The organism is Streptosporangium sp. NPDC001559 (genome assembly GCF_042893955.1).
Taxonomy (GTDB): domain Bacteria; phylum Actinomycetota; class Actinomycetes; order Streptosporangiales; family Streptosporangiaceae; genus Streptosporangium.
On record NZ_JBIAVG010000008.1, the window covers coordinates 337,790 to 384,995 of the forward strand.

At 68.2% G+C, this 47,206-nt stretch carries 23 protein-coding genes (1 of these 23 only partly in view); 10 read left to right on the top strand and 13 right to left on the bottom strand.

Going from position 1 to position 47,206, the window contains the following annotated elements; all coding sequences use genetic code 11:
* The 7 genes from ACFYY8_RS20455 to ACFYY8_RS20485 form a co-directional block, all read right to left on the bottom strand.
* A protein-coding gene (locus tag ACFYY8_RS20455; protein ID WP_390043041.1) for an AAA family ATPase crosses the window boundary here: on the bottom strand, positions 1 to 471 show its start. Its footprint begins 1,581 nt before the window's first position; 471 of the gene's 2,052 nt are visible here — the first part of the coding sequence; the start codon lies at positions 469 to 471; its stop codon lies beyond the left edge, outside the window.
* A gap of 165 nt (positions 472 to 636) precedes the next feature.
* A complete protein-coding gene (locus ACFYY8_RS20460) occupies positions 637 to 1,086 on the bottom strand; it encodes a hypothetical protein (protein WP_390043043.1) in 450 nt (149 codons plus the stop codon).
* Positions 1,067 to 1,726, bottom strand: a complete 660-nt coding sequence (locus ACFYY8_RS20465; RefSeq protein ID WP_390043045.1) for a DUF433 domain-containing protein — start codon at positions 1,724 to 1,726, stop codon at positions 1,067 to 1,069. Before ACFYY8_RS20465 ends, ACFYY8_RS20460 begins: the two co-directional genes overlap by 20 nt.
* Positions 1,727 to 1,892: 166 nt before the next feature.
* Entirely contained in the window at positions 1,893 to 5,936 is a 4,044-nt protein-coding gene (locus ACFYY8_RS20470) for an Eco57I restriction-modification methylase domain-containing protein (RefSeq protein WP_390043047.1), read from the bottom strand.
* Positions 5,937 to 5,989: 53 nt separating this feature from the next.
* On the bottom strand, positions 5,990 to 8,815 hold the full coding sequence (locus ACFYY8_RS20475; RefSeq protein ID WP_390043049.1) for a helicase-related protein: 2,826 nt from the start codon (positions 8,813 to 8,815) through the stop codon (positions 5,990 to 5,992).
* Positions 8,812 to 13,995 carry a DEAD/DEAH box helicase gene (locus tag ACFYY8_RS20480; protein WP_390043051.1) on the bottom strand — a complete coding sequence of 1,728 codons (5,184 nt, stop codon included), beginning with the start codon at positions 13,993 to 13,995 and terminating at the stop codon, positions 8,812 to 8,814. Before ACFYY8_RS20480 ends, ACFYY8_RS20475 begins: the two co-directional genes overlap by 4 nt.
* A 942-nt stretch (positions 13,996 to 14,937) precedes the next feature.
* A complete protein-coding gene (locus ACFYY8_RS20485; RefSeq protein ID WP_390043054.1) occupies positions 14,938 to 17,454 on the bottom strand; it encodes a DUF262 domain-containing protein in 2,517 nt (838 codons plus the stop codon).
* Positions 17,455 to 17,967: 513 nt separating this feature from the next.
* Between ACFYY8_RS20485 and ACFYY8_RS20490 the strand changes: the two genes are divergently transcribed.
* The 6 genes from ACFYY8_RS20490 to ACFYY8_RS20515 all read left to right on the top strand — a co-directional run bounded on the left by ACFYY8_RS20490 (position 17,968) and on the right by ACFYY8_RS20515 (position 26,085).
* On the top strand, positions 17,968 to 18,657 hold the full coding sequence (locus tag ACFYY8_RS20490) for a hypothetical protein (RefSeq protein WP_390043056.1): 690 nt from the start codon (positions 17,968 to 17,970) through the stop codon (positions 18,655 to 18,657).
* A 470-nt stretch (positions 18,658 to 19,127) separates the two neighbouring features.
* Positions 19,128 to 19,895, top strand: coding sequence for a DeoR/GlpR family DNA-binding transcription regulator (locus ACFYY8_RS20495; RefSeq protein ID WP_390043058.1), 768 nt, complete (start codon positions 19,128 to 19,130; stop codon positions 19,893 to 19,895).
* A 562-nt stretch (positions 19,896 to 20,457) separates the two neighbouring features.
* Positions 20,458 to 22,008, top strand: a complete 1,551-nt coding sequence (locus ACFYY8_RS20500; RefSeq protein WP_390043060.1) for an amino acid permease — start codon at positions 20,458 to 20,460, stop codon at positions 22,006 to 22,008.
* On the top strand, positions 22,005 to 23,447 hold the full coding sequence (locus ACFYY8_RS20505) for an FGGY family carbohydrate kinase (protein ID WP_390043062.1): 1,443 nt from the start codon (positions 22,005 to 22,007) through the stop codon (positions 23,445 to 23,447). The genes ACFYY8_RS20500 and ACFYY8_RS20505 overlap by 4 nt, the downstream gene beginning before the upstream one ends.
* Complete coding sequence (locus ACFYY8_RS20510) at positions 23,444 to 24,829, top strand: NAD(P)/FAD-dependent oxidoreductase (protein ID WP_390043064.1); 1,386 nt, start codon at positions 23,444 to 23,446, stop codon at positions 24,827 to 24,829. Before ACFYY8_RS20505 ends, ACFYY8_RS20510 begins: the two co-directional genes overlap by 4 nt.
* The gene (locus tag ACFYY8_RS20515; RefSeq protein WP_390043066.1) at positions 24,826 to 26,085 is read left to right on the top strand and encodes an NAD(P)/FAD-dependent oxidoreductase; all 1,260 of its coding nucleotides are present in this window, start codon (positions 24,826 to 24,828) and stop codon (positions 26,083 to 26,085) included. The genes ACFYY8_RS20510 and ACFYY8_RS20515 overlap by 4 nt, the downstream gene beginning before the upstream one ends.
* On the opposite strand, the gene ACFYY8_RS20520 is transcribed toward ACFYY8_RS20515, so the two are convergent.
* Positions 26,069 to 27,256, bottom strand: coding sequence for an amidohydrolase family protein (locus tag ACFYY8_RS20520; protein ID WP_390043068.1), 1,188 nt, complete (start codon positions 27,254 to 27,256; stop codon positions 26,069 to 26,071). The two genes, ACFYY8_RS20515 and ACFYY8_RS20520, sit on opposite strands and share 17 nt — an antisense overlap.
* Before the next feature lie 705 nt (positions 27,257 to 27,961).
* Here ACFYY8_RS20520 and ACFYY8_RS20525 point away from each other — a divergent pair.
* Together ACFYY8_RS20525 and lpdA are read left to right on the top strand one after the other, a co-directional pair.
* Complete coding sequence (locus ACFYY8_RS20525; protein ID WP_390043070.1) at positions 27,962 to 28,615, top strand: hypothetical protein; 654 nt, start codon at positions 27,962 to 27,964, stop codon at positions 28,613 to 28,615.
* A 34-nt stretch (positions 28,616 to 28,649) separates the two neighbouring features.
* Positions 28,650 to 30,050, top strand: coding sequence for a dihydrolipoyl dehydrogenase (lpdA, locus tag ACFYY8_RS20530; RefSeq protein ID WP_390043072.1), 1,401 nt, complete (start codon positions 28,650 to 28,652; stop codon positions 30,048 to 30,050).
* 20 nt (positions 30,051 to 30,070) lie between these two features.
* Here the strand turns inward: lpdA and ACFYY8_RS20535 are convergent, their stop codons facing one another.
* Complete coding sequence (locus ACFYY8_RS20535; protein ID WP_390043074.1) at positions 30,071 to 31,177, bottom strand: hypothetical protein; 1,107 nt, start codon at positions 31,175 to 31,177, stop codon at positions 30,071 to 30,073.
* 264 nt (positions 31,178 to 31,441) lie between these two features.
* The gene (locus tag ACFYY8_RS20540) at positions 31,442 to 31,819 is read right to left on the bottom strand and encodes an STAS domain-containing protein (protein WP_390043076.1); all 378 of its coding nucleotides are present in this window, start codon (positions 31,817 to 31,819) and stop codon (positions 31,442 to 31,444) included.
* A 257-nt stretch (positions 31,820 to 32,076) separates the two neighbouring features.
* Between ACFYY8_RS20540 and ACFYY8_RS20545 the strand changes: the two genes are divergently transcribed.
* The gene (locus ACFYY8_RS20545; protein WP_390043078.1) at positions 32,077 to 32,448 is read left to right on the top strand and encodes a hypothetical protein; all 372 of its coding nucleotides are present in this window, start codon (positions 32,077 to 32,079) and stop codon (positions 32,446 to 32,448) included.
* A 149-nt stretch (positions 32,449 to 32,597) separates the two neighbouring features.
* Complete coding sequence (locus ACFYY8_RS20550) at positions 32,598 to 34,508, top strand: potassium transporter TrkA (protein ID WP_390043080.1); 1,911 nt, start codon at positions 32,598 to 32,600, stop codon at positions 34,506 to 34,508.
* Between the two features lie 12 nt (positions 34,509 to 34,520).
* Here ACFYY8_RS20550 and ACFYY8_RS20555 read toward each other — a convergent pair whose 3' ends face one another.
* From ACFYY8_RS20555 to ACFYY8_RS20565, 3 genes are all read right to left on the bottom strand, one after another.
* A complete protein-coding gene (locus ACFYY8_RS20555; RefSeq protein WP_352010387.1) occupies positions 34,521 to 34,739 on the bottom strand; it encodes a DUF2277 domain-containing protein in 219 nt (72 codons plus the stop codon).
* Positions 34,740 to 34,888: 149 nt separating this feature from the next.
* Entirely contained in the window at positions 34,889 to 36,214 is a 1,326-nt protein-coding gene (locus tag ACFYY8_RS20560; RefSeq protein WP_390043081.1) for a WD40 repeat domain-containing protein, read from the bottom strand.
* Positions 36,215 to 36,416: 202 nt separating this feature from the next.
* Entirely contained in the window at positions 36,417 to 47,198 is a 10,782-nt protein-coding gene (locus ACFYY8_RS20565) for an RHS repeat-associated core domain-containing protein (RefSeq protein WP_390043083.1), read from the bottom strand.
* Positions 47,199 to 47,206 lie beyond the last annotated feature (8 nt).

The window sequence follows — 47,206 nt, forward strand, 5'->3', positions numbered from 1 at the left end:
CCCGCCGTCGGTGTCCAGCACCCGATGCCATCCCTCGGGCCGCTCCCCCTGAAGCCACCGCACCATCTCCGCGACCCTGGGACCAGCCTGCGAGGCGAGGTCGGCGGCCGCGACCCAACTTCCTTCAGGGACGGCGCCGGCCAGCCGCCTGACGGCCTCGAATCCGGCCTTGTTTCGTTCCCAGTACTGGTACCCGGCGTGGGATGCCGCGATGAAGGACGGCACATCGGGGTGATAGCGGAGAGCCATCCGGCCAAGTGGCGTGAGATGCCAGCGGCGATGCGCCTTGGTGACCCAGCCTGACTTGACCATCCCGCCGCTCTTCCACTGAAGAGCCAGCTCCGGCGTGTTGCCCCTCGCTCCACTCGCGTCCCACTGCTCGTCGATACCGGGCATGTGCTTCTTGATCAGGGGCCACAGCGTGGAAACGGGCAGGCCGTCAGGGTGACCGTCCAGGATCCGGGCGGCCATGAACAGAATCTGCCGGGTGAGTTCCATCCGTGATGCCACAGCCAAACGACCGTCCTGTCTTGTCTAGTTATTACGCCTTTTATCGGGCGCACAAGAGGCATGGTGGTCCGCTGTCAACCGTCGTTTCACGGTCAGCGGAGTTGACGTCCAAGCCACGTGGAAGGGCTACGCGGAGTCCGGCCAGTGTTTGGGCGGGAAAACGATCGGGTCGACGACGCGCAGGCGGTTGGCCGGGGTGGGGTCGATGCCGCGCAGCGTCACCAGACGTTGCCCGTCAGCCTGGGCGAGAAGCTCCAGGGCAGCGGGGAGCCCGGCGGCGACCGTGGCGATCGCGAGCCCGACCCCGGTCAGCCCCGGATGCCTGTGGGGATACTCGATCCGGTGCAGGCCGGAAGCGGCGATCGCCGCCACCTCTCTGGGACGCTGCATCTGCCGGGCGTCATTGGTCAGGATGACGTCGAACCCCTCTCCCATCGCCCGAGGGTAGAGGTTCTCGTCCCTGGTGCCGGACCAACGATCGAGATCGAGCAGATGAACGATCTCGTGATTCAGAACAAAGGCCTTGATGGCCTGGTGGAGGGGTCTGGAGACGTTCTCATCCAGCAGCAGCCTCACGCGGCTCCCTGGGGGGATCGGGATCGTAACTGTCGACGTAGTCAGCGAAGTCAACGGCGTCCAGGGCCGCGGTGGCCGTGACGCTCGGGTAGTAATCAGAGATCCGCTCCGGCGAGACACCGTCTCTGAGCAGGGCGGCGACCTCGTCGTAGGGGACACGGGTGCCCTCGATCACCGGCACTCCCCCGCGAACGGCCGGATCCACGATCACGTGGGGACGAGGTTGCAACAACGACGGGATGTACCTACCGTCACGGTAGAACGGCTGCAGGACGTCGACCATCTCATGAATGACGACATTGGCCTTTTTCCGGACTAGATCGATGGCCTGATCGGGTGCCGCCAGATAGATGGTGCCCGCGTCGGCGACCAGCCGGTAGGACGACAGATGGTCTCGCTCCTTCAGATCACCGCGGAGCGTGTCGAGCGCTCGCCTGATCTTCTGCAGCGAGGCGTGGTTGCGCAGCTTGACGCAGGTTCTCAGCGCCACCACGTCTCGGAAGGAGTAGAGGACCGGCCGCGTGCTGGAGACCTCCGGGATCAACACCGCTCCCCGGCTGACCCGGGCATTTCGCCAGTGCGCGAGTTGGCGAAGCGTGGCGCCCGACAGCGCCGCTGCCAGCTTCGGATCGTAAACCACCGCTTCTCCCTCCCGCACTCCACACCGATCTTCCGCGCCCTCATCCTTACAAATCTCTCCATCCCTGTCAGGCATTACACGATCTTCACCTCATTCTCTGGGCACTTTCAGTGGAACCCGGTGGGTGACAAGTCTTCGCAGCCGACCATTGGCTCAGCTGGAGGATTTACACCTTTCGTTCGGGATGGCGAGGCCCCTGACCAGGTGGAGGATCAAGCGGAGTCCAGTACGGCTCGCGACCGTCAATGGCCTCCTGCATGGCGTCATAGATTCCCAGGATCGCCTTCTTGGTGCGTTCGAACAACTCGGGGGATTTGTTCCGAAACGCCCGGAAAGTATCCATGATGTAGTCGACGTCACCACGAGCCACGCCATAGAGATGGAAGTAGGCAGCGTCCAACTCGGCCCGCAACCAGAACCGTCGTTCCTCATCCCATCGATAGGGAGCGCCTTCGTCACCGTGATCGCGAGCGAACGCCTCCATGTCATAGGAGGTATATGAAAGCTCCAGCACCCGCACGCTCACCCAGGAACGAAGTTGCTCGCCTGAGCCCCATGGACAATCTTCGCTGTATGCCACAGGAGGTAGGACAGGAAGTTGCTTGAAGAGAAAATACTTCAGGGAGGTACCGACTATTTTCTGTCGCGCCGAGTAGTCAAGGACGAAGGAGGTCAGGTTCGCCTGCAGCAGAGCCGCATCACGAGGGACGAGAGCAAGTAGGTACTTATCACCGACCGCCGCTCTAGGAATGGTCGCACTGATGACGGTACGCGTATCAGAGCTTCGACAGATGTCACGCCACCCGAGCAGCCACCCTTTATCCCACTTGCGGAACCGCCGATCTCCTTCGACCAAGTCCTTCGGACAGAGCCTCTCTTCAACCTCACCCTTAGGCACCCAGTAGCGCGGCTGTACCACGTAACCTGGATCGTCTTTCTGCGCTGCGGTCGGCCGGGGCAATGTCCCCATGTTGGCCTGTGCCTGGGTCTGCCCCTCGTAAGTGCCGAACCGGTCATCGAAGTGGTGGACCATCTTCGCCTCGAACAGGGGAAGCAGGCGCATGTCCCCCTTGACGAGATGGTTCCCGTCGAACTCCCACCCCGACGCCAGCATCTCCTCCAGCGTTTCCTTGTGCTCCTCACTGGGGCGGAACAGGTCGGAGTCGTTCGCCATGTGCAGCATGGCCATGAACGACAGTCCCCAAGGATTGCTCTCAGGACTGCTTCTCCAAAGAACAGGAACCCGTCGATAGATCCCCAGGGTGATCTCGGCGTTGCGTTTGAAGTCGAATACTGGACAAGTGCCGGTGTTCGGGTTGAGCAGTGTGATGTCCTCGGGGGTAAGCGTAAAACGACGCTCGTCAAGCTGCGCGACCTGCCGAGCCCGGAATGCCAGATCGATGCGGCGCTGAGGGGCTCGACGCCCTGACTCGGTCCACAGACAGAACCGGAACGAGTGGTGGACCTCCTGGAAAAGCTTCTCTTCGTTCTCGAAGTCGAAGAGCGAGACAAGGGTCTTTGTCGTCACCATGTCCTTGAAGAAGAACTGGGTGGTCGCGTCAGTGGCGATCCCGGTGGGCAGCACCATGCCGACCCGACCCTCCGGTGCGATGAGCGTCCGCCCGGTCTCGGCGAAGACGGCGTAGGTGTTGATGTCGCCCCGCCCGGTCAGCGGATACCGGCCCGACTCGCGTAACAGGGCGGCCCAGCCGTCGGCGCTGCGCAACTCCTGCACGAAGTCTGCGAACAGGCCCTGGTCTATCTTATCAACGCTGTTTGCCAGATCGGCGATGGCCTTCTTCCGTGCCGCCGCGTTCTTAGCATTCGCGATGCCCTCGTGCCGAGCGGCAAAGAATTCCTTCTCCTGAAGCTTGACCCGCTCCCACGGCGGGTTGCCCAGCACGCACGTGAAACCCCCTTTCCAGCCAGTGGCAGGGTTGAGGTCCGAGTCGGAGTCGTCGGGGAAGACCTCGGGGAACTCCACATGCCAGTGGAAGAAGCGGTACCGCTCGACCAGTCCGCGCAGTTCCTCGGCTCGGTCCTCCGCCAGTGGCGTACCGGCCTCCAGACCACGGATGGTGGCGCTGGTGATCGCCTCAGGAGCTTCCGCGTGCTTGCGCCAGATGAACGCGGCGCACCATGCGTCGGCGACCAGGCGGGCCCGTGCAAGGCTTTCGGAGTTCTCCAGTTCCTGGAACCGCCGCTGCTGTTCGCGGACATCGGCGACGGTGGAGACCGCGACGGCCGCCAGGGTGCGGGCCCGTTCCGCGAGCTCCTGGTTGCCGGGCAACTCATCCTCATCGAACAGTGATTCCTGCGCCGCCCGGGACCCGCCGCCTCGCTCCCGCAAGCCGTACTGAACCTCTCGCGCGTTCCGCTTTCTCAGCTCGCTGGCGACCTTCTTGTCGTCGCCTTCGATGGGCTTGAACGCGCCGTCGGGGATGCCAGCGGCGACTAGCCTGGGGGTGGTGCCGAGCAGGGCGTTGCCCACCTTGATGTGGGAGTCGAGGAAGGCCAATGGCTTGCCGGGTTCCAAAGACTCGATCCACAGCCACACCTTGGCCAGCTCGGCGGCGAGCGGGTTGATGTCCACGCCGTAGACGCACCTGCCGACGACCTTGCGCATGGCCTCGCTGACGGCCGACGGAACCGGCTCGTCCTCGCCGGTGACCATGATCGCGTACCGCCTGGCGATGCGGCGGGCGGCGGCGGCGAGGAAGTGGCCGGAACCACAGGCTGGATCACAGACAGTGATCTTCAGCAGGTCGTCGGCCACGCCGGACTTGGCGTGCTCCTCGATGACCGGGTCGAGCGCGGTGTCGAGCAGCGACTCGATCAGCGACGAGGGCGTGTAGTACGACCCGGTGGTCTTGCGGTCGTTGCCCGCCGCGATCTCCAGTCTGAAGGCCGGAACGGCGAGGTCGATGCGCGGGACCAGCTCCAGCAGTGACTCGTAGACGCTGCCCAGCTCGTCTGCTCCCAGGTGCTGGAAGTCCACGTCGCGGGGCCGTCCGTCCTTGCCGCGCACGGTGGACATGTGGCGGACTGCGGTGAGCAGCGCCTCGTTGGGCAGGTCGCAGACAAGGAACTGGTCCGGCACGGGGGTGTCCGTCAGCCCGGTCAGGGTGTCGGCCGTACCGAAGAACAGGCCGCCGAGGCCGGGCAGGCCGAGCGCGGGAAGGCCGCCGTCGTCGCCGAGCGCCCTGATGACCCTGGCGGTGGTACGCCACAGATCGGTGTGCCGGTCGCCGGCGCGTCGGGCGGCCAGGCGGCGCAGACGACGGGTGGAGAAGTAGGCGGCGTAGCGGTCTTTGGCGTCCTGGGGCGCCTCGGGGGCGAGCAGGGCTCCGCGGTCCTCGGCGACGAGCAGGAAGATGAGCTGGTAGGCCAGGCGCAGCAGTTCGTGCCGTAACTCCTCCCGGTTCAGAGCACCGGAGATGAGTTGGCCGCGCAATGCGGGGTTGGCGACCAGGAAACCGGTGCCGAGTGCCTCAAGGGCCCGCTGCACGCCGTCGCGGAGCTGGTCACGGGCTCGCATGCCGGTCTCGGCGGCGAAGGCGCGCCACTTCTCCAGCCAGCAGTCGGCGCACGTCGGCGTGGAGTCGTCGCCGGAGATCAGCTCGAAGCGGGAGGCGTGCAGCAGCGTGTAGAGCAGCACGAAGTCGGAGTACAGCTCACCGTCGAAGATGGCCTCCAGGTCGAACTCGACATACGCCGAGCCGACGAGGATGGTGGAGTCTCGCAGAATGCGCAGCCGCCGCCCGTTGGACAGCACGCCCCACAGGTGGTCGTCGGAGAGGTTGAGAAACTCCTGGAGCACCGACTGCGGCGCCCGTTTGGTCTCCGCACGGCCGGGGGTGGCCCTGTCCAGCTCGGTGTTCCAGCCGAGTAGGTGCATCGGCACGTTGTGCCACAGGTGGGAGACGGGAAACTCCTTCTCCCCCGCCTTCAGGCCGCCCCGGACGTACGGCACGTGTCCAAAGCCCAGCTCGGACAGCAGAATCTGGAGCCAGCGTTCCCGAGTGGGCGTGGTGGCCGGGTCGCTGTCCGGCAGTTGGTTCACACGCTCCCGGAAGGCGCGGTAGGCGCCGAGCAGATAGTCCCATCTGCGGCTGGCCGCGTCACCGAGCCGTTCGGAGGCGGCCAGGTGGTAGTCCTCGGGGCGGATGCCGGGGAGTTCGCGGTCCGCGGCGCCGATCCGGGACAGCACGTCCTGCGGGATCAGACCGCCCTTGACGTCGACGGCCAGGTAGGCGAAGTTCCTCATCGGGCACCGCCGGCCGGGAGGTAGACGTAGACGCCGAGCACGTCGGCCTTGGGGGCGGCGGTCACCTTCAGTCCTCTCACCGTGGCGCCGACGGCGCTGCGGACACGCAGGTGGGATTCGGCGAGCCTGGCGGCCAGGGCCCCGCCGCGGGCGCGCAGGTCGTCGTCGAGGGAGGGAATCTCCTCGGCCGCGCGCTGCGCGGTGCGCTCGACGAGTGCGCGCAGGGTGTTCTCCGGGCGGGAGCCGAGCACGTCCGACACCTCGGCGTCTCCGAGCCACTCGCGCCCGTCCTCGGTGGCGCGGTAGCCGAGCACCTGGGCGTCCTCGGCGATGATCGTGCGCGTCCCGGTGCGGCCCGGCAGGGTGACGTGGAAGCGGTAGCGGACCAGCAGCACCGTCGTGCGCGTGGCCACCGCGCCGGTGCGGACGACGCCGAAGCGCCTGGCCGGTCCCTCCGCGTCGAGGGCGGAGTCCAAGACGGTCCGGGCGAGGTCGCGGATCAGGGGGTCGGTCCGCACCAGGGCGTGGCTGCCGGGCGGGGCCGGGATGTCGGGGTGGAAGACCAGCTCCGGCGCCTTGCCGTTGAAGCTCAGGCCGAGGGCGTGCCGTACGGGGATGGGCAGCTGCCTGGTGTCGGCGGTGAAGCCCTCGACCCGGTTGTCGATGATCGCCCCGAAGTCGGACAGGGCGTGGCGGGCGAACCCGGCCACGTCGGCGGGGCTGCCCAGGACGGCGCGGATCTCGGCGACCTCGCGCTCGACCTCGTCGAGTTTGACGCCGGAGTGGGCGTACTTCGTCAGCGCCTTGGACTCGCGGTCGGCGGCGCTCTCCCAGGAGCGGTGGATCTGGTCACGGGTCTTGGTGACGCCGAAGTCCAGGTCGAGCTGGTCCTGGTCGTTGTCTCCGCGCAACAGCAGGCCCTCGACGAGTGCCTTGATGACGTCGTCTCCACCGCTGGGGACGGGAACGGCGACGCCGGTCCGTTTGGCGATGGCGCGGTGCTTGCGGATGAGCACGTCGAGCACGACGCCGTCGATGCCGTTGTCGAGGCCGTACATGGTGACGGCGCGGACGGTCTGCTTTCGCTGCCCGAACCGGTCGACGCGGCCCTCCCGCTGCTCGTGGCGCGTCGGGTTCCAGGCCAGATCGTAGTGGATCACGGCCTGGAAGTGCTCCTGCAGGTTGACGCCCTCCGACAGGCAGTCGGTCGCGACCAGGACGTGACGGCCCGGTTCGGCGCCGAGTTCCTCGATGGCGGCGATGCGGGCCTCCGGCGGGAGCTGCCCGGTGACGTGGCGGACCTGGGCCTTCTTGCCGAGGGCCTTGGCCAGGTGCTCGGCGACGTACTCGGCGGTGGGGATGAACCTGCAGAACACGATCGGGTCGTAGCCGTCGGCGAGCAGCGCCTTGACCTCGTCGACGAGCGCGGCGAGCTTGGCGTCCTCCGCGACACCCTCGATCCTGGTGAAGGCGCGGGCGAGCCGCCTGAGCCGCTCGCCTTCCGGCGAGGTGCCGTCGTCCTCGTCGACGAGCCCTCCCGCCGCCGCGTCGAGACCTTCCAGGGCCTCCTCGTCGGTGAGGTCGAGCACGCTGGAGCGTCCGAGTTCGTCGGCTTCCGGGGCGGTCTCGGCGGCGACGGTGGCCGAACGGGTCCGGAGCGTCGCGGCGGCCGCCCTCGGGGAGGAGGCGACGGCGCGCAGCAGCGCGAGGGCCGACCACCAGGACACCCGCTGCCGCAGCTCGGTGCCCGGCTTGCGGACCGTCTCGCGGGCGTAGGCGAGCACCTGCCGGGCGAGCTTGCCGTACTCGCCGGTCAGGGAGTAGGAGACGTCGCGGACGTGACGGTCCTGCGGGAAGGGCGTCTCCTGGTGGTAGGGGGAGTCCTCCCGAAGAAACTTGCGGATGTCGCGGCGGCGGCGCTGCACGAAGTGCCTGGCGAGTTGCTCGCGTCCCTTGGCGCTGTCGAGGTCGACGGTGGCCAGGGCGGGGTCGAGCAGGGCGACGAGGTCGCGAAAGGCGTCCTCCTTGCCGCTGTGCGGGGTGGCGGTGACCAGGATGAGGTGCCGCAGCGGATCGTCGGCGATCTCCTTGAGCAGCCGGTAGCGGAGCTGGCTCTGCCTGCTGGAGGAGCCCGCCGAGACGCAGGTGTGCGCCTCGTCGACGATCACCAGGTCCGGGCAGGTGCGGACGAACTGCTGGTAGCGACGGTCGGCCTTGATGAAGTCGGTCGAGACGACCGTGTACCGGTGCCTGTCGAAGATCGTCTCATCGTGGCGGAGGTCTCGTTCGAGGCGGTTGGCGGTCGAGGCGAGCACCAGGGTGGCCTCGATGGCGAACTTGTCGCACAACTCGTCGCGCCACTGCTCGGCCAGGGCCGGGGAGCAGAGCACGGTCAGCCCGGAGGCCTCGCCGCGCTCCAGGAGCTCCTTGGCGATCAGGGCGGACTCGACGGTCTTGCCGATGCCCACGTCGTCGCCGATGAGCAGCCGTACGGTCTCCATGCGCAGCGCGAGCAGCAGCGGGACGAGCTGGTACTGGCGTGGATCGACGGCGATCGACGCCAGTGACCTGAAAGGACCGGCCCCCGAGGTGAACCCGATGCGCAGCGCCGTACGGAGCAATCCGGCGGCGACGCTGTCGCCGACCTCCTGCGGGCTGGGCGGCGGGAAGGTGGCGTCGATCACCTCGTCGGCGAACAGGCAGGCCTCGAAGTCGGTGTCGCCGTTGAGCGGGCGGGCGAGCAGGAAGTCGCCGCCGCTGCCGGGCTGGACGACCCATTCGCGGCCCCGGGCGGCCACCAGGGAGCCGACGGTGTAGCTCATCGGCCGTTCCGTCCGGTGCCGAAGACGCTCGGGTACCTGCGCACGATCTCGTCCCACTCCTCGTCGTGTCGGAATCTGATGACCAGCCAGCCCAGGTCCATGAGCCGGTCCTCGGCCCGCATGTCGCGCTCGGCGACATACGCGTCGTCGTGGTGGGGGCCGTCGACGAAGACCGCGACGTCGCCCCCCTGGGTGCGGTAGACGAAGTCCGGCTTGGCCCTGGCGTCGGCGAGGATCTCCTGGGCGGCGTCCGGCAGGCGGTGGTCACCCGCCCTGAGGAAGTCAACGAACCGGCGTTCCAGGTCGCTGCCGGAGGAGTCGCGGAGGCTGTCGACGTGTTCCTCGGCGGAGGCGTGGCCACCGGTGGGCTTCGTGTCGGCCAAGGCCAGCTCGCGCAGGATTCCCACGACCGAGTGCCGGTCGATCTCGGCGTGCCAGAGCTGGTTGGTGTAGGAGAGCAGGCAGTCGTAGCAGCCCAGCTCGCACCGCTCTCGCGCGCCGGGGGCGTGCCCCAGGTCCTCTCCGGTGTCCGGGTCCACGTGGATGATCTCCAGCGCCCTGCGGGCCACCCGCCGCAGCGCGTCGGGCTCGTCGTGAAGCCTGCGCAGCACGCCCGCCCCGCCCTCGGCGCTCTCGATGAACAGCATCCGTGCCCGATTGAGCGGGTCGGGCAACTCCTCGCTGGTCAGCTCGGCGTCCTCCAGCTGGAACTCGGCCTCGATGCCGCGCTCCAGCGCGTAGCGGAGGGTGGTGGCCACATCCTCGGTGACCTGCTGGGCAAGCCGGATCACGCAGATGTTCTTGCTGTCCTCGACGTACGGGACGACCTTCAGCACGCGCTGGGCGTCCTCGGCGGAGGTCAGCCCCTCGTTCTCCGGGGTCCGCTCCGATGCCTTGGACTCACTCAGCCACCGGCCGCGGACCGGGTCGAGCCAGAAGCCGATGTCGCTGCGGTTGCGGCGTCCTTTGGCTCCCCGGTTGATGACGCGGACCGTCGCGGTGTCGCCGTAGACGAGTTCGGCCAATGGACGGCCGGCGGCGCTCTCCACGTCGGCCTGCAGCCGTCCCGAGCGGGTGCCGTGGGTGCTGAACCGGTAGGTGGTGACCAGTTCGAATCCGGCGCGGCGCCGTTCCTCCTCGTCGGAGGAGATTCGCTCGCGGCGGGCGGTGTGCACGGTCTGCAGGTGCATGAGGCCGCCGAGGGAGCCGCCCAGCTCGGCGTCGCACTCCTCGCACCGGTCGACGCCCGCCTCGCGGGCGTGCCAGTAGCGGCACTCGGCGCAGATCCGCGCCTCGGCGGTGGCCACCTCGCCAGACTCCCCCGCCGGGACCTGGATGCTGGTCACCTGGTAGCGCTGGCCCTCGTGGTAGATCAGCGCGCCCGGGCCGAACTCACCGATCGCGATGAACCGGGGACGCTGCACGTAGCTGCCGCGCTGTCTGCGGCCGGGGATGTAGGCGGCGAGCGGGAGACGGGGGAAGGAGTAGCCGGGCAGGAAACCCTCGGAGGCGAAGTAGCGGTAGGTGTAGAAGTCACTGAACTGCTGCTCGGTGTCCTCGTTCTTGAGCAGCCTGATCTGGTTCTCCGCCTGGAGACGACGCCCCTGGGCCCGCCGACGGGCATCGGAGGTGGAGGCGTGGTCCAGGACGCGGCGGTTCTGCTCGGCCTGCTCGGCGATCGCCGCGCGGTACAGGTCGCGCCACCGGTCGCAGGCGGCGTCGAACCTCTCCGCAGCGCCGCGTACCTTCCGCTCCACCCACCCCTCGTCCCACCAGGTGGTCCTGTCCAGGGGCTCCGTCTCGGCGACGGTGGCGAGCATGCGCTCGGCGCGCGGTACGGCCCGGCGGCGCGCGTTGTCGTCGGCGAGCTGGATCCGGATGTGCTCACGGACCGGCAGTGTGTCGACACGTGAGATGTCGAGCACGTCCTCCATCTTGCTGTGCAGGTGCGCGCCCGTCTCCGCCAGCCAGATGGCGTGCACGTGGGAGAGGATCAGGTCCTCGTTGGTCAGGTCGAGGCGGGGCGGCTGGACGCTTCCGGCGACCATCAGGCGGCTGCGCCGGAAGTAGTACTGGTCGTGGGAGCTGCCGGTGGAGCAGTAGGTGGTGATGAGGGCCGGCTGTCCGCTCCGGCCCGCCCGCCCGGAGCGCTGGGCGTAGTTGGCGGGCGTCGGAGGCACGTTGCGCATCGCCACCGCGTTCAGGGTGGCGATGTCGACGCCTAGCTCCATGGTGGGCGAGCAGTAGAGCAGGGGCAGTTTCCCCGCGCGAAACAGTCGCTCGCGTTCCTGGCGGTCCTCGGCGCGGACCTGGGCGGTGTGCTCGGCCGCGTGGATGCCCGTCAGCCCGGTGGCGACCTCCGCGTAGAGGTCACGGAAGAAGGTGTTGACGCGGGTGCCGACCTCCGGGTCGACCGTCTTCCTGAGCGGGTCGGGAGCACCGGTCTCGCCGTTCCCGGCCCGCCAGATGAGCTCGGACGACTTCAGGCGGTAGCCCTTGACTCCGTCGCGCTTCTCCTGAACCTCGGTGAGCAGGCCGTACTTCTCCAGAACCCACAGCAGATCGACGATGATCGCTTGGGCGTCGTCGACGGTCAGCTTGTGGCCGTGATTGGGAAACATCCCGGCGCGGCGGAGGTAGCTGCCGAGCGCGGAGCGGCCGGTGAAGTTGACCCGGTCCCGGCTCTCTCCGGGGCGTCCGGGGCGGGCGAACACGGTGCGGGCGGTATCGCGGTTGCCGCCCTCGGCGAGTGCCCAGGCGCCGGTGAGGTTCTGGTCGCTCTGCTTCTGGATCCGCTCGAACCCCTCGGGGGTGAGCTCGTCCACGTCGACGGCGAGCGCCCGCCGCATCTCGTCCAGCACGATGCGGGCCAGTTCGGCACGGTGCGCCGGGTCGTCGGTGCGCAGCGCGGGGTGGGTGCGTTCCCAGTACTCGGTGTCGGCGGCGATCTCGTCGAGTGCCACGTAGTCGAAGCGGAGCAGCCCGGTCTGCTCCAGGTTGGGCATGGTGATGCGCCAGCCGCGTTCGAGGTCGAGGTAGACGAGGTAGGAGAGGACACCGCGGAGCGCCTTGAGCACGGCGTCCCGCTGGCCGAACTTCACCTCGGGGTTCTGCGCGAAGACGGTGAGGGGCAGGTCCATCACCCTCGCCACCCGCTGGGCCACCTCGTCGTGACGCAACCCCTCCTCGCCGGCGGCCAGCGCCGCGCGGTACAGGGCGCCGCGGAGCTGGGTGACCTGCACGAAGTCGTTCAGGTGGCCCGCCTGGAGGCTGGCGTCCTGGCGGTTGTCGACAAAGGTGAGCAGTTTGCGGGCCTCCTCGTCGAGTTGCTCCCTCTCGTGCTGCTCGCGGAGGCTGCGCACAACGCTCGCGCTGATGATGGACACCGCCGAGCTGCGGCCCTCGGTCGCGAAGGTGGCCAGCTTGGCGAAGTCACGTCCCCGGCTCTGCTCGTAGGACACCCGGCAGCGCAGGCAGAAACGGAACGGCGAGGGCACATACCAGGCCTGGAGTCCTTGTCCGGCGGGCACCTCCGAGCCGCCGGGACCGAGCCACACCTCGCGGGGGAGACGGTCGCTCAGCGACGGGCGCACCTGCGTGTATCCGTCGGTCGACGGCTCCAGCCAGGAGTCCGGCAGCCTGCCCGCCTCCACCGGGTCGACCGGCCAGGGATGCTCGGTGCTGACGTACAGATATCCGTTGACCGCGTCGCCACCGGAAACGTTGGCCTCCTGGCGGGCGCTGTAGCCTCCGCCGCCACTCTTGGCGTTCCTGGTGACGACCAGGTACTCCTGGCCGCACTCCCGGCAGAAGGCGAGGGGCAGCAGGATCTTCTCCCGATGTTCGGGGACGCTGACCTGGTACTGGCTGGTGATGTGGCGGCGATCCTCGGGTTCCAGGCTGACGTAGGTGGTGTCTCCCTTGGAGAGGAACTGGTGGAGGCGGAAGGCGAACAGCGGCCGCGCGGTCTCCGGATGCGGGTCCCGCGCTCCCTCCTGGAGGAGACGCTCGATCGCGCTCGCGCACTCCTCCTCCGGGCGGCCCGTGACGTCGGCCAGCCTCTCGGCGGCCGTGGCGACCTTCTCGGGGTGACGCCGGACCAACCGGCCGCTCCCGGGTTCGGTCGCGAGCCCGAACTCCGACTCGATCCAGGTGGCGAGCGCGTCGTCGGTCAGCTCCGCGTAGGAACGGCCGCTCCCGGCCTTGGCCATGCCGCCGACGAGGTCGGCGGGCGTCGGCGTGCTGTCGCTCGTGGCACGGACGAGCGTCTCGCCGATCACCCGGTCGGGGCTGATGTCGGTGCCGAACAGACGGGTGGCGACGCCGGCCACGACCTTCTGCGCCTCGGCGAAGGTCCTGGTGGTCGCCATCGTGGCCGAGGTGCCCACGCACTGCAGGTTCGGCGTGTCACACGCGTCGCGCAGCCGCCGTACGAGCAGCGCCACATCGGCGCCCTGCCGCCCCCGGTAGGTGTGCAGCTCGTCCAGGACGAGAAAGCGCAGCCCCTGTGCGGCCCCGATCAAATCTCTGCGTTCGTCCGGCCTGGTGAGCAGGTATTCGAGCATCACGTAGTTTGTGAGAAGAATGTCCGGCTTTTGACGGAGAATGCGATTTCGCTTTTCCTCGTCCTCCTGGCCGGTGTAGCGGGCGAAACTGACCGGCCGTGCGTCCTGGGGAACCCCCCACTCCAGGTAGCGCTCCAGCTCGTGGAGCTGACTGTTCGCCAGCGCGTTCATCGGATATACGACGATCGCCTTAACGCGGCCGGGATCGGGGTCACGCAGGACGGAGTCGACGATCGGGACCATATAGGAGAGGCTCTTGCCTGATCCCGTTCCGGTGGTGAGGACGTAGCTGTCGCCGTCTCCGGCCGCCTCGACCGCCTCGCGCTGGTGGCGGTGGAGCGAGAGCGGCCACTCCCCTGGATCGTTCCCATGAGTTTTGATCCTGAAGAGGCGTTCGCAGGTCGGATGCAGCAGCCCTGCTTCAACCAGCTCAGAGATCGTGCTTCCGCCGGCGAAGCTGGGGTTCAGCGAGACCCACGGGTGCGGCCATCGGGCACGGACCTCTCGCTCGTCCTCAAGATGCCGAGCGATACGGCTGTCGCGGACGTGAACCAGCGACGTGGTGAACCTGTCGTAGTCGGCGATGAGCCGATCGTGCACCTGGAAGACATCCATTTACGGACAGCAGCCCCTTATTGCCGACAGGACCGAAACTCTTTTCACGCATGCCGAAATAGGCCACCTTGAGGGTATGGCCGAAAAAACCCGATCCAGTACGGAAAGTTGAACGGTAATTTATTACCAGATCAGAGATGTTATGCAACACCGTTATGATCACGAGTTAACGACAACGAGAGCCCGGAGAGGCAGCACATGGCACGAACCGGCGCCTACCGGGACCTCCTTAAGCTCGATAAAACGGTTCAGGACCAGATCATCGAGGCTTTCCGAAGTCCGACGAGGTCATGTAAGCCGGACTACACCTCGAATCGGTGAATAACGCCCGCGACAGGTGAATGCGCATAATTCGCATCACCCGGTTCTGACGGGGCGCCGTACTCGCCCGGGCTAGAGCGGTCTGTACGTGCTGCCCACGGCAACGCCTACGAGTAGGCCAGGCGCCGCCGTATGACCGTGGACATAGCCACCGGCGTCATCGAACTGGGTGACCTCGTGATGCTGGAGGATCATGCGACGTCCACCGTGACCGAAACGGTGAGTCCGCACAGGTCCACCCCGTTGAAAATCAGTTACTGGACGACGGAGAGACCATGCGTTGAAGCCCCGACCTGCCCCACAGCGAGATGAACGGTGAATTCGACTCACTGTCGGCTACAAGTCGGATGTCCACGCGCCGCACCCTCCTGGCCAGCTCCTCGACCCAGCGGGGAGAATTGGAGGAGCTGGTCTGGGAACACGCAGACGCCCAGGTGGGCGTGGGACCGTGCAAACGCGGGAGCGCTGCTGGCTATTCGTCACCTGCACCCGTGCTCGCAAGGACCTCGTCCTTTCCTGACGTGGTTCCCCAAGCGTCTTCCTGCCACCGCGACAGGGGCGCGTGCCAGGCGTCGATCACCTGGCACGCGAGGTCTCACCGTCTCGCCCCGAGCCGTTCCGTCACTCTGTCCTGACCTGGGCGGAGAACCAGTCCAGGCAGGAGACAAGCACGTCCCAGACCGCCTCCTGTACGAGCAGCGTGACTTTGAAGGAGGGGAACAGCTCCAGCTTGGCCGCTGGGATGTCCACGCCAGGCGCCGTGTTGATCAACAACCTGAGCTCGTCACGGAGAGTCGGATCGTTGAAGGGAGTGCGCTTCTTGAGAACGCCGAACGGCACCTCGACCGTCTTGGCGTAGAAACGGAAAGGGCACAACTGCTCATCACCTCGTCTGATGACCGGCGCGCAAGAGGCGCCGGCCGAGCGGCCGAACTGCACCTCTCCCCCACGGGCCCTCCAGTGGTCGAGCACGCGTGACACCGCGCCCGCCGCCTGCGGGCCGCTGGCCTCTCCGAGCTGCTGGAAGAACCGCTGCTCCCACGCGCCGATCTCCTCCACGTCACCGACGTTCAGGTCAGCCTCGCCGAGATCCTCCGCGCCGGGAAGCCCCAGCAGTTCGGCGAGTTCCCTGGCGGAGATCCGCTGGGTGGGGTCGGCTCTGAGGACGTCGTCCAATCTGACGCCCTCGGCCCGGAGAACGTCGTGCACGTTCCTGCCGTCGCTCTCGTCCGGCCAGTGAAATCCCGGCGAGACCGCGCCCTGAGCGTTGAGAACACGGTGAGCGTTGAACACATTCGACGCCGCCAGATGCGAGGCCACCGGCCTCGCGTGGGAACCGGTCAGCTCGGCCAGATCACCGTACGTGGTCCAGGTCCCCGGCGGGAGCGTCGCGAGAGCGGCGTGCACAAGCGTCCAGTCCCTGGACGGACCGGCCGGAGCGGCGTCGACCGGTCCTGGCCAGATCTCGATCGCCCGCTCGGCCAGCGAGTCGGCCCTGACGAGGATCTCCTCCCTGCCCCACCGTTCCTGCCTCGCGATCTCCTGGTTCATCGCCAGGCCGCTACGAGCCAGGAAGTCACGTTTTCTGGCGAAGGACATGTTGCCGAGTTCGGAGTTGTAGCCGCTCAGCGTGAGGTTGCCGAGAGTGTGCACCAATTCCTTGTGCGCCAGTTCCGCGTCTCCCATCTCCTCACCGAGCAGCCCCTCGAGCCAATCGGCGGTCGGGCTCTGTGGGAGGACATGTTCGATGGTGATCTTCTTGTCGGCGATGTCCACTGGCTCCTTGGACCCGTAGGTCTCCTCCAAGCGGCGGAGCACCAGTTTCTGCTGCGCCGTACGACCCTGCCAGTAGAAAGACCGCTGCCGAATGTCTCGCCGGAACTCCTCGTCGGACGACCAGTAAAGGCGTGCGGCCGACAACGTGGTCCGCACGATGTCCGCCACCGGCTCCTCCTCAGTCAGAGCGCGGGTGAGCCGCATGAAGATCCTGTTGAGGTTGCCCGTGGTCACTCCCGCGATGAGGCGACGCACCAGGAAGCTCTCGACGTATCGCAGGCTCTCGGCGACTTCGTCGTCGGTGGCGAAGCCGCTGTCGGCCAACTCCAGCAAGCGCATCACCAGGGGGTAAGCCGTTGTTCCCTTCCAGTCGATGAGAAAGCGCAGTCGCTCCTCGATCTCTCCGTCGCCTGTCGGCTCCAGAATCCGGTGAAGGTACCGGGCCCGCCGGGCAAGATCCTTCACATACCGGGTGACCTGCTCCTCCTTAGTCATGGGATCGGCGGTCGCCGCACGAAGGAGCTCCTGGTGGCCGCGGTAGGTGTCGTTGTACTGGGCGTCCTCGCCGAGCTCCAGCACCAGGGCGAGATACATCAGCTGGTCCATCGTCTTGGCTCCGAGCAGGTCGTGCATCGGACGCCAGTATGTGTCGTAGACGTGTTGATCCTGAGTGGGCAGGTGCATGAACACGTAGTTGCGGATCAGGTCCACCTGTCCCAGCCGCATCCCGGTGTTGTTGATGGACTCGAAAATACGGAAGGCGTTGTCGTCCTTCTCCACCACGATCTGGACCAGAGTGAGCCTGTCGAGCACCACCTCCTCGACACGAGTGATGTCGTGCGGGTCCGCGGGGTCGTCGATCTGGCCCAGCTTGGTGCGGAAGAACTGGTAGGCGCTTCCGACCCTGCTGTCCGCGCCACCGTACGGCAAGCCCTCGACGCACGCCTTGAAGGCCTCCCGGTCGACCTGGGTGGGAAGCAGCCGGTACCGCATGTCACCGGGCTTGTATTTGTTGAGGAGATGAAGGTCGTTGATCCGATCACGGTGCAGTGGATCCTCTGCCGCCTGGTAGTCCCGCAGGGCGCACAGCGCGAGGAGAAGCGTGGTCAGGCGCTGCTGACCGTCGACCACCAGCCAGCGAGACTGCCCGGGAGCGTTGCCCGGCGCGGGGGCCAGCACCACGGAGCCGAGGAAGTGACCGGCGTCCGCGCCTCTCTGCAGCCCGTCCGCCTGCCGTTCGATGTCGCTCCACAGCCGCGCGAGCTGCTCGCGTTCCCAAGCGTACGGCCTCTGATAGAGAGGGACGAGCAACTGGTGCTCCCCACCGATGAGATTCCGTAATGTCGTCTCGTTGGCCTTCACATCAACCCTTCCGGAACGTCACACCGAGCAGAGAACGTTCCCCTTACAGGTCGTGGTCTCGCTGTGACCAGATCTTGGCAAGGGGATTCGAAGGTACAACCCCCCACGGACACTTTTGGCAGATCTTCAGAAGAGTCGGAAGTCGTGCCGAATAGCCCCTACGGATCTGATCTGGGCACTCCCGGGTACTGCTCATCACTTCGCGCTGCGCGGACCTGGCGGAGCACACCATCTGGGTGTCCTGTGACAGGCGTCGAGGCGACGCCTACCGGAAGGGCTGATCGTCTCCGGTGCGCCAAATAGCCAGAAAGGCGAAAAGTATGCATAAATTGCGATAAATCCGGCTACTGCGGACAGGTTTGGTTACAGCCTGGAATCCTTAATGACGTCTGCCTTTTGCCGCATTAGAGTCGCCTCGATCCCTGTTCCTTGATCCGGTCAGTCCTGCGGCACCGGTGGAGGTCCGCCGGCCGTGGATGACAGACGGCTCAGGTTTGGAAAGGACATCCGACCGTGGCGGACGGCGACGAATCCAAGAACCAGGCGACTTCGGACGGTGGGAACACGGGCCGCAGGACGGCCATCACGACGGCTTTGATCGGCGCGGGCGGGGCGGTCGTCGCCGCGGTCATCGGGGTCTCGGCGGTCCTGCTCGGGCCACAGTCCGGCGGGAGCGGAGGGGCCGCCGCCCCCTCAGGAGAGGCCACCTCCCCAGGAGGGGCCGTCCTCTCAAGAGGGGCTACCCCTTCGGAGGCGACGAGCCCCTCGACACAGGCCTCCTTCACCGAGGGTCCCACCATGACCGGGAAACCGGTGACGCCGTCCGCCATCCCGAAAGACCGGACAGCGCAGTACCAGGGCACCCGAATGCTGACCGGAAGTGGGCTTGACGTGGACCACACTCCTCCGGACCCCAGCTGGGAGGACCTGCTGTACGAGAAGCGGCCCGGCCGTGGGGTCATGGTCGGCCAGGCTCTTGTCTCCGTTGTGTGGTCCGCGCCGAAGGCACCCACCCGGGCTCAGTGTGTGGAGGCACTGGGGGTGGGCCTGCCCGCCGGGCACGTCTTCGGGCACGCGGCTCCGGGGACGGCCTTCTGCATGTGGACGAACGTCGACAACGTGGCCTTCGTGCGGGTCGCCGGGCCAGAGGGGGAGGAAGGGGTCCCGGTCGACATCGTCGTGTGGCCGAAGCAGCCCGCCTGACCACGACCATGGAGCTAAACCGCCAAAAACCTCAACAAATCCCCGCATAAGCCTCACAGAGGGCCACACGGCGAGAGGTCACAGGAGGCCCACAGCCCAGACCCGCGAAGACCCCAGGGCCGCACGTGGCCCAGGATCCCCAGATCCGCGAAAACCCACAGCGAAGACTCAAGTCCGGCAGGAACGTGGGGTCCCGGGAAGCCCGATGAAGGCCCACGGGAAGGCCCGAGCCCTGAACCTCGGCGGGCCGGGGGTGTCTACGGCCCCGAGGAAGGCCCCACGCCCCGTCGAGGTGCCGCGAGCCACCGGCACCACCGGCCACACCCGCCCCCACAGCCCACGAACCGCCCCACGTTGGTGAAGATTTGGACAAAAAGTTCTTTTGTCTCAATCTTCTGCATTGACCTTCAAACCACAGCGAACCATACTTCCCGTCATGGAGGCACAGAAATCCACAGAAGCGGGCAGCCATGCTGCCCGCTGAGCGGCACTCGCGGATCGGAGAGGCGTTGCGGGCCTCCCGGGTCGTCAGCACCGAGGAGCTGGCGCGCGAGCTGAAGGTCTCCGTGGAGACGATCCGCCGCGATTTCGTCCTGCTGGAACGTCAGGGCAGGCTGGCGCGGGTGCACGGCGGCGCGACGGTCGCCTCGGGGCGCTCCTCCGGGGAGGAGGCTTCCTTCACCGAGCGGGCCGGAACCGCCGCCGAGGCCAAGCGGCACATCGGCCGGGCCGCGGCGGCGCTCGTACGGCCGGGCCAGACGATCGTGATCGACGTGGGGACCACCGCCGTGGACGTGGCCCGCGCCCTGCCGCTCGACTTCACCGGGACCGTGGCCACCTGTTCCCTCCTGGTCGCCGCCGAGCTCTCCGAGCGCCCCGGCGTCGAGGTCCTCGTCTCCGGGGGCAGGCTCAGGAGCGGTGACCTCGCACTGTCGAACTCCCTGGCGCAGGCCTTCTTCGCCGACCTGAACCCGGACGTCGCCTTCCTCGGCTCGGGAGGCGTGGACGCCGTCGCCGGGCTGACCGACTACTACCTGGACGAGATCGCCGTGCGCCGGACGATCCACGGCAACGCCGCCCGCTCCTTCGTGCTGGCCGATTCGAGCAAGTTCGGCAGGATCGCCCGGCACCGTGTCGCGGGTATCGAGGAGTTCGCCGGACTCGTCACGGAGACCGAGCCACCACCGAGCATTCGAGACGCCGTCACTCGCGGAGGCGGGGTGGTCGTCCTGCCGTGAGACCCATGAGACCCGCGAGGCCCATGAGACCGACGAGATCGACGAGACCCGCGAGGCCCGCGAGGCCCGCGAGACCACGAACCAAGAGAAGCCCTGAGGCCGTACGGCGAGGCACCAAAACGGCACAGTCCACAAACGACACGGCCCAGACGCCGGGTCCCACGACCTGAGACCCGGAAAGCCTGAGACCCAGGAAAGTCCGAGTCCCGGAGAGCCCTAGGCCCGCCTCGTGGATCTTCGCCGTAGCGCGGATCGTCCGGGTGGACGCGCCGCGAGGCGGAGGAGGAGTCCATAACGAGGTTATGGACGACGACAACGCCGCAGACCGCAGTAGGCACAAAAAGCAGCAGGCACAAACAGGCCCCAGGCCCGAAAGAGCTCAAGACCGAAAAGGCCGGGCACAGAAGGCCGGGCCCAAGAACGAAGGCCAGGCCCCAAAGGGCCCGAAGCCTCAAAAACCGAGGAGCCGGAGAGTTCGAGGAGCCGGGAGGCGCGGCAACGCCACCCGGCTCAGATCCCCAGCCGATGCACCATCTGACAGGAAACACAGGAGTTGGGACCCATGCCCCAGTATTCACCACACGAGTCCCCGGATCAGGCCACGGCGAGTGTCGAGGAGTTCGGCTACAAGCAGGCGATGAAGCGAGGAACCGGGCGTTTCGCGTCGTTCGCGGTCGCCTTCGCCTTCGTCTCGATCGCCACGGGAATCTTCACCACCTACGGCTCCGTGCTGAACAGTTCGGGGCCCGCGGGCATCTGGACCTGGCCGATCGTGATCGTCGGTCAGCTCGCGGTCGCGTTCATCTTCGGTTCCCTGGCCGCGCGCATCCCGGTGACCGGCTACTCCTACCAGTGGACCTCCCGGCTGGCCAATCCCGTCCTGGGCTGGATCATCGGCTGGATCTCGTTCACGTTCCTGGCGATCGTGGTGGTCGCGGTCGACTACACCATCGCCTCGACGGTGCTTCCGGCGCTGCTGAACTACCAGGGGACGGCGCTGAACGCGTGGGTGATCACCGGGGTGGTCATCCTCGCCCAGGCGTTCCTGGTCGGGCTGTCCACGAAGTGGACGGAACGGGTCAACAACTTCGCCGTCTCCGCCGAGTTGGCCGGCATGATCGCCCTGGTCCTGCTGCTGCTCGGGGTGGGGTTCGTCGCCAAGGAGGCCAACTTCGCGAACCTCTTCAGCACCGGCGCCGTTCCCGCTGAGGGCTACCTGTCCTTCGGCACGCTCACCTCCGCGGGCCCGTGGATGCTGGGCTTCCTGCTCGGCGCGTTCACGATCGTCGGCTTCGAGTCGGCGGCCAACCTGGCCGAGGAGACCAAGGACCCGGCCCGTGTCGTGCCCCGCGCCATGTGGCAGGCGGTCCTCGCCTCCGGTGTGCTGGGCTTCCTGTTCCTCATCGCCGTCACCCTGCTCGCCGGGGACCCGGTCGAGCTGGCGAAGTCGGACACGCCGATCGCGGACGTGATCACCCGGACCCTCGGTCCCGTCGTGGGTACGGCCCTGCTGGTGCTGGTCGTCATCGCGATCTTCGCCTGTGGCATGGTGATCCTCATGAGCGGGGTGCGCCTGGTCTGGGCGATGTCCCGTGACGAGCGCTTCCCCGGCTGGCAGGCCTGGCAGAAGGTCTCGCCGAGGTTCGGCACGCCGTTGAACGCGACCGTGCTCATGTGCGTCATCGGCCAGCTGATCCTGGCGATCTTCTCGACCAGGACCGACGCGCTGTTCGGGCTGTTCGCCGCGGCGACGCTGCTGCCCGCGATCATCTACGCCTCGACCGTCGCCCTGTACGTGGTCAAGCGCCGTTCGCTGCCGCCCAGCAGGGGCTTCGACCTGGGCCGCTGGGAGATCCCGGTGGTCACGGTCGCGGTGGTCTGGCTGGTGTTCGAGCTGCTGCTGTTCCGCGACGCCTCGTTCGCCGACCCGTGGACCTACGTGCTGATCATGCTGGTGATCGGTGCCGCCTACCTGGTCTACCTGCTCGCCACCAGGGGTGGGGCGCGTGGCCTGGCCATGCCGGAGATGCGCTCCATCGACGCCGAACTGGACGCCGACGCCGCCGCCGGGCACGACGTCTCCCAGGATCGGGGGGACGTGAACCGGCGATGACGACCGTACTGGCGATAGACCAGGGCACCTCGGGCACCAAGGCGGTCGTGACCGACGGCGAGGGGAGGGTGCTCGGCCTGGCCGAGCACCCGGTGCGCCCCGTCTACCTGCCGGGCGGCGGGGTCGAGCAGGACCCGAGGGAGCTGCTCGACTCGGTCCTTGAGGCAGGGCGGCGGGCCGTCGCGCAGGCCGGTGTCCCCGTCGACGCCGTGGCGCTGGCCAACCAGGGTGAGACCGTACTGGCCTGGGACCCCACGACGGGCGAGCCGCTGTCCACCGCGATCGTGTGGCAGGACCGCCGCTCCGAGGAGATCTGCGTACGGCTGCGCGAACACGCCGACCGGATCGCGCAGGCCACCGGGCTGGTCCTGGACCCGTACTTCTCCGCGCCCAAGATGGCCTGGCTACGGGAGAACGTGACCGGGGAGGGCGTGGTCACCACCTCGGACTCGTGGCTGGTGCACCGGTTGACCGGGGAGTTCGTCACCGACGTCTCGACGGCGAGCCGGTCGCTGGTCACCCGGCTCGACGACGCGGACTGGGACGACGGGCTGCTCGAACTGTTCGGTCTCGGCGGGGAGCGGCTGCCCCGGGTCGCCGCCAACGACGAGGTGGTCGGCTCGACCTCCGCGTTCGGCGGGGACCTGCCGGTGTGCGGGCTGGTCGTCGACCAGCAGGCGGCGTTGCTCGCCGAGAACTGCCTCACCGCGGGCGAGGCGAAGTGCACCTTCGGCACCGGGGCGTTCCTGCTGGCCAACACCGGCACCTCGGCCACGCGCTCGACGTCGGGCCTGGCCGCCTCCGTCGCCTGGCGGGTCAGGGGGGAGACGTCCTACTGCTTCGACGGGCAGGTCTACACGGCGGCCTCGGCCGTACGGTGGCTGCAGGACCTGGGCATGATCGGCTCGGCCGCCGACCTCGACGTCGTGGCGGCCGACGACAGCGAGGGCGTGCTGTGCGTCCCCGCGCTGGCCGGGCTCGCCGCCCCGTGGTGGCGGCCGGACGCCAGGGCCTCGTTCACCGGGATGACGCTCTCCACCGGCCGGGGGCACCTGGTGCTGGCCGTACTGCAGGGCGTCGCGGCGCAGGTCGCCGAGCTGGGCGACCTCGTCGCCGCCGATCTCGGACGGCCGCTGAGCGCGCTCAGGGTGGACGGCGGGCTCACCCGCAGCCGGGTGCTCATGCAGGCGGTCGCCGACCTGGCGCAGGTCACGATCGAGGTCTACCCGTCGGAGCACGCGACCCCGCTGGGCGCCGCCGCGCTGGCCCGCGCGGCGCTCGACCCCGCCCTGCCGCTGCGGGAGGCGGTCGGCGGGTGGAAACCGGCCACGACGTACGAGCCGCGCTGGCCGGCGGAGCGGGCGGCCGAGTTCCGCGCCCGCTGGCACGAGGCCGTACGGACGACCACAACGAGACAGGAGCAGGAGGGGGAACGGTGAGCACCACGGGGGTGGGCACGTTCGACGTGGCGGTGATCGGAGCGGGCATCGTCGGCTCCGCCATCGCCAGGGAGCTGGCGGGGCACGAGCTGAGTGTGGCGCTGCTCGAAGCGCGTGACGACGTCGGCGACGGCACCAGTAAGGCGAACACCGCGATCCTGCACACCGGTTTCGACGCCAAACCCGGCACCCTCGAATCCCGCCTGGTGCGTGAGGGCTATCACCTCCTGTACGGCTACGCGGCCCGCACCGGCATCCCGGTCGAGCACACCGGGGCCCTGCTGGTCGCCTGGACCACCGAGGAGCTCGACGCGCTGCCGGGCCTGAAGGAGAAAGCCGAGCTCAACGGCTACGACAAGACGGAGATCGTCGACGCGGACGAGGTCTACCGGCTGGCGCCGCACCTGGGTGAGGGGGCGCTGGGCGGGCTGACCGTGCCCGACGAGTCCATCGTCTGCACCTGGACGACCAATCTGGCGCTGGCCACCGAGGCGGTCCTGCGCGGGGTGACGCTGCTGCTGAACCATCGGGTTCTGACCGTCGAGGAGCACTGGGAGTCGACGACGCTGCGCACCTCGGGCGGGGACGTCACCGCCCGCTGGGTCGTCAACGCGGCCGGGCTCGGCGCCGACGTCGTGGACCGGCTGTTCGGCTACGACCGTTTCACCGTCACGCCGCGCCGCGGTGAGCTGCTGGTCTACGACAAGCTCGCCCGCCCGCTGGCCGACCGGATCATCCTGCCGGTGCCGTCCTCACGCGGCAAGGGCGTGCTGGTCAGCCCGACCGTCTACGGGAACGTCCTGCTCGGGCCGACCGCCGAGGACCTCGTCGACCGGACCGACACCGGGACCTCGGAGCGGGGCCTTGAGTTCCTGCTGGAGAAGGGGCGCAAGATCATGCCCGAGCTGCTGCGGGAGGAGGTCACCGCGACCTACGCGGGCCTGCGCGCGGCGAGCGACCGCCAGGACTATCTGATCGAGGCCGACGCGGAGCATCGTTACATCCTCGTCGGCGGTATCCGCTCGACCGGGCTCACCGCGGGCATGGCCATCGCCCGGTACGTCACCGAGCTGGCGGGCGGGGCGGGGCTGCCGCTCGTGCCGAGGGCCGACCTGCCCGAACCTCCCCGGATGCCCAACCTCGGGGAGGCCTTCCTCCGTCCTTACCAGGACGCCGAGCGGATCGCCGCCGACCCCGCCTACGGCAAGGTGGTCTGCTTCTGCGAGCGGGTGACCGAGGGGGAGATCCGTGACGCCCTCGACTCACCGATCCCGCCCGCCGGGCTTGAGGGGCTGCGGCGCCGTACGAGGGCGATGAACGGGCGCTGCCAGGGGTTCTTCTGCGGCGCCGAGATCGGAAACCTGCTGGAGGCCGACCGATGAGCGACACCGTCACCACCCTCACCCCGGACGTGGTCGTCGTCGGCGCGGGGCCGTCCGGGCTGAGCGCCGCGCGGGTGCTCGCCCCCCGGGTCGGCGGTGAGGTCCTGGTCCTCGACCGCGAGAGTACGGCCGGCGGCATCCCCCGCCACAGCGACCACCCCGGCTACGGCGTCAGGGACATGGGGCGTTTCATGGGCGGCCCCGCCTACGCCCGCAAGCTCGTCCGGCAGGCGGAGGAGGCCGGGGCGACGGTCCGGACGAACGCCACCGTGACCGGGTGGGCCGGGGAGCGCGCGATCGAGGTGACCACCCCCGAGGGTCGTCTCCTCGTCGAGGCCGGGGCGGTGGTCCTGGCCACCGGTGCCCGGGAGCGTCCCCGTCCGGCCCGGCTCATCCCCGGGGACCGGCCCCGTGGCGTCTACACGACCGGGCACCTGCAGAATCTCGTCCATCTCAGGCACGGCAGGGTCGGTGAGCGGGCCGTCGTCGTGGGCGCGGAGCTGGTCAGCTGGTCGGCGGCGCTGACGCTGCGGGAGGCGGGCTGCCGTACGGTGCTGATGACCACCGAGTATCCGAGGCCGGACTCCTACGCCGTGTTCAGCGGTCCGGGAAAGGTGCTGTTCGGGACGGAGGTCGCCACCCGCACCCGGGTGAGCCGGATCATCGGCAGGCCGGACCTGCGCGCGGTCGAGATCGAGGACCTCGACACGGGGCGCAGGCGGGTCGTCGAGTGCGACACGCTCATCCTCACCGGCGACTGGATTCCCGACCACGAGCTGGCGCGCGCCGCCGGGATCGCCATCGACCCCGGCACCCGGGGGCCGTTGGTCGACAGCGCGCTGCGCACGGACCGGCCGGGTGTGTTCGCCGTGGGCAACCTGCTCCACCCGGTGGACACCGCCGACGTCGCGGCGATCGACGGCGCCCATGTGGCGCGTCCCGTCACGACCTGGCTGGACGGCGGGGCGTGGCCGGTCGGCGAGGGAGTACGGCTGCTGGCCGGGGAGCCCTTCCGGTGGGTGACGCCGGAGATCCTGCGACCCGGTGACCCGGTGCCCGCCCGGCGGCGGCTGTTGCTGTGGGGCGATCGCTACATCCGCCTCCCGCATGTGGTGCTGTGGCAGGGCGACCGGGTCGTGGCGCGCAGGCGGGTGTGGTGGCCGGTGGCCCCGGGCCGGGTGTTCCGCGTCCCTACGGACATGCTGTCCTCTGTCGATCCCCGGGGCGGCCCGGTGCTGGTCACCGCGGAACCGTGACCCCCGGTTCCCCGTCCAGCCGGTAGACGCGGCGGGCGTTCTCCGCGCCGATCATCGTGGCCACCCGTACGGCCTGCGCCCTGCTCCACTCCCCGTCGGCGACGAAGCCGGACAGGACGCGGGTCATCGCGCGCCGCCACAGCAGGGCGCCCAGGTGGTGCAGTTCCGCGGGTCCCCAGGCGTCGGAGGAGAAGAGGATCTTGGCGAAGGGGGCGAGTTCCAGGCTCTCCGCGACGACGGCCGCCCTGCGCGCCCCGGTGTGGTTCACGGCGAGCCCCACGTCGACGTAGACGTTCGGGTAGACCTGGGCGAGGAAGCCCGCGTTGCGGTGGAACGGGTAGCAGTGCAGCAGCGTCAACGGGACGCCGCTCGGCTCCGCCCGTTCGATGAGGCCGCGCAGCAGCAGCGGGTCGCAGCGGCGCAGGTCCAGGTCGGGATCGCCGTAGCCGGTGTGGAACTGCAGCGGCAGGCCGCGTTCGACGCCTTTCCAGATCAGGTGGCGCAGCAGCACCGGGTCGTCGACACGGGCTCTTCCCGTCCGTTCGGCCTCCCGCAGCCACCTGCCCGCCGCGGCCGTCACCTCGCCGGGGGTCGGCGGCTCCGGGTCCACGTCGAGACCGTGCCGGTAGGCGACGACCGTCTTCACCCCGCGTGCCGTACGGCTGCGCTCCCACAGGGCCGCCTCGAAGCGGGCGGAGAACCCGGCCGCGTCGGTCCCCTCGGCCATGACGTGTTCGGCGACCGTCTCCAGGCGGACGATCTCGTCGGCCGGGCGTCCCGTGGCCTCGGTCATCCCGGCAGGGCCGAGGAGTTCCTCGCCCCGGTAGCCGGTCTCCACCAGGAAGTGGCCCACCCCGCTCGCGGTCAGCAGCCGCCGGTTGACCTCCTCGACGCCCAGTTCGGCACGGCGGGCGAGGTAGGTCTCCGGGTCGGTGTGCGGTTCGAGGCCGAGGACGGGCGCGCAGTGCCGCAGGACGGCGAAGCCGAGCTGGGAGTCGAACTGGGTCATCCAGGACGGCACCGGCCGGTCGGACTCGGTGATCAGCTCCTCGAACCCTCTCCTGGACAGGTCCGTGGACAGGGCTCCGTGCACGTGGTGGTCCACCAGCGCGACCGCCTCGACTTCCCGTCCCAGGGACTCGGCGGAGAAGGCGGTGGATGCTCCGGTCATGACGTGCTCCCGTGGGCGGTTCGCGGCTGTCGGTCGTGTCCGTGGTCTCCCCACCGACCCCGTCGTCATACCAGAACCCCGTCCCGGCGGCCTGCGGGCACAGGGGTGAGCCGCGCCGGGAAAGGCGTCGGCCCGCGAGTGGCGAACCCCACGTGTTTCCCTTTGTGGAGGACCCACCGTGAAGAAGCCCGGCCGGTTATCCGGAAAGCGCCCTTGCCTTAAGTGGCCGAGGACATCACCGCCTCAGCCGTTACGGAAAACGGCGCCGAAGCGGTTGTCCCGGTCGTTGTCACGGGCCCGCCTGAGGAACCACCCGCATTCCGGGACGCTCATCCCGGTGAAAGACCCGCTGATTCGCGGGGGGAATGTCCCCGGCGTGGCCGGGACGAAAGCGTGGCCGGGCGAAAGGCGGGCCGGGGTGTGGGCGTACGTGGCCGGATGAACCGGCCCGCGCCCGGCGGTCCCCGTCCAGGCCCATCCGTGGCCGCGCGATATGTCACGACATCCGAACAAGGGTGTCCTTGTGTGATGAAGGGAGGCGGGGACTACAATCCGGAAAAGCATAATGGCGGGGGAAAGCACGGGACGTGCTTGAGTAATCGCCTGACCATAGTGCGAGCACGTGAATCTGACGCTTAAGTGACTGTCCGGAAAGCCAGTCATCGAAGCGTTCGCGATCCTCGCGAACGCCGGAGGGAAGCTCCGATGCTCCAGACCATTCTGCTCGTGCTCGGTCTGTTCGTCGCTCTCGTGAGCATGGTGATCCTCGTCGAGGGCACGTCGCTGCCCGAACTTGTCTCGGACCTGCGCACCAGGAACGCCCGTACCCGCCGCCTGCGCCGCTGCCGCCGCGACAACGCCGTCTACCCCTATTTCTACGACGTCGGCCTGAAGAACAGGGCCGAGGCGCAGCCGCCCGCCCCCGTCGGGGGCCGGGTCGGCGTGAGCCGCTGCGGTCTTGAGGGCTCTCCCATGCCGCCCGGCATGTCCTCCCTCTACACGCTGCACCACCACGGCACCGGCCACCTGGTGCCGTGCACCGGTGAGGAGGTCCGGCGGTGGCGGCAGGCCGCGGTCGAGTACGTGACGACCCTGCGCGAGGCGGGCGCCGCGCTGCGCGCCGAGCACGAACGGGCCAGGCTGCGCCCCGTACGGCTGCTGCCCGGTGGGCGCCGCAGGATCGCCGCCGAGTTACGGGAGGCGCGAGGGCGTTTCCAGTCCGCCGCCCTGACCGCCGCCGCGACCTACCGGCCGGTACACGACGAGATCGCGAACCGCCTGAAAAGCGAACCAGCGCGCGGAACCCGGCGGGGGTGGCGACCGGCTCCCCTCACCTCACGGGAACGCCACCCCCTGTGAGCGGAGCGGCCCGCCGTTCAATAGTGTCCGATCCATGAGCACTCACTATGACGTCGTGGTCCTCGGCGCGGGCCCCGGAGGGTACGTGGCGGCGATCCGCGCCGCCCAGCTGGGCCTGAGCACGGCGATCGTCGAAGAACGTTACTGGGGCGGGGTGTGCCTCAACGTCGGGTGCATCCCGTCGAAGGCGCTGCTGCGCAACGCGGAACTCGCCCACCTGTTCAACCACGAGGCCAAGACCTTCGGCATCCGGGTCGAGGGCACGGTCACCTTCGACTACGGCGAGGCGTTCAGGCGCAGCCGCAGGGTCGCCGACCGGCACGTCAAGGGCGTGCACTACCTGATGAAGAAGAACGGCATCACCGAGTACGAGGGCCGGGGCGAGTTCACCGACGCGAACACGCTGCGGGTGACCGGGGCCGACGGCGGCGAGCAGACGGTGACGTTCGACCACTGCATCATCGCGGCGGGCGCCACCACGAGGCTGCTGCCGGGGACGTCGGTCACCGACAGGGTCGTCACCTACGAGGAGCAGATCCTCAGCGAGGAACTGCCCGGCAGCGTGGTCATCGCCGGGGCGGGTGCCATCGGCGTCGAGTTCGCCTACGTCCTGCACAACTACGGCGTCAAGGTGACGATCGTCGAGTTCCTCGACCGGCTCGTCCCGCTTGAGGACGAGGAGGTCTCCGCCGAGCTGGCACGGCACTACCGGCGGCTCGGTATCGAGGTGCTGACCTCGACGCGGGTGGAGTCCATCGACGAGTCCGGCGACAAGGTGCGGGTGACGGTCTCGCGAGACGGGCGGCAGCAGGTCCTCGAGGCCGACAAGGTGCTGCAGGCCATCGGCTTCAAGGCCCGCGTCGAGGGCTACGGCCTCGAACGCACCGGGGTCGCCCTGACCGACAGGGGCGCCATCGCCGTGGACGGGCACTGCCGTACGAACGTGCCGCACATCTTCGCCATCGGCGACGTGACCGCCAAGCTGATGCTCGCGCACGCGGCCGAGTCCATGGGGGTCATCGCGGCCGAGACCATCGCGGACGCCGAGACCATGGAGCTCGACTACGTCATGATCCCCAGGGCGACGTACTGTCAGCCGCAGATCGCCAGCTTCGGCTACACCGAGGCCCAGGCCCGTGACCTCGGCTACGACGTCCAGGTGGCCAAGTTCCCCTTCAGCGCCAACGGCAAGGCCCACGGCCTCGGGGACGCGGTCGGCTTCGTGAAGATCATCAGCGACGGTGAGCACGGCGAGCTGATCGGCGCCCACCTGATCGGTCCCGAGGTCACCGAGCTGCTTCCCGAGCTGACGCTGGCCCAGAAGTGGGACCTGACCGTCACCGAGGTCGCCCGCAACGTGCACGCGCACCCCACGCTCGGCGAGGCCGTCAAGGAGGCGATCCACGGCCTGGCCGGACACATGATCAACATGTGAGGGGCGCCGGGGGCCGGTCCCTACCCGGCGGAGGCGTAGGTGACCATGAAGGCCTGGGCCGCCCTGACGAGGCCGTTGTAGCAGGCCACGCCCCGGACGGTCACCGCGAGCGCGCCGGTGTTCCACGGTGCCGGCAGGTTGCAGTATTCGGGGCCGGGGCCGTACGCGGTGACCTGCATGTGGTCGAGGCGCCCGCCGACCTGCGGGAACGTCACCAGACGCAGCCCCGCTCCCGCGGAGCGCACGGTGTTGACGGCCCCGTGGGAGTTGTGGCTGACCCCGCCGGGCCGTGGGAGGTACGGTCCGGCGTCGTCCGGGAGGTTGTCGAAGGTGTAGGCGAAGTTCTCCGACGGGAGCGCCGCCCCGGTGATGGCCCGCTCGCGCTGGTAGGTGAGCGTCCAGCCGGTGCCGACGGGGGTGTCGGCCGCGTCGTGGCAGCGCACCCGGACGCTCTGCCCGGCCGCCGTGGACGTCCAGGCGGCGACCTTGCAGCGCACGGGCCGCTCGGGATCGACCGCGGTCACCTGCAGGCCGCCCGCCCTCCGCGCCGAGCCGAGGCCGGACATGAGGACGTCCCAGGTGCCCGGCGGCCCGGCGGTGACGGTGTTCTCACCCGCCGCGGAGTTGAAGCGTGAGACGACCGCCGCGCCGTCGTGGTGGACGTAGCCGAAAGCCCTCCCGTCCGTGTCCTCCACCGGACCCTCCACCGGTGGGACGCTCTCCTCGAACAGGACGGCGAACGGGACGGCCACCGGGGCACCGCCGTACCGGTGGCACCGTACGGCCACGAGCAGGTCGGCGTCCGAGGGGCCCCACCACAGGGCCTGGCACCACTCGGGGCGGGGAGAGACGGCCGTGACGTGCGCGACGCCGCCCGTGGTCGCCAGTCGGGGGAATCTGACGTACGTCGGCCCTCCGGCCGGGGTGAGGGTCGAGACGACCGGGCCGGGCGGCCAGCTTCCCGCCTGACGGGCGAGGGTGGGGACGCCGTTCGGCGTGTTGACGAAGGCGAACCCCCAGCGGCCGGGGACCGCCGTTCCCGCTCCCGCCGCCGGGACGGTGAGGTCACCCGTGAGCACGCCGAGGACACAGAGGATCGACGCGATGACCTTTCGTAACCGACGCATGCCGCTCTCCATCGGCCGAGGGGGACGTACGGCCAGGTGTGACCGTGACCGTGGCATGGGGTGGCATGACGCGGCATGGCAGAGCCGGGGGGACACCTGGTTGAGCGTTCTTCGGGCTCTCGACGACCCGCGAGCGGAGCGGCCTCTCATCCCGGAGACCGGCGAAACACCATGGACGACCGAAGGCGCCCACATCCGGAAACGGTGCGTCAGTCGACGATTACCCTACGTCATAGTACGGCTCGCACCGGCCCCGTCAACCCCTCACTCCGGGTTCGGGACGCCTCCCTCGGAGGCCTGTCGCAGCGCGCCGACCACGTCGGGGTCGACGGCGAAGAAGCCGTAGAGGTCGGTCATCCGCAGCAGCCTTTCGAAGGGGCCGCGCACACCCGCCAGGCGCATCCACCCGCCCGCCTCGCAGGTCATGGTCATCCCGCCGAGAAGGGTGCGCAGGCCGTTCGAGTCGCAGAAGGTGATGCCGCCCGCGTCGAGGACGATCCTGGGGCGGCTCTCCTGGACCAGCCCCCTGATGGCCTCTCGCAGCAACGGGCTCGACGTCCGGTCGATGTCGCCCTCGACGGTGAGCACGGCGCAGCGCGCCTCCTCGTGGTGGGTGACCCGGACGACCAGCTGCCTGCTCACACCCACCCCTGCCCCTCCCGCACCGGCGACGCGGACCGGTCCGATCACACGGTATACCCCCACCCTCGCACAGCCGGGCGGCCCGTGGGAGACATGTACGTAACGCCCAGAGACGACGTGGTATGACGTGGCACGACATGGAGCCCAGGAAGGCGACACATGTGTCCCCCAAGCCACAAAACCCAGGCTGGACACCATACGTAGCGGATTGTTTACTTCTCGTGACCGCAGTAGCACCATCCGTCACAGGAGAAAGCATGCGACTCAACACGCTCACGACCGTCGCCCTCGCCGCCTTCGTCGGCTGCGCGGGCCTGACGGCGGCGACCGCCCTCCCGGCCGCGGCGGGCACCACGCCCACCACGACCTCCTCCACGGCCGCCGACTTCACCGGCTACCAGATCATCAAGCTGCCCAACGCCAACGTGCCCAACTTCACCCGGCGCGCGGTCAGGTGCCCGGCGGGCAAGCACGCCATCGGCGGCGGCGCGGAGGCCCAGGGTAACCGCGCGATCCTCGTCGGCTCCTTCCCGACCGAGGACGGCACCGGCTGGTACGGCATCGGCCGCCAGGACGGCTACAACGACGTCGGCATCAGCGTCTACGTGATCTGCGCCAACGTCAGCTGATCACCCTCCCGCCGGCCCGCCCGCCCGAAGCATCGGCGGTCCGGCGGGAGCCCCAGGCTCTTCACCGCCTTCCCCCTCCACCGACGACAGGCCATAATCACTTTCGGTGTCTGCCAAGTAACTTAACGTCAGACAACGGAGGGTTCGTCTTGAGGCGTCTGCGCTACCGCTTCGACAACCTCGTCATCCGGGGAGGCTGGGCCGTGCTCGGCCTGCTTGTCCTCGTGGCGCTCGCCGTCTCGGTCGCCGGGGCGACGGCCCTCGTCGTCCTGGTCCCGGACGCCACCGACCTGCCCCTCGCGCTCTGGTCGGGGTTGACGCGCACGCTGTCCCCGGTGACGGCGACACCCGATGCGGGGCCGCCACCACTCCCCCGAGGCACCCCGGTGGTCGCTTTGACCGGAATCGTGATCTTCAGTGCGCTCGTCGGCCTCGTCAAGACGGGGCTCGACCGCAGGCTGGCCGGACTCCGCAAGGGCCGCTCGCCGGTGGTCGAACGCGGCCACACCGTGGTGCTCGGCTGGTCGGAGCAGGTCTTCCTGATCCTGTCCGAACTGGCCGCCGCGGGTGAGGGCAGAGGCGGGACGACCTGCGTGGCGATCCTCGCGGACATGGACCGGACCGCCATGGAGGAGGCCATCGGGGGCAGGGCCGCGCTGCGCAACCTGCGTGTCGTGTGCCGTACGGGCAACCCGACGGATCCGGCGGACGTGGCCATCGTCAGCCCGGAGCGGGCACGGGCGGTCATCGTGCTCGGTTCCGAGGACACCGACTCCGACGCCAGGACCATCAAGAGCCTGCTCGCGCTCGACGCCGCCGGGGTCCGGCCGAGGGTTCAGCTGGTCGCGGGCGTCCGTGACCCGGACAACCTGGTCGCCGCCCGGCTGGCGGGCGGGAGCGGTGCCCTGATCGTCGACGTCGACGAGATCTCCGCCCGCGTCGTGGTCCAGAGCTGCCTGAACCCCGGCCTGTCGGTGGTCTACGGCGACCTGCTCGGATCCGGGGGAAACGAGATCTGCTTCCGGCAGCCCTGCGACCTCGTCGGAGAGAACTTCGGTGACGCCCTGCCCGCCCTGGAGAACGGCTCCCTCATCGGCCTGGAGCGCCGGGGCAGGATCATGCTCAACCCCTCCGGGGAGACCCGGATCGACGCGAACGACCGGCTTGTCCTCATCATGGGCGACGGCGGCGCCAAGCAGTTCCGCACCTCGGCCGAGCCCGACAGCCACGAGATCATCGCCTCCGGGGAGCACACCCCCACGGCGCACCGCGTCCTGATCCTCGGCTGGAACGGCCGCGGCGCCGCGATCGTGACCGAGTTCGACCGCCGCATGCCGCCGGGGTCACAGATGAGGATCGTCGCGCACGACTCCCGGATGGCCTCACGGATGGACGCCCTCGCGGGGTCCCTGGCCAACGTGACCCTCGCCCACGAGAGCGGCGACATCACCCGTTACGGCACCCTTGAGGCACTGGGCGTCGGGACCTACGACCACGTCCTGATCCTGGCCGACGACCGGCTCGGCGCGCACGTCGCCGACTCACGCACGCTCCTGACCCTCCTGCACGTCAGAGAGATGACCAGGAGCAACGGCTGGCGGCACAGCCTGGTGACGGAGATGGCCAGGGAGTGCGACCGGCGTCTGGCCGAGGTCACCGAGGTCGACGACCTGATCGTCCCCACCCGGGTGACCGGCCTGCTGATGATCCAGATCGCCGAGCATCCCCGGCGCCACGACGTGTTCACCGACCTGTTCGCCGCGGGGGGCCAGGAGGTCTCCCTCAGACCCGCGGGTGACTACGTGCGGCTGTCGGTCCCGGTCGACTACGCCACCGTGGTCGCCGCCGCCCGTGCGTACGGCGAGATCGCGATCGGCTACCGAGGAGACCGTACGGCTCGCGGCGACGGTGGCGTCGTCCTGAACCCGCCGAAGAGCAGGAAGGTCGTCTTCGAAGCCGACGACGCGGTGATCGTGCTCTCCGGGCGCGCCTCCGTGAGGAAGGACGACCTCCGCACGGAGGTGGAACACCTGGAGACGCTGAACCACGAGATCACCTGACGCACGGCGGAGTCAGGTCCGAGGGAGACGTCCCAGTTGCAGGTCTTCGAGAAGGGCCTGAGTCGCGGCGGCGACGGCCTCGACCGCCCTGTCGAAGGCCTCGGCGTTGCGGGCGGACGGGGATCGGAACCCGGAGACCTTGCGGACGTACTGGAGCGCGGCTGCCCGCACGTCCTCGTCGGTCACGTCACTGGCGTAGGGCTCCCGAAGGGTTTTGATGCTCCGGCACATGCCTGGACCATATTCCACCGCACCGACAGAACCGGGGAGCCCGGGCGGCCCCACCGCTCCCCGTCCCGAACCCGGTCCGGACCCCTGGCGAGGGACCGGCGGGGTGGATCGCGGGCGGTTCGGTCCGCCGCGGTCTCCGGTTCTCTCCGTCAGGAAAGCCCTGAGCATATGTCGAACGGTTCTTCGTTCAGCACATCGGGCGGCCGAACCTCGCTGATCTTCTCCCAGAACCCGGGAGGAGGCCGAAGAGGCTGGGAGGCGACACAAGCGTCTCTTATGAAGCCGGAACGCGGCTTGGGCAGCAGCCACGAATAAGCTCCGCCGGCTCTCGTCCCCGCGAGGATCGTGGTCCCGTCCCCGCTCATGGCCAGCTGCCAGCTTTGGGAATCAGGAACCCGCAACGTGGCCAGCGGAATCGGGTGCGACGGATCCTTCAACCCCCATACGACCACCGGGTCAAGGCTCGACACCCCACCCGGTTCGTTCTCGACCGTGGCCACGGCACTTCCGTCTCCGGCGACGGCCAGCGGCACTCCCCCTTCCGCCTGACTTGGCAGGCTTCCCACCTGGGTCGGCCGCACGGGATCGGTCACGTCCCAAACGGTCCGGCCGACGATCGCCCTCCGGCCGTCGGTGCTCATCACGCCGCCGCTCCATCCACTCACCGTGGGCTTCCGCCCCGCGCTCCTGAGTCGCGAACTCGGGGCAGGGTGAAGCGGGTCGGCGAGCGACCAGACGACAGCCGAGTCCTCGCTGATCGTGAGCAGCTTTTTCCCGTCCCCTGACGCCGAAACCACGTTCACGCCGGAGGCGTGCTCACGCACGCGAGCCAGCATCCGGGGCTTGCCGCCCTCCAGGCTCCAGATCTCAACCGAGCCGTTCCCGAAACCGGCGAACAGCGTCATGCCGTCGGCGCTCAGGGAGACGTCGAGAAGACGCTCCGTGTGGTCCCCGGCGCGGACGACGGTCCTACGGGGATCGTCGTCCTCACTCAGGTCCCACATCTTGACGTCGCCGCTCGCGTCATTCCCGATCACCGCGATCCGCCCGTCGGAGGACAGGGCCACCGGCCCATATCCACGATCGAGCATCGTGGACCTGTTCCCTGTGAGATTCTCCCTGCCTGCTTCGGGATTCCTTTCGAGGCGCCAGAGACCTGAACCTTCCCGCGCGTCGGAGACAAGTGCCGACCTTCCGTCGGAACTCATCGCGACATCGATGACGGTCCCCGTTCCGGGGAGAAAACCCCGGCGCTCCTCGGCGAGTGTTTCGGCCAGCGCGGACCTGGTGTAGCCATCCGGGTGGTTCAGTACGGCGACATAACCCAGCAGGTTCGCGGCATACCAGTCCGACCCGCGCTGCCTGACGCCCTCAAGAGCGATCGCCCGAGCCTCGGACACGGTTTGCGTCCGCAGGCCGAGATACGCCCCTGTCCCGATCAGCAAGGAGAGCAGTACCGCTCCGGCGGCGAGCATCGGGCCCAGGCGCCTCCAACGACGCCCGGAGCCTGTCTTTGCCGTGGCAGGAGGTTCCTCACCGGTACCGATATCCCGCATGGCACCTCCCATGTGTTTCCGCGCTCCATCCCATCACGTTGACAGAACGGCTCCGGCTGCCGGCCTTCCAGCCGGCAGCTCCTGCCCACTCCGTTCCACATGCTCACAACCGGATCCCCGGCTAGCGCGTCGGCAGCGACTGCCCGAGAAGACGGATGTAGAACGGAGTCTCATATATCGTGGTGTACGTCTTCCCCTTCACGGTCTGGATGAAGGCGTTGTGCGAGATCACCACCCAGCGCCCGGGGTTCGCCTTCACGAACTTACTCAGCTGGTCGTTGAAGTTGCTCGCCTTCATTTCGTTCGCCCAGTTCTCAACGCTGGCCAGCATGTCACACACCTCACCGGCCGTATCTGCGTAAGTCGACATGAACTCGATCTTCCCGGTGAACTTAATCGGCCCGCACAGCCCCCCGATAATACCCTTCTGGGTGTTCACCCGTGCGATTCCCATCCATGCCTGGAACGGCGTGTACGTCTTGTCGCACACTCCGGCGTTCTTTTCTCCCTTACGCTTCTGGCATTCGACGGTGACCGGTTTGTCGTCGCATCCGGTCTGCTTCGGGTCGTCCGCGCCAAGGATGCAGCGGATCACGTCGTTCGCGAGGGTCATGCACCCGCTCTTGTTGCTCGTCTGCTTGAGGCAGTCCATCTGGATGACACCGGCGCTCAGACAGTCACCCGGGGAGCCTCCGCTCACATGGCACGAGGACACCCTCTGGGCCACCCCCTTGCAGGCGTCCTTGTCCTCTATGCCGTAGCCGTCGATCCCGGTTGCGAGATTACCCTTGTAGTTACAGAGGGCATACGCGTCGATCGACGCCTGGCATCCGAGTGCGCTGCCCGAACTGCCCTTCCCCCGGCATTGCACATAGACACCCACTCCTTCGTTGCACATGTCCACGACCGGCGACGTGGGCGAAGCCTGCGTGCCACTGTAGTGGTTTCGGCATTCCGCGTTCTTCTGATAGCCCTCCATGCAGACGGACCGGCTCGTGTTCTTGTCCTTCAGACAGCCCTCAAACCCGGAGTCCCATCCACAGCGATTGCCGTACTTCATCCCCTCACACGCGGCGTGAGCGCCCTGGGACTGACATGTGCGGTCCTTACCACCGTGGATCCGGCACGTCTCGTACGCCGTCGCGCCGTTCTTACACGCGGCGCTGTCGTCTCCGTCGAAGCCAAGCCGGCAGTCGTGCTGGAACGACTTGCTCTGGTCATGCAGCTTCTTCTCCTCGTAGCACTTGTTGCCCGAGAATTTGTGGTCCGCGCAGGCCGCATAGCTCTTCGTGGTCAGCTTGCCGTCGCCCTTCTTCTTGACGGGCTTTTTCTGCGTCTTCGCCTTCGTCTTGGACGTGGACTTGTGACCGTCGGGGTCGGTGTTGGTGAGAGGGTTGTCATTGGCGTAGGTGTAGCGATTGAGCTGGACCGACGGGTCGGGGCTCTGCGTGAGCGTGTCGCGGCTGACGAAACTGCCCGTGGTCGGCTGGTACCAGCGGGAGGCCATGTTGATCTTCCCGGTGCTCGGGTCGGTGTAGCCGCCCTGGTACCCGAGGGTGTGAGCTGATCCGGTGCGAGTGACGACCTCACCGAAGGGGTTGTAGGCGACCGAGTCGATCAGCGAGGTGCCGGCGGCGGTGAAGGCCCCGATGAGGTCGCCGCGCAGGTCGCAGAACGCCAGCTGGGCACCGCCGCCGTCCGACAGGCCGAGGGTGCGGCCAAGGGCGTCCCGGCCGAACATCGCGGTCTTGGTACCGCTGTCGACGTCGGTGACGGTGACCAGGTTGTTGCTCGTGCCGTCGTAGGTCATGCGCTGGGTCTTACCGCTCTGCGTGCGGGTTTCGACCCGGTCCAGGGCGTCGTAGTCGTACTGCACGCCATCATCGCTGACCATCCGGTCAAAAGCATCCGACGTGGAGACACGGACCACGCCGCCGCCCTCTTCCGCGAGGGTCCCGCGAGCGGTGTAGGCGTACGTCCGGCCGTCGCCCGTGGTCAGTCGGTCGCGTTCGTCGTAGGTGTAGGTCTTGTCACCGGCCTTGACTCGGTTACCCGCGGCGTCCCAGCCGTAGTCGGTCTTGGCCCCGTCGGGAGCCGTCCAGGAGGTGATCCGGTTCGCCCAGTCGTAGGTGTAGGCGTTCCTTCCCGCCCCGGCGGTCCCCGCGGTGGTCTTGGACGTCATGTTGTCGTCCAGGTCGTAGCCGTACTCGATGGATGAGATCGGTGCCGCGGCCGAGGTGGTCAGCCTGTCCTTGGTGAGTCTGCTCAGGCCGTCGTAGCTGTACGCGCGGCGGGCACCGCCCGTGCCGTACGTCATGCCGGTCAGGCGGTTGGCGTTGTCGTAGCCGTAACCGATGGTGACGCCGGAGACCGGGTCCACCGACTGCGTGAGACGGTCGGCGTTGTCCCACGCGAAGGTGGAGGTACCGGTGCCGTCGACACGCTGCACGAGCCGTTCGTCGGCGTCGTAGGCGTAGACGTTGAGATCGCCGGCCGTGGCGCTGTTGGACTTGAGCAGCTGGCCGCGGTCGTTGAGCGTGAAGGTCAGGTCGTTGGCGGTGATCAGCTGTCCGGCCCGGTCGTAGCCGAACGTCTTGTCCTCGGTCGTGGCCTCGGCGCCCGTCCCGGTCTCCTTGACGAGCCGGTTGAGCTCGTCGAAGGTGCGCTCCACCCGCACGCCGCCGGGAGCCAGGCTGACGACCGGGTTGCCGCCCGCGTCGTAGGCGACGGTCCAGGTGCGGTCCGCAAGGCCGGGGTGCTGCGCGGTCGCCGGTTCGATCACCGTCTCCGCCAGGCCCAGGCCGTTGTAGGTGGTGTAGGTGGAGTTTCCGCGACCGTTGGTGGAACGGGTCTGCTCACCTGCGGCGTCGTAACCGAAGGTGCTGGTGATCTGCTCGGTCGCCGAGACCGGCTCGACCACCGAGGTCATCCGGTTGGCGGCGTCGAAGGTTCGGGTGACCGTGTGCCCCTCGCCCGACGTGCTGCTGGTCGGGTTGCCGGCCAGGTCGTAGCCGGTCTTCTGCGTGCGCAGCGTCTCCCCGTTCGCGTCCAGCTCCCGGGTCTCGATCTTGCGGCCGACCGAATCGTAGACGGCCGCCGAGGTGAGCCCGAGCGCGTTGGTGGTCGTGGTGGGCCGTCCGGCCAGGTCGTAGCCGAAGGTGGTGGCGTTGCCCAGCGCGTCGGTGTGTTTGATCAGCTCGTCGGCCGCGTCGTAGACGCGGGTCGAGGAGTCGCCGGTGGGACGGGTGGTCTTGGTCAGCCGGCCCGCGTCGTCGTATTCCAGCTTGGTGACGTAGATGCCGGGGGTGGGCCTGCGCTCGATGGTGGAGAGCGTGATCTGCCGTCCGAGATCGTCGTAGGTGGCCTCGGACCTTGCTCCGTTCGGGTCCACCGTCCACAACGCCTCATCGAGCATGTCGTAGCCGAACGTCCACGTCCCGGCCGCCGCCCCACCGGAGGGCGGTTCGGTGATGCTCACCTTGCGGCCCAACAGGTCGTAGAGGGCGGTGGTGACCTGTCCGCGCGCGCTGACCGCCTTGATCACCTGACCGGCCGCGTCGTATTCCGCGGTCACGGTCGGGGTGATCGGCTGTCCGCCGGGCGGAGTGTAGGTCGGAAGGGTCTGCGTGGTGACATGCCCGGCCCGGTCATAGACCTGGGTGACGGTACGGCCTTCGGGGTCGACCTGGTCGGTGCTCTCACCGAAGGTGTTGTAGCCCAGTTTGGAAGAGGGTCTCTGGCTGACGGCGACGGCGCCGTCGCGCTCGATCTGGACGGAGGGCAGTTGCAGCAGCACCGGCTGCTTGGCCTCGTTGTAGGCCATGTTGGTGGTGAAGTCGGCCGCGTTGGCACCCGCGGCATTGCCCCGCGGGTCGGTCATCGCGGTCACCAGTCCCCGATCATCCACGGTCAACGTGGTGGTCAGGTCGGCGCCGTCGTTGTGAACGGTCTGCCGGGTCGGCTGGTTGAGGGCGTTGTATTCGTACTCCGTGACCTCACTCCTGCCGGTGCCCGCGCCGGTCAGCGTCGCCCTGGTCACGTTGTTGTTCGCGTCGTAGACGAAGCTGGTCCTGCGCGCCAGCGTCTCCGGGGCCACCACCTGCGAGCTGAGGCGTCCGGCCGCGTCATAGACGGAGTCGATGCGCAGTGTGCCGCCGCCGGTGGTCTGCCGGGTCAACTGCCCGGCCGCGTCGTACACCTTCGTGTCCAGCACGACGTCCCTGCCGGTGGCGGAGCCGTTCAGCTTGGCACCCTTGGCGATCTGTTCGAACGCCAGGTCGTCGGCGTAGTAGCTGTAGCCGGTGGTGCGGCCCATCACGTCGGTCTTGGACGCGATCCGTCCCGCCGGGTCGTAGGCGACGGACTCCAGCACCACATCGGTGGCCGGCTGTGGGGAGAGCGGACTGCCGGTCCATCCCTTCAGCACCGTGGTGGCCAGCTCTCCACGCGGCGTGTAGGTGTAGGCCAGCGTGGCACCGCGCGCGTCGGTGGAACTGATCTTCTGACCCTTGGGGTCGTAGCCCGAGCGGGTGACCGCGCCCTCGGGCCCGGTGATCGTCTCCTGCCGTCCGTGGGCGTCGTAGGTGTAGGTCGCGGTCCGCGCCGCGTCCATGCCCGTCAGGTCCGCACTGGTCTCGGTCAGCAGGAGTCCGTCGGCGTCGTAGGTGGCCGACCACTTCAACGTGTGGGTCTTGCCGGTGACGTCGTTCTTGATCCCGGGTCCGACCTTGGACAGCACGTTGCCCTTGCCGTCGTAGCCGATCGTGGTGGTCACGCCCTCGGGGTACGCCTCGGAGATCTCGGTGGTCGAGATCAACCGGCCGAGCCCGTCATAGGTGTGCTTCTTCACCAGGCCGGACGGCAGCGTCTCTGTGACCAGGTCTCCGGTGGCGCTGTAGGCGTAGGTGGTCTCGTTGCCCTTGAAGTCCTTGGCCGACTTCACCAGGCCCGCAGGCGTGGTGCCGCCGCCGACCGCGGGCTCGGTACCGTCGGTGAAGGTCTTCCTCGTGCTGCGCCCGGTCGGGAAGTCTTCCGTGGCCGGAGTGGTGACCTTGGTCTCTTCGCCGAACTCGTTGTGCGACCACGAGGTCATGTAGCTCTCGTCGGAGGCCGAGGCCGACCGGCCGTCTCGCTGGGCGGTCTTCACGTCGTTGCGCGGGTCGAACGGCTTTTCCGTGTCGATGAAGTAGTCGTAGTACTCCGTCGAACAGTTCGCCCCCGTCGTCCGGCAGGTCTTCTTCGACAGCAGGTTCCCACGCGCGTTGAACGCCAACTCGACCACGTTGCCGTTCTGGTCGACCACCTTCGCCGGATTACCGCCCACGTCGTAGGCCCACTTCGTGGTCGCGCCGACCTGGTCGGTCATCGACACCTCGCGGTAGCCACGCTGCGCGTCCGAGACGTAGGTGACCACTCCGTTCTGCGGGTCGGTCACCGTCACGGTGGCGAAGGTCGAGATGGTCGTCTGCTTGGCGTACACCGGATCCGACAGCTTCCACGTACCGCCGTTGGAGTCGGTGTGCGACGCCAACCGGCCGCCGTCCGGGTTGTAGACGTTGACCGTCCACACCCGGCCCGACGGCTGGGTCACCTTGGTCAGCTGCGGCTGCGGCTTCCCTGCCGCGAAGTGCCGCTGCACGGCCGCCGCGCCCAGCGGTTTGCCGTAGATCGCGACCTCGTCGATGTCGCCGTTGAACGGGAACGGCGCGGTGCTGGTCGTGCTGAACGGCCATGCCGTGGAGCCGTACCCGGAGCCGATCCTGGTCTCCACCATGTCACCGTGCTGGATCTCACCGGTCAGCGTGCCCACCGCGGCACCGTCCAGGTACAGCGTCTGGGTGTGTTCGGCGGGCGTCGAGCTTGAGGCGGGCCTGGTCTCCACCGACGACAGCACCACATGGTGCCACCCACCGTCGTTCACCGCTCCGGCGGAGGTGATCGGAGCGTGCGCGACAGTGGACAGACCGGTGAAGAACTGGCCGCGCAGCTTTCCGTCGGTGCCGACATACACCACCGGCGCGGATGCCGACGGCGCGCTGCCGCCGGCGCTCTGCATCCCGATGACCGTGCCGGACGTGGTGGTCTTGAACCACGCCTCTACCGCCAGTTCCCCGCCCTGGCCGCTGATCGCGTTGCGCGGCAGCTGCACGAAGGTCGAGGTCTCCGCTCCCTTGAAACGCATCGCGGTGTCCGGTGACCCGGCCAGCGCGCCCGCCGCCTGGACACCGAGGTCCGCCGGGGTGGTCCCGTTCAGCTTGGCCTGCTCATCGGTGATGTTCCAGCCCGCTGTACTCGCGACGACGGTGCCGGTACGGGTCTCGGTCTCGTTCAGCCGGTAGTAGTACTCCGGCCGGGAATCGATGATCACGCTCTTGTACCGCGAGGCCGTGCCGTACTCGTAAGTCGTGCAGGCCGTCGCCGAGATCGGCGAGCACACCTTGACCAGTTGGTCACCTTCGTAGGTGTAGGTCCAGATCAGCGGGGTGCCGTCGACCGGGTCGGTGGACACGCTGGCCACGTGGTTCCCCGACCATGTGAACGTCAGTGACCTGCCGGCCGTCGCGGTCACCTTGAGCAGCTTGCCGTCGGTGCCACGGGTCAGTTCCTGCGCCCGGCCCCGGTGATCGGTGATCTTCGTGAGGCGGCCGGACGCGTCGAACCAGTAGGAGGTGGCCGCCTTGTCCATCAACCGCCAGCCGCCTCCCTGCTCAGCGGCCATTGTCGCGAACGTCCCCGACGGAGGCGCGTACGTGCCGTTGCCCATCGGAGCGAACCGCAGCTGTTCCCCGCCCGGGTAGCTCACCAGCAGGTTCCCCGTCGGCTCCACCTCGATCCGCATGTCCCAGCGAGTCGTCCACCCGGCACCGAAGATTCCGTCAGTGCGCGGGTCCAAGCTGTTGTAGGTACGGCTCACCGACAGCGGCGGCCCGGCCACCGCCACCGAGGCATCCGTTGTGGTGGGCGCATAGTTGCCCGAAATGTGGTTGAACTCCCGGTCCTGCGTGCCGCTCGACAGCAGGCCGTTGATGTTCCCCTGCTCCGGCACCAGGGTGAAGGTCCGCCACGAGGAGCTCACCGTGGTGTAGGTGGTGGCGGCCTTGGCCATCCACGAGTACGTCTCGCCCCACTTCAACCGCTCGTCGACGACCTGCCAGGCACCCGCCGTGGTCCAGTCCTTGGTCTCCGCCGCGGAGTCCTTGCACCAGCGCCAGTTCGGTGCGCTGCCCGCGCAGATCTGGAACCAGTACTTGACCTCGCCCTTGTTGAAGGGCCGTGCGTTCGCCGACAGCACCGGCGTCAGCGTGCCCACCTGGCTGTTGTTCTCCGGGGAGAACGACTCGAACGGCAGTGCCGCCACGGTCGCGGACACCCACTCCGACCACGGCCCGGACACTCCGGAGACGGTGGTGGCCCGTGCCCGCCAGCGGATGTGCCAGCCATCGGTCAGCTTGTCGGCCGGTACGACCGCCCAGGCGTTGGTCCCGGACGCGTATTCCTTGTCCGAGGAACCCGACCAGATCAGGCCCGTGCCCTCGTCACTCTTCTCCGGGTCGTGTTCCACCACGACGTCGAGCTTGCTGGACCGGTTCTGCGGGTCGGTCACCTTGGCGTACATCCACGGTGTCAACGACTCGACGGTCCATGACGTCGTGCCCCGGATGGCAGGGTTCATCCCCAGGCCGTCAACGATTGGCTTGCCGAGGTCCACGATGGCGTTCTGCCAGGCCGACCATTCACCTTCCACCCCCGCGACCGTGACACCACGCACCCGCCAGCGAAGCTTCATACCGTCGGTCAGCTTCGCGGCCGGAACCTGCACCCAGGCATTCGCACCAGAGTTGTAGGAAGTAGTGCCCTTGCCGGCCCAGATCTGCCCGGTCCCCTGCTCAGGAGCGGCCGGGTCATACTCAACCTCCGCACCCAACGTCAGCTTGCCACCACCGGCATCGGACACCTTCGCGTACAACCACGGAGTGGTCGAGGCAATGGTCCAGGAGTCGGTACCGCGAGTGGCCGGGACCGCACCCAGACCGTTACCCGCCGTCCCACTCACCGCGACCGTCGCCGACTGCCACTCCGACCACGGGCCTGTCGCTCCAGAAGATGTCGATGCCCGAACCCGCCAACGAACCAGCCAACCGTCCTTCAACTTGCCCGACGTGACCGTAGGCGTCTGAATCCAACACTTGCTGGTGGTGTAACAGGTGCTGGTCGACAGATCGCCCGCACCCGACCAGATCAGCCCCGTACCCTGATCGGCCTTGCCCGGGTCATGTTCGACCTGCGCCTCAAGCCGCAACTGCCGCGAATCCGCATCCCCGCCATAAGCCGAGAACGACGGCTGCGTAGAGGTCAAGGTCCACAACCCCGCCACCGACTGCCCCGGAGAGGCCGACAGATCCGACACCACCGGCTTGGAGGTGTCCACCTTCGCGGCCTGCCACTCCGACCACGGGCCCGCCACCCCAGAAGACGTCGATGCCCGAACCCGCCAGCGAACCAGCCAACCGTCCTTCAACTTGCCCGACGTGACCGTAGGCGTCTGAATCCAACACTTGCTGGTGGTGTAACAGGTGCTGGTCGACAGATCACCCGCACCCGACCAGATCAACCCCGCACCCTGACCAGCGGCCGAAGGATCGTGCTCCACCTGCGCCTCAAGCCGCAACTGCCGCGAATCCGCATCCCCGCCATAAGCGGAGAACGACGGCTGGGCCGACGCCAGCGTCCAGAGCCCGGACACCGACTGCCCCGGAGAGGCCGACAGATCCGACACCACCGGCTTGGAGATGTCCACCTTCGCGGCCTGCCACTCCGACCACGGCCCCGCCACAGACGAGGAAGTAGTAGCCCGAACCCGCCAACGAACCAGCCAACCGTCCTTCAACTTGCCCGACGTGACCGTAGGCGTCTGAATCCAACACTTACTCGTCGTGTAACAGGTGCTGGTGGACTGGTCTCCGGCGCCGGACCAGATCAACCCCGCACCCTGACCAGCGGCCGAAGGATCGTGCTCCACCTGCGCCTCAAGCCGCAACTGCCGCGAATCCGCATCCCCACCGTAAGCGGAGAACGACGGCTGGGTCGAAGGTAGCGCCCACATCCCGGACACCGGCTGCCCCGGGGAAACCGACAGATCCGACACCACCGGCTTGGAGGTGTCCACCCGCCCGGCCTGCCACTCCGACCACGGCCCCACCACTCCGGAGGAGGCAGTAGCGCGGACACGCCAACGGATCAGCCAGCCGTCCTTCAACTTGCCCGACGTGACCGTAGGCGTCTGAATCCAGCACTTACTCGTCGTGTAACAGGTGCTGGTGGACTGGTCTCCGGTGCCGGACCAGATCAGCCCGGAACCTTGGTCGGTCTTGGTCGGATCATGTTCGATCTGTGCTTCCAGGCGTAGCTGCCGGGAGTCAGGGTCACCGCCATAGGCGGAGAAGGACGGCTGAGTCGAAGGCAGCGTCCACAACCCCGCCACCGACTGCCCCGGAGAAGCCGACAGATCCGACACCACCGGCTTGGAGGTGTCGACGCGTCCGAACTGCCACTCCGACCAGGGGCCGGACACCAGCGCGCCAGGGGAATCGGTGGACTGGACCACGGCGCGGACACGCCAGCGGATCAGCCAGCCGTTCTGCAACCCCGTGGCCGCGGGAGACGTGTGCGAAGCGGAACAGGACTGTCCCGTGAAGCAGGTTTCCGCGAAGGTTCCGCCCTGTCTCGACCAGATCAGCCCCGAACCCTGGCCGGTGGCCGCCGGGTCGTGCTCGACCTCGGCCTCCAGCACACCGGGCCGCCGATCGACATCGGAGATCGCCGCGGTGAAGGCCGGGTTGAGACTCGGCAGAATCCATGATCCGGACACGAGTTGGCCAATGGGGGTGGATACCTTGCTCACCACAGGTGCGGGCGGGATCGCCTTGAGAATCGTGGTGTCCACGCGGGCGGACACCCATTCCGACCACGGCCCGGACGCCCCGGAGACGGTGGTGGCCCGCGCCCGCCAGCGGATCTGCCAGCCGTTGGTCAGCTTGCCCGCCGGTACGGCCACCCAGGCGTTGGTTTCTGAGGTGTATGACTTGTCCGAAGAACCCGACCAGATCAGGCCCGTACCCTGAGACGTGGCAGCCGGGTCATGCTCCACCTCGACATTCAACTTGCTCAACCGATTGTCCGGATCGGTCACCTTCGCATACAGCCACGGCGTCACCGTCCCTGCCGTCCAAGAAGCCGAAGCAGGCAGAGCAGGATCCATACCCAACGCCTCAACCGACGGTTTACTGAGGTCGATGGTGGTCGCGACCCAGTCGGACCACGGGCCTACGACGCCGGTGGTGGTCTCACCGTGGACGCGCCAGCGGAGCTTCATGCCGTCGGTCAGTTTCCCGGCGGGAACCTGAACCAACGCGTTGTCGCCAGAGCGGGATGGCCGAGCGCTTTTCCCTGTCCAGATCACGCCGGTGCCCTGGCCGGTCGCGGTCGGGTCGTGTTCGACCTCCACCGCGAGTAGAGAGTCCCTGTTCTCGGGGTCGGTCACCTTGGCATACACCCATGGCGACGCCGTCGCTGCTGTCCATGTCCCCGCATCCCATGTCGCCGGCGACATCGACAGTCCTGCCACTGACGGCTTACGGAGGTCAACGGTGGTCGCGATCCAGTCGGACCAGGGACCGGTCACGCCGGTGGTGGTCTCACCGCGTACTCGCCAGCGGAGCTTCATGCCGTCGGACAGCTTCGCGGCCGGAACCTGCACCCAGGCGTTGGCCCCGGAGGGGGCGGCGGCGGTGCCCTTACCCTCCCAGATAACGCCGGCGCCCTGTTCGGGGGTGGCTGGGTCGTGCTCGATCTGTACCCACAGTCGTGAAGCGCGTGAGCCGGGGTCGGTGAGTTTGGCGTACACCCACGGCG

What these genes read in the sequence shown, in the direction of transcription:
- ACFYY8_RS20515 (WP_390043066.1), top strand. Translation starts at nt 24,826, where the DNA reads ATGAGCGACACCGTCACCACCCTCACCCCGGACGTGGTCGTCGTCGGC.
- ACFYY8_RS20525 (WP_390043070.1), top strand. Translation starts at nt 27,962, where the DNA reads ATGCTCCAGACCATTCTGCTCGTGCTCGGTCTGTTCGTCGCTCTCGTG.
- ACFYY8_RS20520 (WP_390043068.1), bottom strand. Translation starts at nt 27,256, where the DNA reads ATGACCGGAGCATCCACCGCCTTCTCCGCCGAGTCCCTGGGACGGGAA.
- ACFYY8_RS20545 (WP_390043078.1), top strand. Translation starts at nt 32,077, where the DNA reads ATGCGACTCAACACGCTCACGACCGTCGCCCTCGCCGCCTTCGTCGGC.
- ACFYY8_RS20560 (WP_390043081.1), bottom strand. Translation starts at nt 36,214, where the DNA reads ATGCTCGCCGCCGGAGCGGTACTGCTCTCCTTGCTGATCGGGACAGGG.
- ACFYY8_RS20535 (WP_390043074.1), bottom strand. Translation starts at nt 31,177, where the DNA reads ATGCGTCGGTTACGAAAGGTCATCGCGTCGATCCTCTGTGTCCTCGGC.
- ACFYY8_RS20475 (WP_390043049.1), bottom strand. Translation starts at nt 8,815, where the DNA reads ATGAGCTACACCGTCGGCTCCCTGGTGGCCGCCCGGGGCCGCGAATGG.
- ACFYY8_RS20500 (WP_390043060.1), top strand. Translation starts at nt 20,458, where the DNA reads ATGCCCCAGTATTCACCACACGAGTCCCCGGATCAGGCCACGGCGAGT.
- ACFYY8_RS20505 (WP_390043062.1), top strand. Translation starts at nt 22,005, where the DNA reads ATGACGACCGTACTGGCGATAGACCAGGGCACCTCGGGCACCAAGGCG.
- lpdA (WP_390043072.1), top strand. Translation starts at nt 28,650, where the DNA reads ATGAGCACTCACTATGACGTCGTGGTCCTCGGCGCGGGCCCCGGAGGG.
- ACFYY8_RS20555 (WP_352010387.1), bottom strand. Translation starts at nt 34,739, where the DNA reads ATGTGCCGGAGCATCAAAACCCTTCGGGAGCCCTACGCCAGTGACGTG.
- ACFYY8_RS20480 (WP_390043051.1), bottom strand. Translation starts at nt 13,995, where the DNA reads ATGGATGTCTTCCAGGTGCACGATCGGCTCATCGCCGACTACGACAGG.
- ACFYY8_RS20495 (WP_390043058.1), top strand. Translation starts at nt 19,128, where the DNA reads ATGCTGCCCGCTGAGCGGCACTCGCGGATCGGAGAGGCGTTGCGGGCC.